Here is a 57,671-nt window from a genome sequence, read left to right as displayed (position 1 = left end):
TCAACTTACGCATTACAAGCATTATCACAGAAATGATGATGGCAACAGATATGGATACAAAGCAAGCACTCCATGCCGAAATTGATGATGGCGTAGATCAAGTGTTAACCGATTTAGCCGCCTATGAAAAATTACCACTAACCGATGCAGAACTTGCCGGTTTAGCAGAATTTTACGATGCGGTCGAACGTTTAACATTTAATCAAGATGAAGTCATTCGTTTAGCATTAGCAGGGGAAAACACGAAAGCTTACACGATGTACCAAGATGTTGTGCAACAGCCTCGTGCCGATTTAATCGAATCGCTCGATACATTACGTCAACACAAAATAACGCAAACAGAAGCACTAGTAACAGAAAGCATTACGTCAACGGAAACGAGTACACTGCGTAATATTGCAATTAGTGTGGCCATTATTATCGTATTACTAGCACTAAGCATTATCATTTCACGCATGATTACACGTCCACTGCACCAATTGCACGACCAATTAGCACGCGTACAAAATGGCGACTTTACCGTAAAAGGTACATATAGATCACGTGACGAAATCGGCGAATTAACGACATCATTTAATGAAACGATTGCTAGTTTACGTGGCGTGTTACAACATGTTCACCAATCGTCTACACATGTCGAACATACATCACAAGAATTACTGGCAAATGTCGAGCAATCGTCGTCTGCCGCTGAACACGTTACAGCATCAATTCAAGAAATTGCTGCTGGCACAGAGGAAACAAAACAACGCCTGGAAACGAACGCCACTGTAATTAACCGTGTCGCTACAGGATTTACGGACATTCGTCACAACGCTCAAGAGGTCGAACGTCTAGCCAATATTTCATCAACAGAAGCAATAGCAGGTTCGGCGATTATTGAACGCAATGTTACGCAGATGCAAAATATTACAGCGTCGATTCAACAATCACATGAAGTAGTTCAAACATTGTCACTTCAAGTCAATGAAGTCGATAAGATTTTAAAAGTGATTGATGATATTTCTGCGCAAACAAATTTACTAGCGCTAAACGCGGCGATTGAAGCAGCACGTGCCGGTGAGCAAGGTAAAGGATTTGCAGTAGTCGCAGACGAAGTGCGCAAACTCGCAGAACAATCACTGGATGCAACAAAGTCGATTGCCAATATTTTAGCAATGATTAAAGCCGATACAACGAATTCTGTTGACATTATGCATGTCGTGATGAAAGAAGCAAATGAAGGGTTAACCGTTACAACAAACACAGCCAAAAAATTTGATGATATTTTACATACAACACAGCATGTCGCACCATTAATGACCGCTGTTTCAGCATCGATTGAGGAAATGGTGGCAGACTTTCATACATTTACGCAAAGTGCCGATAGTATTTTAGCAATTTCGCTCAACAATGCAGATCGCACGAATCTTGTATCAAGCGCGTCTGCTCAGCAAGCTGCTGCTATGGACGATATGACTGCTTCAAGTAAAAATCTTGCAAACGTCGCATATGAGTTAAATGAAGCGATTAAACAATTCACATTAAAATAAAAAACAAGACCTTAGCTAATCACGTTAAGGTCTTGTTTTTTCTCTTGATATAATTTATACCAACCAATACTCATAACAATAACCCCAATGATAAAAACAATTGGTACACCAAATAACCAAAATGGTACAACACTTAACGCTTCTTCTGTTAACAAAACAACAATGTAACCCGCAAAGGTCATCGTTGACCACGAAAATAAGATACAAATAACCGCACCTATTAATATCCATTTGACACCTTGCGACTGCCGCTGTGTTAACGCAAAGCATGCTAAAACGCCAAACACAATCCCAATAATACTAATAATAACTAACTCCATTTGCATCTGCCTCCTTGCACCACCTTTGTTTTCTTATTCCCCTAAACACACAGACAAAACGATAAACAGATTCTTTGTCATGTGTACGATAACGTATTATGATAAATATATTCTGTAGAAAAGGATGCGACGCTCATGCAAGAGATTTTACTTATTTTATTGCTACAACTTTTATACGTACCACTCTTTACACTCCGCACCATTTTTCTTGTAAAGAATATTACCGCACTTGCTGCCATTATTGGCATTGTTGAGATGCTTATATATGTATTCGGTCTATCACTTGTCTTTAGTGGTGACCAAGGCTTTTTAGCAATGGTTGTCTATGCTGTTGGTTTTGGTATCGGTATTATTATTGGTACACGTATTGAACAAAAACTAGCAATTGGCTATATTTACGTAACGATTAATACACAATCACGTAATGAAGAATTGATGCACGCTATTCGAGAAGAAGGCTTTGCATTGACTGTTTATGTCGGTGAAGGTCGTGATAGTCAGCGTTATAAATATGAAATATTAACAAAACGAAACCGGGAAGCAGAGCTCTTCCAACTCGTCCAAATGTTTGAGCCAAATGCCTTTATGATTTCTTATGAACCAAAATCATTTAAAGGTGGCTTCTTAGTAAAACGTATGAAACAACATAAAACAAATAAGTAAATGTAATGCGGTGCTGTAGATTACAGTACCGCAATATTAATGTTAATGTTGACATCAATATTAATATTGAATTCCCATGCAACACTAAATCTAATGAATAACTACATGACTATTCTTTACATAAAGCCTATTGATACCTATATTGATGTCAACATTAAATGCAACAGTAAAATGAATGCCTGATAATAGTAATTCTATCACGCTAAAAAACAGAATCCTCCCTACCTAGACAAACTACATACACAACTATCAAACATCTTCTTCTATGCACCTACCCCAATAGAATAGAAATATGTTTAGGCACAGTGGAGTATTAAGATGTATTGATAGCATATACTTGTCTATTTGTTTGAGTTGTATAGGTTTGTTCTTCTTCTTTATTTTTGGCATAGTGCTGGATATAGTATGTATAGTTTTGTTTTTGTTGTTTTACGGTATGAATTGTATGGCGCATAAAGGCTGTGCGTGTTGTCCATCCAGTTTTAGCATTACGACCTTTGCCTGTTACTTTTTTCATAATGGCTGTAGATTGTTTTATTAGGACATTTAATGTGCTTTGGGGCATTTGTAAAGCTTCACATAATTGTTTTTGTGTATGCCAAATAAACGGTTCTGTGTCCGTTAATTTTGACATGATATATTGTTCAACATCTGCCTCCCATTCGTTGTAGTGACTACGTGTGCGTTCTGTGCGTGCCTTTTTATGTTTGTACCATGTGTTTGTTGTTGATTCGACACGAATGGTATGGTTTGGAATGTATTCGTCCAACAATGCGTAAATATAAGTTGTACTTGGGCCACTATATTTGCCAGAATAAGCAGATTGAATAATTGTTTGGACCATTTTATGTGGTAATGGGTTAGCAAAGCGAGAATTCAATTCATCAAGGAAGTCGTATGTACGTGTTTGGTCCCAATCATCAGCAAAGCACGCTAAAGCGAGCGTAAATATCGTGTTATTACGCCCTAGTTGGCCTTTACAGCCTTTAATATGTTTTGCATGGACCAAAGCTTCAAACCACGCAGAAGTTGTATGAGACGTTTTATGCGCATTTTTAGGCATATACATCGTTTGCTGTAAGTCATCATCGTAGCGCATCGACCAGTCAATAAGCTGTTGTAGCGAATATGTTTGGTCCAGCTGTGCGTGTACGACATTTGTAGCAGTAGGAAGACGGAAAAAACCAAAATCATTACAATATTGGTCCGCATCAATCATTTGTAAGCTATGTTTAATATTTCGTGCAATACGTTTGGCAATATGTAACGTTTTAAAGTGTTGGTCATTCGAAATAAAGAGTGGTTCATTTAGCGCGAAGTAGAGCTGGTAACCACGGTCAGAGGCTACGATACATGTTGGAATGCCAATCGAGTGGTCCAAACAAGCGAGAAGCATCTGTGGTAACGAATGCTTTGTCGTATCAATATCGACAACAAACGTATTAATTTGCTTTAAATGACGCTCTTCAAAGCCTGCTACATAGTTTTTTTGATGGTCTTTATATGTGTATGTACGATAAATGTTCGGTGTAAAGTGCGAAAGGGTTGGGGCATGGGCAATAAGCGTGTCTAGAGATGTTACAATGGACCCTTTTACGCCAGCAGCTGTGAAGTCACTTTTCGAACGTACAGTAAAGACAGCACCATATGCACGGTACTGGTTCATTTTAGATGCGTTTTGTTGAATATTGCCATGTAAAATGGTGTGTAGTAACTGCGCAGTTGTGACCATGAAAAACCCTCCTTTTTGCAAGATGGGTCTATTATACAGAAGTCACAAAGCCCAAAATGGCCTTCTCTAAGGAGAAATGGACCACTTTTTTTTTGAACTTTTTTTCTTAGAGCCACAAGGGATACAGCGATTTTGAAAAAAAAAGTTGTTATGAAAGGTTCCCGAAAAAATGAACCGATTTCTCCGAAATGGACCACTTTAGAAAATAACCAATAATAGCTCGTAAAGCTTACAGCCACAATGAGTAGCGAAGTTCAGAACAGAGATGCTTAGTACACCTAGTTCCCGAAGAAAAACAGATCTTTGAAAATGACTAGTACACATCAATTCCGGAAACGACTAGTCCTTATGTAAAAAAAGTGGACCACTTTCATAACAGATGTGATAACAGCAACGATTTTAAGTACACCTAGTTCCCGAAATTGTTATAAGTACACCTAGTTCCCGAAAAAAAATAAAAATGAACCACTTTTTAAGTACACCTAGTTCCCGAAAACAGCAAAAATGGACCATTTTTGAACAACTGTTTTGTTTAATGACTAGTACAGATGGTGAAAAATACCAATAAAAGGGATTTCGAGAATTACAAAAAATGTGGTTCATTTTTGCCAACGATGAAATACATGTCACATTCAATATTTACAAAAATGAACCACTTTAGTGATGAATGCTCAAAAGTATAGCGATATAATAAAAAAAGGGCTGTTTTTGATGGGAATGAACCAGTTTAAGTACACCTGGTTCCCGAAACTTTCGAAAATGGACCGTTTTTTATTGACATGATCAAGAGAGTTTGTTAGGCAGATGCCATGTATTTCATATAATGCGCATGTTTTTGCTACATCTTGTGGTCATTTTGTAAAAATGGTTTACTTTTCGGAAATCTGGTTTATGTACAGCTAGAAAACGGAAGTGGTTCATTTTAAGGGGCTTTGTTATACTTAGAGGAAGAAAGTGAGGTGGCAGCGTGGATTATCAATCATTTCCGGAGCGTATGATTATTCGGCAACAAGTATTACCGGTAATTATTGTTGACGAAGTATCAACGGTGCTCCAAACAAATGGTCAGTTTCAACCGCTATTAGAGCAATGGCTTATAGAAGTACAACTGTATATGAAAAATCCGACGTATGTGCTGTCAGAGTCATTACAAGCACTTTGTCAATTTTTCACGGAATCGTTGTACCCGAACCAGCCGTTAACGAAATTAATGATTCGCATGGCAGCCCATAATTATATTGATTCGTTGCTGGCAGAACTTGAACCATTTACGATGCCGCTTCTTCAGCAGCCAGCCGAGCATATGCAGCTTGAGTCGTTTGAGGATGTTATAGAGCAAGATTATATTTATGGCTCAATGAATTCGGATTATCAGTTAATGCGTGATTTAGTGACGCAAAAAAAGCAGTTTGTTGAGACATCTGAAGGGGTGTTAGAAGCGACAATTGAGGATAATAAAGGTAATGTACGTGGGAAGGCAGAGGTTCGCCCGACAGAGATGGAAGTAATGCCAAACGAAAAGCAAAAAATATGGTTGTCACTGGTGGAGTCGACGATTAGTTCATTAGATGAATGGACCGCGGATTTATTTGATTTAATTTCGTATTTATGGATTATTCAGCCAAAAGACGATGATGGCTATATTAAATTTCATAGTGACCAAGCATTGAAGTTACGTTTTGCGGATGCGATGAAGGAAGAGTTTTATATTCGCGAAAAAGAACGCTTCAGTATTATGCGACGCGTGGCTGCACTATCAAGCATTTGGGTGTCGATGCGCGGTGATAGCGTGACCGTTATTGATGCCGAGAAAATTTCCGATGAGCAGGAATATGACTTTACAACATTTAGCCGTATGTTTGAAATTGGTACACTCGATATGGCATATGATAAACGTACAAAGGAAGCGAAGGGGATTTACTCGCTTCAAATTCGTCCCTCTGCGTTATTGTCCCAGTATTTAAATAATGAGCAGCAAGCATTCGGTGCACTCGATCTAAAAGTGTTTCAATACAGTCATTTTACGCACCGTGAGCATAAGCGTTTAACGCGTTATTTAAATTATCATTGGAAAATTCGGACGATGAAGCGTTCGATTAGTCAGCCGTACCGTGTCCAAACGTTATTAGATGTGATTGATTTCCCTGCGAGTTATAACGGTATTCAGATCCGTGACCGTTTAGAAACAGTGCTTGATGATTTACAAAATGATGGCATTGTGAAAGTATGGCATTATACGACACCGATTGATGAAGACAAAGTAGGCAAGCGTTTTTGGGTGCAAAAATATTGGAGCCGTTTATCGATTGTGATTGTGCCACCGGATGATATTTTACATGAGCATTCAAAAAAGGTTAGCATCGAAACATTGGCATTTATTGCGCCGTCAAATGCTACGGATGATTTAATTGAGGAAGCAACGTTCACCGAAGTACAAGAGCAGTTGACGTTGGATGTAGAAGTTGAAGAGCCGGTTGAAATTTCACCAGAATTGGTAGCATCACTGATTGAGAAGCATGCGTTAACGATTCGAAAAGCCGCCGGTGAAATTGGCATGGCACATAGTTCATTACTGCGCTATTTAAATAAGCAAAATAAACGTGCCAATAAGAAGAACCAGCAAAAGTTAGAAGAATGGGTCGCATGTAAACAGCGTCAACCGTAGTTTCACAAGCGATGAAAAGCGAGCGTAAGGAGTGTCCTGACACTTGCTTTTTTTGGGAGGAAGCAGCGAAATAGGGTGCACATAAAAGACCGTCATGTTTCACGTGAAACATGACGGTCTTTTTATACACGTATTATTGAAATTAACTTTGACATCAATATCGAATGCAACATAGATATTAATATTGACTATAATTTCATTAGCATGACACCACCAAGCATAAGGAGCAGTGCACAAGCTTTTAATAGACGCACCGGCTTTTTCATTGCACCAAATAAGCCGAAATGTTCGATGATGGCACTCGTACATAATTGTCCAAATAACGCGAGTACAATCACTTGACCTGCACCAAGCGCTGGTACTGTAAAAGCAATACCAAATACATAAAATGCCCCGAGTAAGCCACCTGTCCATACCCATAGTGAGCGTCTTGTTTCACGTAGCGCAAATAGAATACGTGAAAAAGGTGCTTTTGTGATGATGACAAGTAGGAATAAACAAATCGTACCGACAACAAAGGAGATCGTTGCAGCTGCAATCGACGAATGTAATAAGCTACCTAAGTGACCATTGACAGCAGCTTGGATAGCACTTAGCATTCCTGCACCAACGCCGACCGCTTTCCATATAAACGGTGCGTCGCTTTTTTGTTTTACCGCTGCAAATACTAAATCAGTCACGATAATGACACTGCATAGCACGACAACAAGACCGAGTGCTTTTGTCCATGTCATCGCTGTAAGAGGCGCATAAAAAAGCCCGAATTGGTCAATTAATACCCCCATAACCACTTGTCCAAATATCGGCAGCACTGCTGTTTGGACACCACCAATTTTTTGAAACAAAATAATGTTACTTGTTAAATATACAACGCCGAGTAAACCGCCTATAAATGTCCAAGCCGGTAAATCGGTAAGTGACGTAAGTAAAGATGCTTCACCCCGACTAAAGAAAATAAGAAATAAGGCAACTGAGCCAATTGTAAATGAAATAAACGACGTTAAAAAGGGTGATTGGACAAATGAACGCAACTTAGCATTTACAGCTGATTGAAGCGCCACCGCAACACCTAAAAGAATGGCTAAACTAAACAATAAAATCCCTCCACTTTGTAAAACAACAATTCTTTCATTGTATCATGAGAATGAGTATATACAATAAAAAGGTAGGGGAACTATCTAATTTTTAAAAAGTTAATATTAATGTCAAAGTTGAAAGTAATGTTGATTTATAAAAGGTATTAATAATGATGGGGGCAGATGTTGTAGCATAGAAAACGGTGATCTATACAAACTGACAACATGTAAAAAATAGTAGCATGAACTACGTGACAGGATTAATTGACGAAAACGTAACGCCAACATTACGCAACAGCTAAAAAGTTAAGGGAATAGAACGGATGTAGGCGTAAGATTGATTGAATTTTAAAATGTTGATATCAATATTGACATTAATTATACAATTAATGTCAATGTTTTAATTATATAGAGGACTAGGTTTTCTATATTATTGATGGCGATGATATATTGCTACGTGCTAATGCGCATAGAAAAGCTGCAGTTCAAGGGAGATTTAATTATATTTTCGAGATTAATATTAACATTGACGTCAATTACGAATTTAAATTAAATGGTAAGTGGAGCGCAAGTAACCCATCGTACCAGAGGAAATGTTAATAATGAGAGGAACCAATAGATTAGTTTGTGACATAATTTACAGCGGGATTCCTCCGCAACAAGTAACATATGTAAGACACTTATTTTGAAACAGAAGAGAAAATACACTCACAATTCACCAACACCATTGACATTAATATTGACGTCAATGGTGTTGGTGATATTAGATGTAAGCTAACATTGATATGTGACGCAGCTTAATGGTGTGTTAAAAATGCTTTTATATGTGCCGTAATGTCCTCTTTATCGCGACTTAATGGCATTAAGTGTGAGGAATTGGCATAGCCTTTTACGAGCGGATTTACTGATTGGACATGTTCGGCAATACGTGCTGCGCTTTTTTCATACAGTGGCTCGTCGCGTTTACCATATAAAATGTGAATGGGTGCGGTAATCGATGCTAAGTCGCGCATGACGTCATCAATCATTGTTGAAAACTGCTGAAGCGGTGTGCGGTCCGCTTCAAGCAGCTCCCCTAGCTCCCGCTCAAATAGGTCGCGCTCTGTGCGAATGAGTTTTTTATAATTTAAACCGTATGCAAGCACGCGCTCAAATAAATCGTCGGCACTGCGCGCATAAGGTACGGACATAATGACAATTTTTTCGACAGCATATGTTTCCGCAAGTTTTAACGCAAATACTCCGCCGAGTGACACACCGATAACGGCAATGCTCGTTGCGCCGTGTTCCTTTAAGATGTTATAGCCTTCGACAACGTCTACCCACCAATCACTTGGGCTTGTTTCAAGTAGCTGCTCAACCGGCAAGCCATGACCACGGTAGCTGGGCACATAACAGCTATAGCCGTCTGCTTGCAAACTTTCGGCAAGCTTTTTCATGTCGCGTGTTGTGCTTGTAAAGGAATGGAGCAGTAATACGCCGCGAGAATCCCCTTGTAAATGAATCGGCTTTGGTGCAACAATTTTCATGTTATCCACTCTCCTTTGTGTTCTTCATCATACAGCACATGTGCAATTTTTTCAGTTCATGTGCATAGCCGTGTTATGATAATGTCGAATTGGAGGAACAATATGAAACGGTTAACGACTAATGATGACATACGCTATGATATTCAGGCAGCGCGTCTGCCCGTATCGTATTTACATATATTGACGCTCGTCGTCGTGATTATGCTACAGTTGCCTACACTTATCTCGTATATGCAGGCATCGCTTCTTGCACTTTTTGGCATGCTCTTTATTGCACTACATTGGTATTATAACCGAATTGGCGCCTCATTTTATTTCCCTGTGCAGGCGGTGCTTTGTATGAGCTGTGCGACGCTTGCGGCAAATTATACGGTACTTATTTTAATGAGCTTTGGGCTAATTTTAATGATTCAGCTTTTTTATGAAACAACCAACCCGAAGCTCTATAGTCTGTATGTGCTCTGTTATTTTGCGGTGAGTACAGCTATTTTAAGTTTGACACATCGAGGGGAGCACTTATTATTTTTACTAATGATGCTGTTACTGATGCTTGTGCTTGTGTATTTAGTGCTCGCCATTTTTCATCAAAAGGATATTGAAAATAAGCGTTTAGAAGAAGCCAATAACCGAATTGCACAGCTCACACGCCAAACAGAACGCCAGCGTATGGCACGCGATTTACATGACTCGCTTATTCAGCGCTTAATTGGCGCGAACTTAAAGCTTGATGTCGTCGAGGTGCATTTGAAAAAAGGTAACTATGACAAGGCTGAACATGTCGTTACAGTAGCGAAGGAGCAAGTGGAGCAGTCGATTCACGAGGCCCGTCAAGTGGTGGAGGATTTACGCCAGTCGCTACACAGCTTGCCGTTTGAGGACCGCTTTATTGAGGAAGTGGAGCAGCTTGGCTTTTTATTAGCGTTGCCTGTCACAACGAGCATTATGATTGATACGGCACTACCGCCACAAGTGGAGGAGCATGTGCTAGCCGTCGTAAAGGAAGCATTGACGAATACGCATAGGCATGCAGAAGCAACCCACGTGACGATTACGTTGCTACAACAACGCACGATGTATGTACTTGTCATTGAGGATAATGGGATTGGCTTTTATAATGAGCAAGACATGACCGGGCATTACGGTTTACTTGGAATGCAGGAGCGCGCAGCCATTATCAACGGTGCGCTCCGTATTTATTCGCAAAATGGTGTGCGCATTGAGTTACAGTTTCCAATTTCGGAGGGGGAGTAATATGATACGTATTTGCATAATAGATGACCATTATATTGTACGCGAAGGCATTCGCATGGTGCTAGAGCTTGAAGAACATTTCGAGGTCGTTGCCGAGGCAGAAAACGGTCAGCAAGCGATTGCGTTATTGGCGACACATGACGTGGATGTGATTTTACTTGATTTAAATATGCCGGTAATGGACGGCATTCAGTTTTTACAACAATATAAAGGGACGACACCAGTGATTGTACTGACGACGTATAATGATGAGCAGTTATTACTGAAAGCTGTGAATTTAGGTGTGAGCAGTTATTTATTGAAAGATGCAGGACGCGCCATCATTTATGAAACGATTGCGCGCGTTATGAACGGTGAAACGTATTTTCCAAGTGCGCTACAACACGCGCTTCGTACAGCACGTGAGCGACCGGTATTTACAAATAAGGAGCTAGAGTTATTGCGACTGTTGGCAAGTGGCTTAAAAAATAAAGAAATTGCAAGTGAGCTCTTCGTGTCAGAACGCACCGTGAAAGCATATTTAACGACGATTTATGAAAAGCTCGACGTGAAATCACGTGGACAAGCGATTGCCATTGCTATTGAACAAAAATATATTTAACTTTTTGCCCAAACGTACATAGGATGTGTACGTTTGATTTTGTTATGATTATATATGTACAGTATTTTTTTATGTGAGAGGAGTATTATTGTGGCAAAACTTTTATACAAGCTTGGCTATTTGGTAACATCGAAGGCTAAGCTTGTCATTGCAGCAGCGATTGCATTTTTAGTAGCAGTCGGTGTGACGGCGCTTCTTGTCGGCATTAACTTCGATGATGATATGTCGATTCCAGGTACAGCTGCACAGGAAACAATTGAAATGCTTGAAGAGGAATTCCCAGAGGTTGGGAAGGCGGGTGCACAGTTACAAGTTGTGTTGAAAGCACCTGAAGGTAAAACGTTACTCGATGAAGATGTAGCACAGCACATTGCGCGTTTAACAGAACAGGTAAGCGAGCTAGATGGTGTAGAAATGGTTGTCACACCAGATATGCTACAAAACTATAATGAAGATAAAACAATTGCGTATATTATGGCGATTTATGACGTACCTTCGAAAGAAGTAACGTTTGACCAAGTGGACGACATGCGCGCATTGTTTCATGTGACCGAGGACGAGGGCATTCAAACAGAGCTTTACTCGTCTGAAACGGAAATTTATCCGATTGAAATTCACTTTATGACCGAAATTATTGGGGTTGGCATTGCGTTTGTCGTGCTGTTCTTTACGTTCGGTTCGCTAATTTTAGCCGGTATGCCAATTATGACAGCTGGTATCGGTGTTGTCGTCGGCTTATTAGGGATTTTAATTGCGACAAACTTTGCGTCGATTGCATTTGTATGTATTAGTTTAGCAGCGATGCTTGGGCTAGCAGTCGGCATTGACTATGGTTTATTTATTATTTCACGCTTCCGTCAAGAATATGCAAAAGGCTACTCGGTTCAACAGTCGATTGCTATTGCGAACGGCACAGCCGGCACAGCGGTTGTATTTGCGGGTATTACCGTCATTATTGCACTTGTTGGCTTAGCGATTCCACAAATTCCATTTTTAACGATGATGGGACTTTCAGCAGCAGTAACGGTATTCCTTGCGATTTTAATTGCAGTGATTGTCGTACCAGCTGCACTGTCACTGTTCGGGCATAAAATTACACCCGCAGTGGAACGTCCAAAAACAGCGGCAGAAAAATTTACAGACCGTGTGAAGCTATCAGGTAAATTTATGCAAGCATGGGCAACGATGCTGAATAAAGCACCAGCGCTTGTCGCGATTATCGGCATTGCCTTTTTAGTGTTTGTGTCGATGCCATTTTTCGATATGAAGCTTGGCTTACCAGATGATAGCTTCTATGAAGAAGGCACAGACCAGCGTGACTCATATGACTTATTAAAAGAAGCATATGGTGAAGGTGTGCACGCACCACTTGTCGTTGTTGCAGAGGCAACGAAAGAAGATGGTGAAGTACTTTCAAAACTAGAGCAACTTCAAGCAAATATTATGAGTATGGACCATGTCGATACGATTACTAACGTTGTACCGAAAGAATCAGGGGACATGGCTGTTATTACATTAAATCCAACGACCGGTCCAAATGATGAAGGAACAATTGATTTAGTGCATGAGCTGCGTGACGCGCAATACGATGGTATGAAGTTACATGTAACAGGCACAACAGCGATGAACATCGATATTTCTGAAAAGCTAAGTGAAGCATTACCAGTGTTTGCGGCATTAATTGTCGGCTTAGCATTCGTCATTTTTATGGTCGTCTTCCGCTCGATTTTAGTCCCATTAAAGGCAGTATTAGGCTTTGTGTTATCGCTTGGTGCAACGCTTGGCTTTGTAACGTGGGTGGTACAGGATGGTAACTTCCATGAGTTGTTCGGCTTTGCGACGACAAGCCCTGTGTTAAACTTCCTCCCAATTATTACAATCGGCATTTTATTCGGTTTAGCAATGGACTATGAAGTGTTCCTTGTGAGCCGTATGCGTGAGGAGTACACACATTCAGGCAATGCACGTAAAGCGGTGCTTGCCGGTATTCGTGATAGTGGCGGTGTTGTAACCGCAGCGGGCTTAATTATGGTTGCGGTATTCGCTGGCTTTATGATGGCACCAGACCCAATGACGAAAATTATTGGTCTTGCGTTAACGTTCGGTGTAATTTTCGATGCGTTTATTGTACGTATGCTAATCGTACCAGCAGTAATGCTATTGCTTGGTAAATCAGCGTGGTACTTACCGAAATGGCTCGATAAACTATTACCAAATATTGATATCGAAGGCGAATCGATTGTACATGAGTTAGAAAAAGAGAAAACACGCAAGTAAACAGTAGCACCGCATGAAGGCAACTTCGTGCGGTGTTTTTTGTATAGTTTAAACTGTAGAGCCTAATATACAACGTTACGAATAATTGTGAATGGCATAAAATGAACAGAGTAATCCTTGTGAAAACAAAATCCCCCGCCACAAAGTCTTTCGCTGGAGGGGGATTTTTGTAAATTGATTTATTCGCTAAAGTACATATCAAGCAGCTTATTAATCAGCTCTGATTTTTGCCCTTTTTCTTTTAATGCATTGAAGCGGGCGAAGTTTTCAGGTGTTAAGTAAACGGTAACTTGTTTGTTCGCTTCTTTTTTCTTTGCTTGTTGCATTTCGGCCTTTAACGCTGCAAGTGGGTTTGCTTCCTTGCCACCGATTTCGATATTATTTTCGACTTCATCATTGACTGCAATGTTAGTTTTAACTTCAATTTCTTGTGGTTGCGCTTGTCCTAATAGTGCATCAATACTTGTGCTGCGTGGTAAAGCAGTGTTTTTTGGTTCACGTGCCATTATTTCATCTCCTCCCATAAATCAAAATATTCACGTACTTGGTCAGACTTTTTAGTGCTTAATAGTGGTGGTAATGCTTCGTAGTACACACTATTTGCAATTTTAATCGTGTTTGGAATAAACGATTTTAAGTACGGCTTTTTACTTGCTTGGACAAATGTACGTGCTGTGCCAATAATCGATGCGTGAATATTCGTTTGTGTTTTCACTTTCGTTGCAAACACGCCACCAAATGTTGCACTTGGGTTACGTGTTGCGAATGAATCAAATGCGCGAATCGTTTTGCCCACAGAACGTAGGGCATATGTTTCTGGCTCATATGGTACATACACTTCAACATTATCAATCATTAATACGTTCGATACGAGCAGTGAATAAGCAGGTGGTGTATCAATAATAATATGTGTGTAATAGTTCGCAAGCTCACGACAAACATCGCGTAGTAGTGTTGTTGGGTCTGGATAAATTTCTAAGTTCGTTAAAATAGTCATTTCAAGTAAATCACAGCGTTCATTCGCTGTTAAGCAGTGTATGTACTTTTTGTCACTTTCTGCATATAGTTCATGAATTGTATTTTCAATCGCTGCCATACCCGTCACATTTGAGCCATCTTGTGCTGTATAGCCAAGCATCGCTGCACTTAAATCTTCATATTCTGGTAGCATATCGGCATCAAGTCCAAATGATGTGAACACATTAGCCTGTGCATCAATATCTAAAATACAAATTTTCGCTTCATCAATAGAAGCATCTTTTAAAATTGCTGCTGCAATATTTACTGCAGATGTCGATTTTAATTGACCGCCTTTTGCAATCGTGAAGGCAATTGTTCGACAAGTGACACCAGCATTATTTTGTACAAGTGTCCCTTTTTTTAATGTAGCCATCGTATTCGCTCCTTTGCTTGTTTAGCAATAATGCTAAATGACATAATAGCTTTATTATAACGAAAGGAACATCAACATACAATGCAATGTTAAAACTATCTTCTTCATTATATTTGACATTAATGTTGACGTCAATGTGAGTGTTTTGGGTCTTTCGTTAAGAATAGAAACACTTCTGTCTTAACCTGGTGCTTTTTAATCTCAACATTAATGTCAAAATTAACTTCAATGTTTTATAAATTGCGTAAAAATTGTGAAGATACTGTGGCAATCTTTGCATTCAGGAAACGTGAATGCTATCGTTAAAGAGAGGTGAGAGAATATGGAAAACTATGATGTAGCAATTATTGGTGCAGGTCCAGGTGGTTATGTAGCGGCGATTCATGCAGCGAAAAGTGGATTACGCGTCGCATTAGTAGAACGTGATAAAGTAGGAGGTGCTTGTTATAACACGGGCTGTATTCCATCAAAAATTATGTTGGAGCATAGTAAGCTTGTACAAGAAATTCGCCGCGGTACAAATTGGGGTGTGACCGTGCCGACGATTGATATTGATTTTGCGAAGCTAATGCGTCGTAAAGATGAAGTGGTCGATGAGTTATTAGCGAATATTGAAGGCTATATTGAAGCGGCAAATATTACATTTTTCCGCGGTGAAGCGTCCGTAACCGCTGCGCGAAAAGTCGTTGTGAATGAACAAGAGTTTACAGCGGAGCATGTTATTTTAGCAACAGGTAGCCATCCGTTTGTGCCGCCGTTTAAAGGGTTAGAGACCGCGAATTATTATACGACCGATACATTTTTTGCGTTAAAGGAATTGCCAAAACAACTAACAATTATCGGTGGTGGTGTAATTGCTGTTGAAATGGCATTTGCATTAGCGCCAATGGGAACAGACGTTACGATTTTAAATTATAGTGCAGATATTTTACAGACGGAAGAGCCAGATGCGCGACCACTCATTAAAGAGCGTATGGCAAAGCTTGGCATTAAGCTTGTGACAAACTTTGCGTTTGAGCAGTTTGTTGGCAATGAAATTCATACATCAATCGGTATTTTTGAATATGAGCATTTATTGTTTGCGACAGGTCGTCGTCCAAACACAGCGATTGCAGAAGCACTTGATTTACAAATGGATGGTCGCCTCATTCAAACGAACGTTCATTATGAAACGAGCATTCCGCGTATTTATGCGATTGGTGATTTAGTGGGTGGTTTCCAATTAGCGCATACCGCTTCTGCCGAGGGGATTCATGTCATTGATACGATTTTAGGCAAAAACTTGCCGAGCTTAAACCAGCAGGAAGTACCGCGTTGTGTGTATACACATCCAGAAATTGCGACATTCGGTATGCTCGAGCATGAAGCACCAGCTGATGCCATCGTAACAAAAATGTACTTACCGACGAATGCGAAGGCGTTACTTGAAGGGAACACAAAAGGCTTTATGAAGTTTGTCGCGAGTCCAGAAGGCGATATTTACGGCGCATGTGTTGTTGGGGACGGCGCGACGGAAATGATTAATGCGATGCTTGCCGCAAAAGTGTCAGGTGGTTCGGTAAAAGATTTAGCACGTATGATTTTCCCGCATCCAACTGTGAGTGAACATATTGGCGATGCAGCACGTGCTGTGTTCCAAAAAGCGATTCATCAATAAAAGGTTGTGCAAAACATGACGCTCATGTTTTGCACAACCTTTTTTTATAAAACCCACCATACATACACAACAAGAAACAGTGGTACGATGAGACTTTTAGTTTTACTGTCTTTCCAAGTCGTGATAATTGTACCGATTGCACCGAGTGAAAGCAGTGCAATACCGCTATACGTTAACCACAGGACATGCAGTAAATGGCCAAGCGAGGCGGTAAAAACACCGCCGGCAATTGCACCAATTGTGCAGAGAAAATGGGCCGAACAAAAATCACGGCGCGCCTCACGTTTATGTTGTGGGCTCATTTTTAAATACGTCACGAGCATGGTTATAAGCGGTGTTCCCCAAAGGATGCAGAAAATAATAAGTGCGTCTGTATCGATATTCATGTTCTCTCCTCCAGTTTCCCTATTGTATAAAAGCATACCATAGATGGAACAAATATTAATGTTCCTACTTTTGCCACATTGTATAGAAGAAAAAGAATACGCTTTAGGATAAAAGGTTGGCGACAAGTGTGCATGTGTGTAAGAAATGGAAAGAATGCTACTAGGCAACTGGATAAATTTTATAAACAGCTAAGCGTATTGACGTGTTTTTTGCCGAATTTGGTTTCTTTATGATGGCATGGGTAATAGTAAAGACAGCTCTAAATATAAGTGAAAATTTGTAGAGTTATACGATTCATTGAATACTACCGAGGAGGCTTTCTGATGGAAGAAAATAAAAAACTACAACAGCTAAAGCAATACAAAGTAAACGACAATGAACAACCGATGACAACAAATCAAGGGCTAAAAATCACGGATGATGAACATTCGTTAACGGCTGGGTTACGTGGCCCGACATTAATAGAAGATTTTCATTTTCGCGAAAAGATGACGCATTTTGACCATGAGCGTATTCCAGAGCGCGTCGTACATGCAAGAGGAACGGCAGCACATGGTATTTTTGAAAGCTATGACAACCATAGTGCGATTACAAAGGCGGACTTTTTAAGTGAAGCTGGAAAGCGAACGCCGGTATTTGTACGATTCTCGACGGTCGCAGGCTCACGTGGGTCAGCGGATACAGTACGAGATGTACGCGGCTTTGCGACAAAGTTTTATACGGATGAAGGTATTTATGATTTAGTTGGAAATAATATTCCTGTTTTCTTCATTCAAGATGCGATTAAATTCCCCGATGTCATTCATGCAGTAAAACCTGAGCCACATAATGAAATTCCACAAGCGCAAAGTGCTCATGATACATTTTGGGATTTTATCGCACATAACCAAGAATCAGCCCATATGATTATGTGGCATTTATCTGACCGTGCGATTCCACGTAGTTATCGTACGATGGAAGGGTTTGGTGTGAATACATTCCGCTTCGTGAATGCACAAGGGGAAGCACATTTTGTGAAATTCCACTGGAAGCCAGTACTTGGTATGGCGTCGCTTGTATGGGACGAGGCGCAGAAGATTGCGGGGAAAGACCCAGATTTCCATCGCCGTGATTTATATGACAATATCGAAGCGGGCAATTACCCAGAGTACGAACTATGTGTGCAATTATTAAAGCCTGAACAAGAGCATGATTTTGACTTTGATCTTTTAGACCCAACCAAAATTTGGCCAGAAGAGCAAGTGCCACTGCATAAGCTTGGCAAAATGACGTTAAATCGTAATGTTGATAATTTCTTTGCGGAAACAGAGCAAGTGGCGTTCCACCCAGGGCATGTTGTACCAGGTATTGATTTTACAAATGACCCACTATTACAAGGTCGCCTATTTTCATATACTGATACACAGCTTATTCGATTAGGTGGGCCAAACTTCCACGAGTTGCCGATTAACCGTTCAGTTTGTCCGTTCTTCAATAATCAGCGAGACGGTTACGGACGTCAAACGATTAATGTAGGACGTGTGAGCTATCATAAAAATGGCATGCAAAATAACACACCACACGAAGTACCGGAAGAAGATGGTGGCTATCGTCATTATGAAGAAAAGGTGGACGGTCATAAAATTCGCGCCCGTAGTGAATCGTTTAATGACCATTTTACACAAGCGCGTATGTTTTGGATTAGCTTAACAGATGTAGAGCGCGAACATATTGTGAAAGCGATGAGTTTTGAACTTGGGAAAGTCGAAACATTGGCGATTCGCCAGCAAATTGTCGATATGTTTGCCAATGTGTGCCGCGATTTAGCCACAACGGTTGCACAAAATATCGGCGTAGAGCCACCACAAGAAGGCATCGAACCACCAGATGTGAAGACGCCGTCGCCAGCTGTTAGTATGGAGCAACGTCCTGCAAAAGGAACAGCGACTAAAAAAGTAGCGGTTGTTGTCAATGATAAGAGCGCAATTGAAGAACTAGCAAGTGCCTTTGATGAACAACATATGACCGTCGAGTTTATTAGTAGTAAGCAAGGCTTCATCCGTGATTTTGAAATCAAACAAACATTTGATACTGCACATCCGGTATTATATGACGGCTTATATGTAGATGCGACCTTTGATTGCCCGGTAACGAGTCGTAAATTGCAAACATTTGTGGATGATACGTACAATCACTATAAGGCAATTGGTTATCACGAAGCACCGTTGATTGATGCACAATATGTCAATGAACCAGGTGTTGGGCAAGGTGTACAGACATTTATTGAGCTATTAGCAGAGGGGCGTCATTTTGACCGCACATTTGCGATTGGTTAAGTACGAATAAAAAAAGCATACTGCCCGACAAAAGTCGTGGGCAGTATGCTTTTTTATTCTGATGCTTTCGCAAAAAACTGTCGTAAATACGCAGCCGCTTCGACCATTTTCGCACCGTACCAAAACATTTCGCCATCAATTAAGCGAATGTCGGTGTGTGGTAAATGTGCTTGTAATTCTTGAATATGTTTATCACGAAACGGGAATGGCTCAGAGGATAGAAATAAATAATCGAGCTGTGCGTGCTGTAGTTGTTCAATCGTCACAGCAGGGTAGCGCCCATCGAACGAGGCAAATGGATTATGAAAACCAATACGTGTGAGGACGTTATGAATATATGTTGTATCACCAACAACCATATATGGTTTTCGCCACATCATATAAGCTGCGCGCCCGTGCTGTTGTGGCAATTGCGCAAAGGCGCGTGTAATGTTTTCTTGAAGTGCCGTCGCTTGCTCGGTGCGATGTGTGAGCGCACCCATTTTTTCAATCATTGTTAGTGCTTCGGGAATGGTTTGTACTTGTGCAACATAGACAGGATAGTATGCCGCAAGTGTTTCTACGATGTCTTTTGTATTTTCTTCCTTTTCACAAATAATCAAGTCTGGTTGGAGCGCATGAATAGCATCAAGATCAATATCTTTTGTGCCACCAACTGTTCGTACAGTCGCCGTTTGTGCTGGGAAAATACAATAGCGTGTGCGCCCAACAATATTGTCTTCTAACGATAAGGCAAATAATGTTTCCGTAATGGCTGGGCATAGTGAAATAATGCGTCGAGCAGGTGTTTGCATATGGACAGTTCTTCCTAATTCATCGATCATCTAAAAAAGCCCCCTTTCCTTCTAGTATACAAAAAAGAACGAGGAAGTTGTGTCCTCGTCCTTTTTTATCTTATGATTTTTTCGTATTTACAGGGATGTGCTTATGCTTTTTTGTGATTTTTTTAATTAAGATGTGTAATAGCTCATCTTCTTCATCATTGTCAGTAATGATGGAATTTGTATCATGCATCGCCATATAACTACTGCTTGGATATTCTTCTAATTCAGGTGTGATGAAGCGACCATAACCTTGACGTATACCAGCAGATTTTACATCAATTGCGACAATTTGTGCGAGCGGAATATGTGTCGTACGTGGCTTCACGCGATAAAAGAATAAAAAGCCTTTAATGCCTTTACATTCGATGATTAGTTCTTCATCGGTTAATGTGGCAATATAGCCACCATTACTATCAAACTCAAATGTTTCCATACAATATTACGCCTACCTTTGTTGTCATTCGTTTCTTCTATTGTATGGGCAATGTTTCATGAATACAAATAAAATTACACACGGACTGAAATTGTTTCAATAATCGCTTCAGCAATCGGTTGTGCAAGCTCCAAATGGGACGTGAAGCCGACACATGAACAGTTTAGCTCACTTAAAATATAAGTTGTTTGTTGCTGTGGTGTTGTATGCAAAATAAAATCAGCCGTCCATAAAAATGGCAATGTATAGCCAAGCAGTGTGCGCATTGTCGGCAGTGCATCCAGTAAATGCTGAATGAGCGCTGGGTAGGCATTTGGTTCATGATACGTATAGCGCGCGCCTGAAAATAGTGTTGTGCTAAACGCATCTTGTACAGCCGGCTCTTTTTTCACAATTTGCAGCGGTTTGTCGTTTAGCATAATAACACGTAACTCACCTTCTGTAACACGTGGTAAATACGGCATATCAATTAACGAAGCTTCCTGAATATAGAGTTGCTCCGTACACTGCTCAATAAAAGCTTGCAACGTCATTGTGGTTGTTTGATTATCTTTCGCCTCTGTGCAATGAATACGCGCATGAAGTGGGATAAGCGTTTGTTGACGCAGTGATGTATCTTCTAGTTGAATGCGCCAAACACCTTCACCTGTTGACCCGCGATTTTTTTTCACAACCCGGTCTTGTACAGCGAGTGTCGTCGGTAAGAAATGTGTGAAGCTTTCTGCATCGGTATATAAAAACGTATCGGTTGGGACAAGAGGCGTATGGCGTAATGTCACGAGCGCTTCTTTATCGCCATACGTTTTCATTGTACGCGGATGCGATAAGCCAACAATGCCTTGCTCGGACAATTTCTCAAGCATCGCCATATAGAGTGCCTCGTTTTGTAAATTCCCAGGATTAATACGTGACACATACGCAACAGCATGTGCTACGGTATAGGCATAAATTTCATCAATGAATGCTTCGTCAAAAAATAATACTTCCGCTGCTTGACCTCGTTTTTGGAGCGCATCAATCATCGGGCGTGTATCGGGACGAAAGCCGTCGGGACCTTTATCAGAACCACCACGTACTTCAAAGAAAATTACTTTTTTCATTGCGTCAACCTCCTTTAATAGCTCCATCGTACCAAATGACTATGTTGTGAATATAAAGGGCAGTTAAAGAATTATCACAGCACGTGTACGCAAATTTCAATTTTAAAATGAAATTTGCGCCAATTGTTTATGCGCCCTTTACAAATTGTCCTTACCTGTTAACAAGCGTAGGATTATGGCTTGTGCAAATGCGGTATAGTACAGCAGGAGGTGCTTTTGTTGAATTATTCATTTAAACAAGTAACAGATGACGATGTATTAGATGTGTTAACCATTTATATTTCAAACGATGCTTATTTTGAAGCGATGTCAGAAAGTGCACCGTCAGAAGATATTATTGAGCAAGACCGAGATACGATACCAGATGGGGTAGATGATGATGCGAAATATTATGAGATTGTGTATCACGAGCAGGAACCGATTGCCATTTTAGATTTTTTAGTCGGTTATCCAAGTGCTGATACGATTTATATTGGCTTACTGATGATTGACGCAAGTTTGCACGGGCAACGGCATGGTGAGCGTATTTTAGCTGATTTTTGCGAGCGTTGGCATCATGCGCCCATCACAACATTACGTTTAGGTGTGGCAAAACAGCATGAACGTGCCTATGCGTTTTGGCAACGTTTAGGTTTTGACGCGGTCAATGAAAAAGAAGCAGTCGTCGGTGGTGTGACGCATTCGTTTATCATCATGGAGCGTGCGTTATAACAAGTGTTCACAAATACGTCATAAAAAGACCGTCTGAGTGCATTTGCTCAGACGGTCTTTTCGGTATGAAGCGATGATAAACAGCAGCAGTGTCTTGTGAGGCTCAGTCGGTGAGAATGTATTGTATGACAGAAGCTACCGCCTATGTGTATAGGCAATCATACAATTTTTTTGAATTCATCCATAAAACTTTTTATTCAATGAATGGGGAAAAGTGTGGTATCATAGTGCATTGAGATTCCTAAGAAACCTAATAAATGTACGTTACGTCCTACTAAGGGAACGACACGAGACTGTAGTAATATGAAAGGAAGAAAAGAGGAAGACTTTTGCGCAATTTAAAACCATACAATATTTTACTGCTGGCATTAGTAGCAGTATGGGTCAAAACCGTTGTGATTCATTTAATGAGCTTTGACTTAGGTATTGAAACATTTACTCAACATTTAATTTTATGGCTAAGCCCGCTCAGCTTTTTATGTTTAGCGTTTGGCGTTGCCTTCTTATTTAAGAAAGCGAGAAATCGCAATCTCTATATTTTAGCAACCATTTTAGTACTTGATATCATTTTGTACGGGAATGTCGGCTTTTACCGCTTCTATACGGATTTTGTAACGATTCCAGTATTATCGCAAACAAGTAATTTTGGTGATTTAGGGTCATCTATTGCAGAAATTTTGTCATGGACAGACATTTTCTTCTTCATTGACTTCTTTATCGTAGCGATTGCGATTAAGCTTGTAAAAGACCAGCAAGATACATTTACATTCCGTAAGCGTTTTGCATTAGCAAGTATTGCCGTAGCCGGTCTTGTATTTGCCGTAAACTTATACTACGCAGAACAAGAACGTCCACAACTACTGACACGCAGTTTTGACCGCGTGCTACTTGTGAAAAATTTAGGTGTGTATAACTACCATTTATATGATATTTATACGCAAACGAAAGCATCGACGCAACGTGCAATGGCAAATAGTGATGAATTAGTGGAAATTCAAAACTATGCGACAGCGAACAAGGCATCTATTAATGAAGAGATGTTCGGAAAATACGAGGGACGAAACGTCATTTTCGTATCGATGGAATCACTTCAAAGCTTTGTCATCAATCAAGAAATGAACGGACATATTGTGACACCATTTTTAAACTCACTTACACAAGATAAAGATACGTATTACTTCAGTGATTTTTACCACCAAACAGGGTTAGGTAAAACGTCGGATTCAGAATTTATTGTCGAAAACGGGTTTTTAGGAAGCGGAAATGGTGCAGCATTTTTCACAAATGGTGAAAATACGTATACAGGTATGTCAGGTGTACTAAGTGACAATGGCTATTACACAAGCGTATTACACCCAAATAATAAATCGTTCTGGAACCGTGACCGTATGTATCAATCATTAGGGGTAGATCACTTCTATGATATTGATGCTTATACGATTGGCGAAGGACAAAGCGTTGGTTGGGGCATGAAGGACATTCCGTTCTTTGAGCAATCGGCACAAATTTTAGCAGATTCACCACAACCATTTGCATCACGTTTAATTACATTAACAAATCATCATCCATTTGAGCTAGACGAAGAGGATAAACTAATTCCTGAATACGATTCAAATTCAGGTACATTAAATCGTTATTTCCAAACAGTGCGTTATATGGATGAATCGTTAAAGGTATTTTTTGAACAGTTAAAAACACAAGGGATTTATGATAATTCGATTATTGTTATGTACGGTGACCATTATGGTATTTCAGAGCTTCATCATAAAGCGATGGCGAAATATTTAGGCAAAGAAGAATTAACAGCATACGATCATGCATTACTACAGTCGGTGCCGTTATTTATTCATATCCCAGGGTCAAACGATGGACAAGAAATTACGAAAACATCGGGTCAAATCGATATTCGTCCAACAGTGCTTCATTTATTAGGCATTAGTACAGCGAATGATGTACAGTTTGGTGATGACCTATTCTCAGAAGAGCATGATGGTATTGTGCCGTTCCGTGACGGACGTATTATTACAAGTGATTATGTATTTACACAAGATGTGTGCTACGACCGCGCAACTGGCGAAGAAGTCGAAAAAGCGGTATGTGAACCAGCGTTTGAAAAAAGCGGGGCTGTGTTAAACTATTCAGATCAACTGATTTCACTTGATTTACTACGCTTTTATGAGCAGCATCAGGACATATCACCACAAACAAATACGCAGTAATAAACAGGCAGCTATCTTACGAGGTAGCTGTCTTTTTTTATAGTGTAGCAAAGAAACGAGCTAAAAAGGGAGTAACTAACAAACCTTCAACAAAAATTTACAGTAAATTCATAATTGATAGAAAGTACTAAAAATCATAAAAAAATTCATCGTCTATACAAGAATTTGCTTTTTGTCATTGTGAGAAAGCATGTTATAATGTAGCGTAGTAATATGTAAGAGTATATGGTGAATTGAAAAAACTGATAAGGTGAGAACAAAATGACAGTTACAGATGTGCAACTAGCAGAGTTGTTTATGGTCTACTGGAAGCGGAAAAAAGCATATGAAGAGTTACAGAGCTCGTCGCTTACGAATGTAAATGCGTATTTAACATGTAAACGTAATTTGCAGTTAGTGAAATTAGAAATGGAACGCCGTGGTTTAACAAAAAAAGAAATGAAAGTCTTATACAAGCAACATATTTCATCATAAAAGTGCCTTTAAGGGTGCTTTTTTTTTGGTTGCTACATGTAATATAAACGGCTATGGGTATTTACCAGTATAATCAAGAATTATGTGCTTTTTATAGAATTATGTGCGATTTGGATAGCTTGATTGGCAACCGAAAGTATAATTAGCTATAGGGGGATATAAATATCACACGATTTTCATAATGATGAGATTCTAATTAATGTATAAAAATAATACTCTGTGATATTTTTATCATTTTTTAAACTGATTTATCTTTTTACTTCTAAAAGTAAAAGTTTTGTTGTTGACATAAACCTATAGGGGTATTAATATAAAGCATGTAAGGTATCATAAAAAACAACACCGCAAATGCGGGTTTTTATTTTCAATAAAATAATACCTATGGGGGTAAATATGGAGAAGAAAAAAACAACAATCGTCCTATTTAGTGGCGATTACGATAAAGCAATGGCAGCTTACATTATTGCCAATGGCGCAGCAGCTTATGACCATGAAGTAACGATTTTCCACACATTTTGGGGCATTAACGCATTACGTAAGCAAGAACCAGTACATGTACAAAAAGGCTTTTTAGAAAAAATGTTTGCTAAAATGATGCCGCGTGGTGCTGAAAAACTTGGCTTATCGAATATGAATATGGCAGGTATGGGACCAAAAATGATTAAGCACGTAATGAACAAGCATAATGCTTTGACATTAACGCAGCTAATTGACATGGCACAAGAGCAAGATATTAAACTAATTACATGTACAATGACGATGGATTTATTAGGTCTTCAAAAAGAAGAATTATTAGACGGCATAGAGTACGCAGGTGTAGCAGCTTACTTAGCTGATGCAGAAGACGGTAATGTAAACTTATTTATTTAACACGATATTTTTTTTATTAAAATTAATACCTATGGGGGTAAAGAAATGATTAAAGCAGACGTACAATTAGATGCAAAAGGGTTAGCATGTCCAATGCCAATCGTAAAAACGAAAAAGGCAATGAATGATGTAGCAGAAGGACAAGTACTAGAAATTCAAGCAACGGACAAAGGTTCAGTAGCAGACTTAGCCGCTTGGTCAAAAACAGTTGGTCACCAGTATATCGGTAGCCAAGAAGACAACGGTGTATTTTATCACTACATTCGTAAATGTAACCAAGAAGCTAGTGAAGTTGCCGAAAAAACATTTGCGTATACAGCAACAAATGAAGAAGCAATCGTATCAGGTGCAACAATTTTAGATGTACGTGAAGCGGCAGAATACGCATTCGGTCACATTCCAGGTGCTGTATCAATTCCAATGGGTGAGTTAGCACAACGCATGAACGAGTTACAACAAGACGAAGCAATTTATGTGATTTGTCGTACAGGTACACGTTCAGATATGGCGGCACAACAATTAGCAGAAGCGGGCTTCACAAATATTAAAAACGTCTTACCAGGTATGGTTGGGTATGAAGGCGAACTAGCGAAAGAGGTCAACTAATATGTCAAACAAAGTAGCAATTATCGCAGCAAACGGTGGTCTTTTCGACGCGTATAAAGTGTTCAATATCGCAACAGCAGCGGCAGCGTCAGAAAAAGATGTACAAATTTTCTTCACATTTGAAGGCTTAAACTTAATTCATAAACAACGCATGCATGTACTTGAAATGCCAGCAGGAAAAGAGCTTTTTGCGGAAGGCTTTCAGAATGCGCAAGTGCCAGCAGTTCCACAATTAGTCGAAATGGCACAAGAATTAGGGGTTAAATTTGTCGCTTGTCAAATGACGATGGATGTAATGGGCTTAACGAAAGATGATTTCGTTGACGGTATTGACGTAGGTGGCGCTGTCACATTCCTTGAATATGCAAAAGATGCATCACTAACATTAACCTTTTAATATCGGCACTATTTTTAGTTTCCGTAGCACTATGTTACGAAACCAAAAAAATTTCACAAAAATAATACCTATGGGGGTAAAATGATATGACAGTAACAGCATGGACAGCAGCACAAGTTGCACGCAAAGTAATCGATAACAAAGAATTCTTCATTTTAGACGTACGTAATGCAGATGCATTTGAAGAGTGGAAAATTGATGGTCACAACTTCGACTATGTAAACATTCCTTACTTTGAGTTATTAGACGGTGTAGAAGAAATTTTACCACAAATCCCAACTGATAAAGATGTACTTGTCGTATGTGCGAAGGAAGGTTCTTCAATCATGGTAGCAGATATGTTATCAGAAGCAGGTCGTGAAGTAGGCTACTTAGCAGGTGGGATGAAATCATGGTCGATGTACCTTGAACCAATTAAAGTAGGCGATTTAGCAAATGGCGGTGAGTTATACCAATTTGTTCGTTTAGGAAAAGGCTGTCTTTCTTACATGGCCATTTCTGAAGGTGAAGCAGCCATTATCGACGCAGTACGTTTCACAGAAGTATTCACAAAATTCGCTGAAGACAAAGACGTACAGATTAAGCATGTATTTGATACACACTTACACGCTGATCATATTTCAGGTGGTCGTCATATCGCTGAAGTAACAGGGGCTACGTACTACTTACCACCAAAAGATGCAGAAGAAGTTGTGTTTGACTATGCACCACTTGAAGATGGCTTAACCGTGAACATCGGCTCGTCAGCAATTGAAGTAGGCGCATTGTACTCACCAGGTCATACAATCGGTTCTACATCATTTGTCATTGATGGCAAATATTTATTAACAGGGGACATTTTATTTATCGATTCAATCGGTCGTCCGGACTTAGCAGGTTTAGCGGAAGACTGGGTAGGTGATCTGCGCGAAACGTTATACGCTCGTTACCGCACATTAGCAGAAGACTTAATCGTTTTACCAGCGCACTTCATGATTATGGACGAGTTAAACGCAGACGGTACTGTTGCAAAACGTTTAGGTGACTTATTCGCTGAAAACCATGGCTTAAATGTAGAAGACGAGGAAGCATTCCGTTCAATGGTAACGGACAACTTACCGCCACAGCCAAACGCATACCAAGAAATTCGTCATGTCAACATGGGGAAAATTACGCCTGACAATGACGAGCAAACGGAAATGGAGATTGGACCGAATCGTTGCGCCGTGCGCTAACGATTCGCCCCAAATTCAGCGGAACGAATGCCTTGCCACATCGTGTGGCAAGGCATTCGGAGGAAACATCGTGTTTCCCCCTAATCGTTGTGCGGTACGCTAATAAAAATTGGGCAAGCTATGTGCAATGCTTGCCTACTAAATAGCGCTTAGTTGAAGCAGCACGTATCGGATGATGTTATTATATACACTATTTTTTAGGCATCAGCCGTCCACGCGTCCTATTCAAGAAGCACTTATAAAAAAACTTAAGAATCGAGGAATTTCACATGAACATTACACAAACTTTAGACGCAAAAGGCTTAGCATGCCCAATGCCAATCGTTAAAACAAAAAAAGCAATGGATACATTAAGTACAGGTGATGTGTTAGAAGTACTTGCGACAGATAAAGGCGCATTAAACGACTTTAAAGCATGGGCGACAGCAGGTGGCCACACAATCGTTGACCAAAAAGAAGAAGCAGGCGTGCTTTACTTCTACATTCAAAAAGCATAGGCATTTGCCAAAAGCTGTCGACGCAACATGTTGTGAAGGCAGCTTTTATAATGGAGAAAGAAGGAAATTACAATGGAAATCGATTTATCGCTCACCTATATTGTTGTCATCTTTGCCCTTGGATTTATCGGCTCCTTTATTTCAGGGATGCTCGGTGTTGGTGGCTCAATTATTAAATACCCAATGCTGTTATATATGCCATCACTATTTGGCTTAGTGGCGTTCAGCGCGCACGAAGTATCTGGCATTAGTGCGGTACAAGTGTTCTTTGCATCGATTGCAGGTGTTTGGGCATACCGTAAAAGTGATTTACTGCATAAAGAGCTTATTGTCTATATGGGAGGCGCTATTTTAATAGGGAGCTTTATTGGCAGTTATGGCTCTGGCTTTTTATCAGAAAACGCGGTCAATATCGTCTACGGTTTACTAGCAGTTATTGCGGCTGTTATGATGTTTATACCACGCAAACAAGTGGAGCACACAGTAACGATTACGTTTAATAAGCTCCTTGCTGCAAGTTTAGCACTTATTGTTGGTGTAGCATCAGGGGTTGTCGGCGCAGCAGGCGGTTTCTTACTTGTACCGATTTTATTAACGGTGTTAAAGATTCCAACGCGCGTCACAATTGCCACAAGTTTAGCCATTACATTTATTTCGTCAATTGGCGGTTCTGTCGGTAAAGTTATGACCGGTCAAGTTGAATACTGGCCTGCCTTTTTAATGATTATTGCCTCGATTATTGCCGCTCCACTTGGCGCAAAAATCGGACAAAAAATGAATGTTAAATTGTTACAAACCTTACTTGCGGTGATGATTGCAGGGACAGCCGTGAAGATTTGGTGGGATATTTTACTGTAAAGAGGTGTATAATACATGAACATTGAAGTGTTTAGTGATTTTGCTTGTCCATTTTGTTATATCGGAAAAAAACGTTTAGAGCAGGCGATTGTACAACTTGGTTTAGAACAGGACGTCACGATTTCGTATAAAGCGTATCAGCTACGTCCAGATGCAAGTAAAACAGACACAACGCGACTGACAGAAGCGGTGATGTCTGAGGAGATGATGGCATCGATTACGGCACATGCAAATGAGGTCGGCTTAACATATCGCCTCGATTTAGTGCAAATAGGCAATACTGAAAATGCACATCGCTTAGCAAAATGGGCACAAACGAAAGGTGCAGAACACGCATTTATTGAAGAAACATTGCATCGTTATTTTACGCAAGGCTTAAATGTGAATGACGATGAGACACTTGTACAAATCATAGAAGCGCTCGGACTACCAGTCGATGAGGCGCGAGCTGTACTGCAAGATGAGCATGTTTTTCAAGAAGCACTTGCGCAAGACCGTTACGATACGCAACAAATTCCAGTCACAAGTGTACCCTTTTTCGTGTTTGAAAATCGTTACGGCATAAAGGGTGTCGAGCCGCTAGAGGTATTTGTTCAAACATTACGTCAAACAAAGGCATATGTTGACAAGCAACAGGCATTACGCATTGCAGGAAGCGACGGCACAAGTTGTTCAATTGATGGATGCGAATGAATGTAGCAAGAGAAAGTAATATTGCATATACTAAATGGGTCGTTCAGCAGTGATTAATGCTGAACGATTTTTTATGAGGCTTGGACTTTTCTGCTTAATCACGGCGGGAAAGTAATATTTTTACCGATTTGTCTTGCGCTTACGGCAAAATATTCAGGATCAAAATGACCGTTATTTGTCACGCTTCTCAGAAAAGAAAATGAATGCGTGAGTTGATAAGGGGAAATATAGAGCGATTGAAAAACACCCTAGACATTCGTGTGAAAACGAACGTTTAGGGTGTAGCTAGTGTTCTCAGTGCTGATGGTGGTGCTCCTCAACAGTCGGTTGCGCTGGTTTTGCTGTTAGTGATAACGAAGCAACGCCGAGTGAGAGCATACCGATAATGGCAGCTGCAAGCATCGGACGCGGAAGTGTTTGAAAAATGGATTGTTGTTGCTGCTTTTGTAAGCTAGCAAGCGCGCCAACACATGCGGCGATAAAGAGCACTGTGAAAAATAAAAAGCTTAGTGCTTCATACGATGTCGTCATGAAGTGGAGCATCGCGCCCATCATTGCGCCCATAAGTAATGCTCCAGCACTTTCTGCAATGGTACGTGCGGATAAGCCAAATGTAAGCGCCGCCGTTAGTATACCCGCTACACAAATGGCGATAATTGTAGACAGCACCATATCAGGTATATAATGTGCCGTAATCATGCCAACAACAGTACTCATTGTCATAACAATCAGCATGGCAAAGCACGACGTATTCGTATGTGTTTTACAATGGGTGCGGAATAAATGCCCCGTTAACACGCTAAAACTACTAATGATGATACTACAAACGATAATTAACATATAGCATGCACTCCTTTTTTACTGAGTGTTTCATAAATGCTCAAGAAATAGGCAATTTCTTGTTTTGTGAACGCAATGCCTTGATGCATCGGTGGGAAAATTAAAATGTGATAGCTGCCTGGAATGACCGAAAAACGTAGCGTGGCTTGCTGGTTGCATTGCGTATACGTAAGTGATGCAATGTCTACTACATGTGGATCGAAAAAGGCAAGCTGTGGCAACAATCGTTGTTGTTTTTTTGTAAACCATGCTTTTTTATGGAATTTATAGCTTGCTTCGGTTGTTTCACTAGACGTAACGGGAAACGTATACGTCACAATAAGTGGGTATAGCTGTGCGAGTAATTTTTTTTGTACGTCATAGCTAACTGAAAGTGTGACGTCTTCTGTGCTGAAGCAGTAAGCGAGTGGTTGCTGTTGTGTAAGTGGTAGCGTAAACTGTGCTACTTGCTGTTGTAAAAACTGTTCGACCTTTAGCTGTCCAATTGTACGCATGCGACATCACCAACTTTTCGTCGGTACTTGTTCAGGTACACGTTTTGGTACAGGTGCAAGCTCCGGCTCTTGTAGCGGTTGTAACTCTTCAAGCATAACCGGTGTGAAAAACGGTAGCTTTTTATAGCGGAGCCACGCAATCGCATAGACGATAATAACGGCCATAAAGCCACCTGCAATACTAAACACCAACCATTTTGTTTGTGGGTCAGGATGCACCGTCACAATCATATACATACAAGCAACAATCCCGATAATTTGCACAACCGGTGTAAAGGGTGCTTTAAACGGGCGAGCAATATGCGGGTAGCGTTTACGTAAAATTAAGACGTTCACTTGTGCGATGATATATGTAATTAACCATGTGACACTTGCTGACATAAGTAGTGTCGTCATAAGCGTAATGTTGATATCTAGCACAAATAACGGCAGTAAAAATAATGAGAAGACGAAGAAAATGCTAAAGGCAGGTGTGCGAAAACGCGGGTGGATATAGCCGAAAATTTTCGGTAATAAACCTTGGCGCGCAAGTCCGTAAAACATACGTGGAACAGCGGCAAATGTCGCATTAATGGTACTCACCGCAGCAAGCATTGTTAATAGTGCCATGATAATACCGCCACGCTCACCAAACATTGCAGACGCACCAATAATTTGTGGAATATCTGCAGCGGCGAGAGCATCTAAGCCAATATAACGTGTTAGTGCATAGCCAAATAACATATCGACCACAAAAATCGTTAATAAGCCGAAAATCATCGCCTTTGGAATTGTTCGCTCTGGCTTTTTCACTTCATTGCCAAGTGGAATGACGTATTCAATGCCGATAAATAGCCAAAGTCCAAGGGCGAATGCTTGAAACACCGTTGACCAGCCAGCTGGGTTAAATTCAGGTGTTACCGGTGTGCCGACTGTGAATAGATCGAGTAAACCGAAAATGCCAAGTGCCATCGTACCAATCATTAAAATACCGACAACTGTTAATTGGACAGAGCCGAAAACTTCGACGCCTAGCACGTTAATGAGTAAAAATAACGTCAACAATGCAATGGCAACGTATAATGTGTTAGCACTTGGAAATAAATACGCAACTGCCATACTTGCCGTCATCGTTTCCATTGGTCCAACTGCAGCGACAAGTACTAAATAACCACCAAGCACGGCAATAATCGACATAAAGCGCCCCATTGAAACGAGCGTGTAATCCCCAATCATCCCAGCACCTGGAATAATCGAAGCGAGCTCTGCATAAGAGAGTGCAATAATAATGCTAATGACCATTGCAATAAAGGCGGCGACAATGAATGCTGGCCCAATCGTTCCAAAGCTATTCCCAAGTGATACCATTGTAGAACCCGCCACGACTAAACCGGTAGCCGTTGCATATGCTTGCCAAAATCCAAGTGAACGTTTTAATTCCATATAATTCCCCCTAACGTGTATGTAATGCAATAAAAAGGAGATGGTTGCAGCGCGAGGCTACAACCATGTGGAAAGTCCGAGGCTTAGTCTTGTGAACAAGTAGAAGAAGTCGAGCTACAGTTACTTTGTTCTGTAGTGTTCGATACACTACAGCCGTGTTTTTGTGATGGGCGTGGCACATCAAGTGCAGGGTTGCGGTCAAAGAAGCCAACTGGTTTTAGCTTAAAGTCAATATACGCAGTAGGCATGACTGGCCAATCTTCCGTACGTGTTAAGTGATGGTGCCCCATCGTGTACCACACAACGATATCCTCGTCATCAATTGGACGATCCGCTGCTGCGTATTTCGGCAAGCCATCGCCACCTTTATGTTGATTCGGGTATTTGCCCGTTGCGTACATTTCGTCGCGGTCAAATGGTGTGACATATAAGTGATTTTTAATAAAGCCGGCACGTTTCATAACACTTGCGCTATCATGAGCAAATGGTAAACAGTTTTCACCTGGCATAATTTTGTAGCCAACAGGTTGGTTGACGAAATTTTTCGCGTTTTTATTAATAATTTTCCACGTGCGTTGCGTCGCTAAATCAAGCTGGCGAATCGCTTGCTGCTCCGTTTCAAATGTGCGTGATACGGGATAGAAGGCATTGCTATGTGGGTTATTAGGTCCTTCTGGTTCCGCGTGTGTTTCCGTTTCAACGACCGAGTTTTTCACACCGTCTAACATCGTATCTAAGCGGAAGTTAAAGAAATGTTGGTGATGCACCGCATTTAAGCCTGGTGCAATTTGTGTGCCGTATTTTGACGTACCTGTTTCATCAAATGTACCGGTATTTAACATCCCTGTTAATTTCACTTCCACTTGAATCGTACCGTCTTGGTAGAAGCTCCAGTAGAAGCCGTAATCATAGTTTCCGACTGTACAGAAGAATGAAATGACAAGGCGGCGAGAGCGACGAACTTCCATATGATTTGTACGCCAGTCTGTATGTTTCCAGCCGATACCGAAATCTTCCTCATGTAAGCAAATTGCATTTTTAATGGTACGTGGATTGCCCAAACCATCGCTCATTACAGCATCGAAGTAATGAATATGCCCTAAGCAATCACAGCCAAGCTCTAACGAATTAGCAAGTTGCCCCATCCCATATTCGCCTGCATCGAAGGCATTTTGTGTATTGTGCGCAAAAGAGGCATCCCCGTAAGGCACAACCATTTCAGATAATGCGCCGCGGTATAAAATCGGACGGTCAACGCCTTTATCGTTATAAGAAATCGTATATAACACAAGCCCTTCACGCGGTGTGAAGCCATAGCGGAAGCTCCATTTTTGCCATTTAATTAAGTTGCCCTCAACAGTGAAGCTCGGTCCTTCTGGCTGAATAATATCAAGTGGCTTTAAATCATCACGGAATGTAATCGAGTCGCTTGTTTCTGGGTAATAGTTCGCATCGGTTGTTGGCATGTCACGCACACCGTAATCTTCAACGCGCTCGACTTCCATGTTGTTTAAATCAACATACACAACGATGCCTGTTAGTGGATATGCATAGCCGTTATCATCGGCAAATTTTTTCTCCCAGCAAATCGCACGTGCAATACGCTTCCCTTCATGTTCTGGAATATCGAAGTAACCAGCTGACCACGGATCAACCATAATTAAATCAGCTGATGCAATGCCACGTTTTTTCAGCGCTGCTTGGAAATCTGGATGTGCCTTCACAAGGTCCTCGCATTCTAAAAACTCATCGAGCATAATGCCAGGTTGTACATCTGGAATTTCAGTAAAGCTGAGTACCTGTTGTTGTGTAATTGATACGACGGCTTCATATGTCGTGAGCTCTTTATTGTCAAGTAAGGTGATGAACACTTCACGCTCAATTGCATCACCTTCTTGGAAATTTAACACGACCTCTTTTGACGGCTCATGTAGCGTAATCGTTGGGAAGCGGAACGCATCATGTAATGGATGTGTCGCTTTTAAAATGGCAACCGCTTGCTCGACCTCTTCAACTGTTAAGGGACTTAGTGGATGAATGACGCTTGTTTTTTGTTCTTGAATGTTTACCATATGTAACATCTCCTCTCTTGTTACGCTTATATTATCTGAATTTTTCGGCTTTTTCATTGTAAAAAACGGAAATGATTGATTTTTCGTGTAATAAAATATAACATAATGAAAAGGTATGTTAGAAAAAATAACAAAGAGTGAGGGGATTATAATGAACGATAAGCAGTTTTATATGGCACAGCCAGAATGGCAAAAAGTTTTACCAGCTTTACGCGAGTTTCATATTCCACCATGTGCAAATTCGAATGTTCAAACGATTTACTTCTTTACAGTCGAATCAACACGCATTGTCGAGTTGCCCGGCATTCCGGATAGTTGTCTTGATATTGTGTTTTATTTAGATGGACCGTTAACGAATAGTTTTGTCATTCCAAGTCCAAAAGAACGCATGTTGTTTACATTTGCTGAAGTAGGACGTTACGTCGGAATTCGCTTGAAGCCGTGCCATCATGTAAAACAATTTGCCCTATCGCAAGCAGAGCTGAACGATCAAATGCGCTGGCTTGTTTTAGAGAGCGCCCCTTTTTTAAGCCTGTTATGGGAGCGTCTAATTGGTGAAACAATGGATGCTGCGATTATTGCACATATTTTAGCAGAGCCTATCTTTCAGCAAGCCCCTTTATCGCCCCAACAGCTTCTTATTGAACAAATGACCTCGATGATTTATACCTCAAACGGCAATATTACACTAAAACAGCTCGAACAACAGTTTTGCTACAGCGCGCGCTATGTCCGCATGCTTTTTCAGCAACATATTGGCATGAGCCCAAAGCAGTTTATGCAAATTACGCAGCTCCAACATCTTGTAAATGAAATGAAACATGCGCCGCTTAAAACGAAAGATATTTTAGCGACGTATCCGTATTATGATGAATCCCATTTTTATAAAATGTTTAAAAAATATATGAATATGACACCACAAGCGTATGCGATGTTGATTTGAAGCGGGGAATGGTGAGGTGGTCTCTTGTAGTTATCGTACATTCGCGAATGTATGCTTCGAGATTGTTGAAGGAAGTTCCTCTGTTCCACGTATAAAACGCCTTCCGTCATGATAGCTACTGAAGGCGTTACGTGTCTGTTTTTTTTAGTAGTTTACAATAGCGGCGACAGTAATCTCGAAAAGGCTTCGCGTATTTTCGTCCAAAGTGGGCGGTTTGCATAAATGTCATGTGTAATTTCACGGCTAAGTGAAATATTGTGCTCAAATAGCTGGCGACATTGAATCGCGAAATTTTCATCAAAGAGAATGGCGTTAATTTCAAAGTTTAGGCTAAAGCTACGCACATCAATTATTGCTATCATTTAAAACAAAACCTGTGAAGCTGCATCCACTTTTTCAATAATGAGCATTTGTCCGCTTGCCAACAATAATTGCTGTGGTGCGGTTAGCTGATGAAGAAAAATGATTTGTTTTTGTTTTACTGGATAGGCGTCTATATGTACAAACTCGAATGTGCACTGGTAATAGTGCGCGGCTTCAGTATGTAAAAAGTGAAAAAGCACTTCGGCATTTTGTGGCATATCGGGCACATGAAAAATCGGCAAGTGACGTGCTTGAAAAATTGTGGGCATTTCTTCTGTGCGTGTAACGAAATGGTTTTCTGGAAGTGGTATGGACGCGGTGATGTAATAAGGCATGTTGATACATCCTTTCAATATTTGGTACACAGAGTATAGCATGTTTGCATGCAGTTTTTATGAAAGAAATTCACTACTGAATGTTTCAAGTTAATATAAATTTAACACGCGCTGTACGAAGCTTCGACAATGTCCCTTTATAATAGAAGAAACACAAAAAGGGGGAAAATGAAACGATGACCATTACACAACAATATTTTAATGAGCGGCTCAAGCGTTTAAAGCTAATTGTCGCCGTGAAAGACCCAAAATCGTTAGATAAGGCACTGCGTTATAAAGATTATATTGGTTCGGTGATGCTACTAACAGGCAATGTACTATCGGTGAAGGAATATGTGCATATTTTGCAGCGGAATGGGCTGCCAGTGTTACTCGATGTCGATAAAATCGGTGGCTTAAAGACAGATAAATACGGAATGGAATTTATTCGCTCGGTCATTCAGCCATTTGGGATTGTCACAAATAAAGTGGCTGATATTAAACGCGCGAAGGCACAGCAGCTATATGTTGTGCAGCGCATCTTTTTAATTGATACGGAAGTGGTGACACATATTGAAGATACATTGCGCGACACGAAAGCTGATATGATTGAGCTGATGCCGAGTCGTTTACCGGATATTATTCGCTATGTTGTTGGTGTTTCTAATATTCCAATTGTGACCGGTGGATTTGTTAATGAGCGGCTACATGCTGAAGAAGCATTAGCGAGCGGTGCGCAAGGTATCGTGACATCGTATGAGCCATTATGGAAAGTGCTCCGCGATGAGCCGCTTCTTGACTATAAATGATAGAAAATTCATAATTATTTACATGTTTTTGTGCGAGCGTTAACATACGATTAACATTCGCTCGGTATACTTGTGTTAGAAAAGTAAATACATAGCCGGCTAGATGAAGAGATGCCACGAATTGATATTGCATTCATACGTACAGCATTGTACGACGAACGTAATGTTTATTTGTGGTGTCTCTTTTTTGTGCCAGCGCATAAGGAGGTTTGTATATGTAGCGAGCGTACCGAACTACATACACACCGAATTACATACAACAAATTGAAATAAGAGAGGGAGATTATCATGAAACGAAAATGGACAGCCTTAATGGGGACAGTAGCACTATGCGGTATGTTAGCAGCATGTAGCAACGAGGAGCAAGATGCACAAACAGAAGCCTCAACAGAGGACGAGAAAATTGAACTGACGTTTTGGTATGCGTATGCAGACAAAATTCAAGAAGCAAATGACGAATTGGTTGAACGCTTTAATGAGAGCCAAGATCGTATTGAAGTAACGGCGTCAACGCAAGGTAGCTATACGGAAGTGGAACAAAAAGTACGTCAGTCGATGGTAGCTGGCAATGAGCCTGATGTGTTTATTACCGTGATTAATAGTGTATCAGGCTTAGCAAAAGACGGCGTTGTTGAAGATTTAACACCGTTTATTGAAGGGGACGACACGTTTGAAAAAGATGATTTCATTGAAGGCATTTTAGCAAGTTCTAATATTGATGGCTCTTATTACGGCTTACCGTATTTCAACAGTACACCGCTTGTGTATTACAACAAAGATTTATTTGACGCAGCAGGGGTAGACCCAGCGCAATTAAATACATGGGAAGGTTTCCAACAAGCAGCAGCACAGTTAACAAAAGACGGTGTGATTGGTGGGACACAAGAGGAAACATTTTGGCTATTTGAAGCGAATATGAATCAACAAAATAGCAAAATGTTTAGCGACGACAAAAAACAATCGTTATTCGCGACAGAGGAAGGGGTAGCATCGGTAGACTTCACAATGGATATGGTTAAAGAAGGTACGTGGGAATTTCCAATTGGTGACCAAGGGATAGAGAAGGCGGTACAATCATTTGAAACACAAAAAGCGGCTATTTTATTAGCGTCAACATCGCGTTTATCGCAATTTGCGGAATCAGCAGAAGCGGCTGGGTTTGAAATGGGTGTCATGATGTTACCAGAGGGCGATAAACGTGCCGTTGCAGTAGGTGGCTCAAATATTGTTATGACAGGCAACTTAGAGGAAGAAGAGCAAGAAGCAGCGTGGGAATTCATTGAATTTGTGACGAATGCCGAATCAAACTCATGGGCAACAGAACATACAGGGTATTTACCAATTCGCCATAGCATTGCCAATTCTGAAGAGCGTCAAGCGTTAGAAGCGGCACAACCGTTTTATGCGGTAGCACGTGAGCAACTAGAATATGCAGTGCCTGGGGAGTCAGTGCCAGGATTTAATGAAATTACAAGCATTTGGCGCGAATCCGTTGAAGCATTAATTGCAGACCCAGACTTAACAACAAAAGAAGCGATGGAAATGGCAGATACGCGTGTAACAGACGTATTAAATCAGTAAGCAGCGTAAAAGGCGTGTCATGCTGACGCGTCTTTTATCGAAAGGAGAATCGTGCATGGCGGATGTAAAGCTAGTAAATATTTCAAAAGACTATGACCAAAAAGTACGTAAAAAAAAGCAGCCGACTAAAAAGGCTGTTGAAGACATTAATTTTGTTATTCCAAGTGGCTCGTTTACCGTTATTGTTGGACCTTCAGGATGTGGGAAATCCACAACACTGCGCATGATTGCAGGTTTAGAAGCGGTAACGGAGGGTGAAGTATGGATTGGTGACCGTATTGTGAATGATGTGAAGCCAGGTGACCGCAATATCGCGATGGTGTTTCAAAATTATGCGCTTTACCCAACGATGACCGTGTATAAAAATATTTCGTTTGGATTAGAAAATATCGGTGTGCCGAAAAAAGAAATTGACGCACGTGTGCAGCAAGTCGCGACATTGGTCAATTTATCGGCGTATTTAGACCGTAAGCCGCACCAATTATCCGGCGGCCAGCGCCAGCGTGTAGCGTTAGCCCGCGCGATTGTGAAGCGACCAGACTTATATATTTTTGATGAGCCATTATCCAATTTAGATGCGAAGTTACGTGCTGAAATGCGTAATGAGCTGATTAATATGCACAAGGAGCTACAAACGACATTTATTTATGTAACGCATGACCAAGTAGAGGCCATGTCGATGGCAGATCAAATCATTCTATTAAATGAAGGCAATGTCATGCAAATCGGTAGCCCGATGGAATTGTATCATCGTCCACAAAATATATTTGTGGCGACGTTTATGGGAACACCTGCAATGAATATTTTACCGGTGACGGAAGTTATTAGCCTAGTGCATCAAACGGTTAAGCCAGGGGAGTCAATTGGCTATCGCCCCGAAAAAGCGCGATTAAGTGAGCAGCCAAATGATGATTTCTTTTGGGTGAAAAGTGAAATTGTTACGACTGAGCTACTTGGGAGTGAAACGCTCTACCGCGTCAAAAATAAGTTTGGCGAACAGCATGTGAAACTAACGGAGCCGTTCATATCAACTGCACGAGATGTGTATGTTTTTGTAAAACACGAAGATTTATACTTCTTTGATGAGAACGGTGAGCGATTGGAGGGCGTGAATACACATGAGCACCATCAACAATATGCCCTCCGCTAATGTTGCACCACGCGTACGCCAACGTAAATGGCAACAAGCGCTCGTACCGTATGCGTTAATTTTTCCAGCGATGCTTGTGTTTGGTTTGTTTTTTATTGCCCCGCTCGTCTTTATGGGCATCTTAAGCTTTTCCAAATGGAATTTAATTAGCGATGATATTCCGTGGGTTGGCTTTGCGAATTACCAAGCGCTTTTGCAAGATGCGGTGTTTTTAGAAGCATTGACAAATACGTTGATGTACACGGCGATTTATGTCATTGCGATTGTTGGAATTTCGATTCCACTCGGCGTATGGCTCAATAAAAATACGCTGATTCATCGTATTGCCCAAGCGGCGATTTTTAGTCCGCATGTCATTTCATTAGTGTCGGTTGCGATGATTTGGATGTTTATTATGGACCCGACAAATGGTGTGTTAAACGTGGTGGTCTCTTGGTTTGGGGCAGAGGGGATTGGCTGGCTGACGAATCCACAGATTGCGCTCTATTCGTTAATTATTGTTACAGTGTGGAAAGGTGTCGGCTATTACACAATTATTGTCATTGCGGCTTTAGCGGCAGTGCCGAAAACATTGTATGAAGCGGCAGCTCTTGACCGCGCGAGCGCCTGGCGTACATTTACGCGTATTACGGTGCCAGCGATTACGCCAACGATTTATTTCGTTATCATTATTAATATTATTAATGCCATTCAAACATTTGAAACGATTAATATTATGACACAAGGTGGTCCGATTAATTCGACAACGACACTTGTGTACTATATTTACGAAGAAGGTTTCTTAAACTTTGATATTGGACCTGCATCCGCAGCGGGCATGATTTTATTAGGTATTTTAATGATTTTAACGTATTTTTACTTCCGTTTACTCGGTCGAAAAGTACAATATGAACAGTAAAGGAGCTTGTTATGAAGAAGTCGCTAAAAGGCGTTGAATATAGCTTGTTAGCAATTGTGATGTTGCTGATTGCGTTCCCCTTTTTATGGATGCTATCGGCAAGCTTTCAAACATATATTGAAATTATTGCAACACCACCGACATGGTTCCCGTCAAGCTTTGACCTAAGCAATTTTATGGCGGCGTGGCAATCAGGCCCATTTTTAACATATACGATGAACAGTGTCGTGACGACATTCGTTGTACTTGTGCTGCAGTTTATAACGATGATTCCTGCTGCGTACGCATTTGCACGACTAGAGTTTAAAGGGAAAAATATTTGTTGGTCGATTACGATTATTTGTTTAATGATTCCGATGCAACTTATTTTTTTACCGAACTATTTACTATTTAGCCAGTGGGGCATGATTGATACATATTGGCCACTAATTTTACCTTTTGCGACGAGCGCGTTCGGTATTTTTATGCTGCGTCAGTCGTTTAAGCAAATTCCAGAAGAAATTATTGAATCTGCACGTTTAGATAATGCTTCTGAATGGAAAATTATTCGCACGATTTTTATTCCGGTTGCGAAGCCAACGATTATTACAGTGCTATTATTTACATTTATTAGTCGCTGGAACGACTATTTCTGGCCGCTTGTCATGACAACGGCAGAAGATGCACGGACATTGCCGATGGGGGTTGCGTTACTGCGTACAACCGATGCAGGTGTACCGTGGAATGAAGTAATGGCAGCCAATGTCATTTTAGTTATTCCGATTTTAATTGTTTATTTCATTGCACAAGATAAAATCATTAAAGCCTTTACGTATACAGGCATTAAATAATAAGGAGGAATTTAACATGAAAATTGCAGTAATGGGTGACTTACATTATGTACAACAGACACAATACAACACGGGGGAGGCACATACCCCTGCTTTTATTGAAGCACGTGACCGATTTTTTGAACGTTATATTAATGGATTCTTTGCCGTAGAGGCGGATTATTATGTGAGCGTTGGTGATTTAACGAATTTTGGCACAGCTGACGAGTTAAGTGAGGTGTATCAACTAATTCGTAAGCACGATAAAACATTTATTCATACACTAGGCAACCATGATTTATATACGATGACGCGACAAGCAGTATGTGAACAAGTTCAACAGCATACAAATTACAGCATTGACACCCCAGAAGCGACATTAATTTTTTGGGAAACTGCGCGTGAAATGGATGAGGAAGTATACGGGGGCACCGTAACAGCGCAACAGCTTGCATGGCTGGAAAAAGAATTGCTTGCGTCAGGCGACAAAACGGTCTTCGTATTTGGGCATCATCCGATTTATGACACAACGCATCATTCAAACTATGAAAACTTATCGATTGACCCATCGATTGATGTAGCATCGGTGCTACGTAAAAAAGAGTACGGGCAAGCATTTTATATTTGTGGGCATACGCATTATGATTCAATCGTTCAACACGAAAACTGGACATATGTGCAAATTGCTGCTGTACTTGATGTCCCTGCAATGCGTGTAATTGATGTGCAACAAGGGAATGTTACAGTAACAGCGCAAACGGTACTGACTGCTGAATACCAGCATGATGCGGCAATAATCGCAGAACAAATGGACTTTTTTGAAGGCAGATTAGACGGAGCTGGCACAACGCTGACACGCAATATTGTTGTGCCAACAGCAGTACCTTCATCGGTGCGTTAGTAAAAGTTGAAGGAGATAACTGATGACCATTCAATTACTTGCGATTGATATTGACGGCACACTCGTCAATTCGCGCTATGAATTAACGGATGTGACCATTCACGCTATCCATGCGGCGCAACAGCGTGGCGTACATGTTGTACTTTGTACCGGTAGACCATTTTCAGGTGCACGAGGCTATATGAAAATGCTCGGTATGGACACACAGCCAGCGCACATCATTACGTATAACGGTGCACTGATACAGCGAACAAATACGCTAGATATTGTGTCACATATCGGTGTAACCGGCAAGCAGTTTAAAGCATTAACGCAACTTGCGGAACAAGTTGGTGTACATTGTCATGCGCTGGATTTTGAGGCAATTTATACAGTGCAACACAATATGAGTATGTATACAGGACGGGATGCTTATTTTGCGAATATGCCCATTTTGTACCGAGCGCCAGATGAACTAGAAGATGATAAACTGTTTACGAAAGTGATGTTTATTGATGATCCGGCAAAGCTCGATGCTGGCATCTCACAAATTCCTAATGCGTTCACACAGCAGTATACGATGTTTAAAAGCGAGCCGTTTTATTTTGAAATTTTACACAAGCAAGCGAGTAAAGGACAAGCACTTGCTACACTTGCAGAACAATTACACATCGCACCGCGTGACGTCATGGCAATTGGCGACCATCCGAATGATTTTGATATGATTCAGTATGCAGGGATTGGTGTTGCAATGGGCAATGCTGTGCCGATGATTCGAGACGTTGCCGATTTTCTGACAGCTACGAATGACGAAGACGGCGTTGCACAGGCGATTCACGCACATATTTTGGATAAATAAAGAGAGTAATTATGAAATCCACTGCAACGTTAATGTTGCAGTGGATTTTGACGTTAATGTTGATGTCAAAAAAATGCAGCGTATATGATTGCTCTAGTTCGCCTTTTCGAAAAAAATTGTTTATACTGAATGAAATGTTAGAAAATTCTAAAAAGGGGTGTTGACACGTGATAGAAAATGAATTTTATTCACAGCAAAATGTCGGTCCTTATGAATACTATCAGGTTGGAGAATTTGAGTTAGAAGAAGGCGGAGTTATACCGCAGCTACAGCTAGCATATCGAACGTACGGTACATTAAATGAACAGAAAACAAATGCTATTTTAGTGCCGACATGGTTTTCAGGCACGAGCAAAAACTATGAAAGTTATATTGGTCCAGGGCGTGCGCTTGATGAAAATGAATATTTTATTATTGTTGTGAATCAAATTGGGAATGGTGTCTCAACGTCACCGCATAATAGCGGCTCCCCGATTGCGATGGAAGCATTCCCACATATTCGTATTGGCGACGATGTGCGCGCGCAATATGTGCTTGTAACTGAAAAGTTTGGCATTACGGAGCTTGCGTTAGTAGTGGGCGGTTCAATGGGTGCGCAGCAAACGTATGAATGGGCGGTGCGTTATCCAGATATGGTGAAGCGGGCTGCTCCGATTGCTGGCACGGCGAAAAATACAGTGCATGATTTTTTATTTACACAAACATTAATCGATGCGATTACATCGGACCCTGGTTTTAAGGGTGGGCGCTACACATCGCATACCGAGGTTGCGGACGGATTAGGCAGACATGCTGATATTTGGGCGGTAATGGGGCTAAGTACGGAGTTTTATCAGCAGGAATTGTGGCGTTTGTTTGGTGTAGAAAGTGTCGAGCAGTTTACACAAGGCTTTTTACGTCCATTGTTCCAAAGTTTAGACCCGAATTCATTACTGACGATGGCATGGAAATGGCAGCGCGGTGATGTGAGTCGTCACACAGATGGCGATTTAGCAGCAGCGCTCAATCGCATTACAGCGAAAGTGTTTGTGATGCCGATTGATGAGGATATGTTTTTCCCAGTGCGTGATTGCGCGCGTGAACAGGCACTTATTCCAAATAGTGAGCTAAAAGTGATCGAAAGTCGTTTAGGGCATTTTGGTTTGTTTGGTGCAGAGGACAGTTATTTTGAGCAAGTTGACTGCTATTTACGTGAATTGTTGGCGTCGCCATAAATAAAAGAGGACTTGTTTCTATAAACTAGGCAAGTCCTTTTATACGTTATTTTAGTTGTTGTGACGCTATCGTCGCAACAATATAATCAATCATTTTTTTTACGGCAGGTGTTTGTGTATGTTTTGCGCGTCTTGTGAGTAGTCCGAGTTGACGGCAAGCGGGTTCGGCAAGCGGGCGCACAGCAAGTCCTTGTGTGCGCTGTAAAAGTAACTGTGGCACAAAGCTAATGCCAAGATGATGTTTGACCATCGCTAAAATTGTTTCGTCCCCTTTAACTTCGTATGCAATAAGCGGCTGAATACGCGCTTGTGTAAACAAATTGCGGACCTCTAAATGTGAGTTCGGATGTGGCAAAATAAATGCCGCATGTGCCGCTTCAGCTACAGAAATCGTTTCTCGCGCAGCAAGTGGATGGTTTGGATGCATAATGGCGACAATCGGGTCATTCATTAATAAATCGAATTGCCAATGTTCATTATGCGTCGTCCCGAGTGCCATATCAATTTTGTCCTCCATTAGCCAGCGGTCAAGCTCCACTGCATTGCCTTCATATAGCTGAATATGAATGCGCGGATAATCACGTTTAAATGCTGCAAGTAACGGTGGTAAAAGCGTTGTCGTGACACTAGAGTAAGCACCGATACGCACATGTCCCGTTTCAAAGCCGTTAATACGGTCTACGGTCTCAGTTAGCTTCGCATAGCCCCGTTCGATTTCACGCATAGCGACGAGTAATTGTTCCCCGTGCGCAGTCGGTACAACGCCGTGCTGTTGCCGAATGAGCAGTGGAAAACCGTATTCTTCTTCTAAACTATGAATCATTTGGCTAATGCTTGGCTGCGTATAATGCAGTGCCTCAGCCGCTTTTGTTAAACTGCCTGTTTCGACGACTTTACTGTACGCGATATATTTTTTTATATTCATAAAATCTCCTTCGTGATATGCAATTTTCTTATATATACTATGCAATAAATTTAGTTTACGTATACCTACTGCAAGCATACAATCAAACACAACTAAAGAAAACAGGAGATGTATAAAGTGAGCTATGTTGCACAGTTTTTATTAGGTGGAACGATTATGGTATGCGCAGCGCTACTCAGCAAGTCAAAATATTTATTTTTATCGGGTGTCATTACCTTATTACCGATTATGACGCTGGCAAATATTTATTTACAAATGCATCATATGAGCGTTAATGATTTTCGTTTAACGCAAAAGAACGCAATGTTTGGCGCGTTCGGTGTTGTTATTTTTATTGCACTCATCTTTACGTTAACACAGTGGGTAAAGCCACTACATGCAGTGTTTGGTGCGTTTACTGTGTACGTGTTGTATATGATTGGCTGTAAATTATGGTTTGCGTCGTGATATAAAAAGAGCGTGCGGGACAGTATTTCTGTAAAAATGAGTTCATCGAGATGATGAAAATTTGCTGGGGGGTCCCGACAAGCGACGACTTTAGCAGGAATCGCATGAACTGGAGCTTGAAGCGGACATCTGCCAAAACGACTGTTCGTGTGGCAATAGCACGAAGCATAAAAAACCCCCTTCAGCAATGTGCTCAAGGGGGTTTCAAACTTTTCGGTTTTAATACTTACACCTTTGTGCCTTCTTTTGGTGCGCGCGGTGGTAATACATGTTCTGGAATCGCACAGCGGTACTGTTTGCCGTTAGTCAGACGCGCGAATTCTTCTTTTGCTGCTTCAATAATCGAAGGATCTAGTAACGCGTCGAGTGCTGCACCTGCCATTGTTTTTGCGGCATAGTGCATGCCCTTCAAGCCAATCGATGTACCAAACGAGGCAGTAGCTTGCCAAGTGTGTAGTTGTACACCATGCGGGGCACATACTGTAATGACTTGTCCAAGTGGCGCAATCCATGACACATCGCCTAAATCACTTGACCCAGGCATTGACATTCGGAACATTTGCGGAATATGGCGTTCGCCTGTAATGAATGATCCGTCTACTTGTGCGCCCATTGCTTGTACTTGCTGATTCGCACCGGCTAATACAGACGGGTCAAGCGTGCTCATAATTTGCTCGGCAAACTGTTTTTCCGCTTCCGTAAATGTGAGTGGTGGGAGCTCCTGCCACTGCTTGTACATTTGCTCGTTTAACGTTAAGTTTGGCATGCTGTCGTAACAAGCGGAATGGATAACGTAATCCATCGTTGTTTCAGTCATCAGTGTTGCGCCTTCTGCAATATTAATTAAGCGGCGCTGTAATTCATCGACAGCTTCACGGCTTGCTCCGCGTAGGAAGTAATACACACTCGCTTCATCTGGTACGATATTTGGCGCTAAACCACCGTTTGTAGTTTGGTAATGAATGCGTGAACCATCTGGCACATGCTCGCGTAAATAGTTAGCAGCAACATTCGTCAGCTCGACAGCATCGAGCGCGCTACGCCCTAAATGTGGAGCAGCTGCAGCATGTGCAGTACGCCCATGGAAGAAAAATTCAATCGCTGTTAATGCTTGCATCGAAATATTAGCAGTCATATTGTATGAGCCTGGATGCCATGTATACACAATATCTAAATCGTCAAACACCCCGTTACGTGCCATAAATGACTTGCCTGATAATAGCTCCTCTGCTGGACAGCCGTAATAGCGAATTGTACCAGCGATACTCTGCTCCTCCATTAGCTGTTTGAGCGCATACACCGCTTCTACACCCGCTGTTCCAAGTAAGTTATGCCCACAGCCATGTCCTGGTCCACCTGCTACAAGTGGGTCAAGGGATGGGCTATCCGATTGGCTTAAGCCAGGTAATGCGTCGTACTCACCTAAAAAGCCAATAATCGGTGAGCCTGCACCCCACTCAGCGATAAATGCTGTATCAACGCCGCCTGCTTGCTCAGTAATACGGAAGCCTGCTTGTTGTAAAAACTGTATTTGGCGGTCAGCAGCATAGGTTTCTTCATAGCCAAGTTGTGGATTATCCCAAATATCTTTTGCGATTTTCGCAAACAGTGCTTCTTGTGTCGTCATTTTTTCAAATAACTGTTGTTTCATACTGTTCCCTCCATTGGTTTTACGGATGTCGGTTGTGATGATGAGTCATTGAGTGGTAATGTCATCGCGATAATGGCAGCGATGGCACAAACGATGGCTAAAAAGACGAATGATGTGTTAAAAGAGCCACCTGAAATATTAATTAAGTATCCCATAATTGTTGGTGAAATGATACCAGCAGCCTGTCCACCGAAGTTAACAATACCAAATGCTGTTGCGACATTACGGTCTTCGACAACACGGTGTGGCGTTGTGAAAATAAACGAAATAACAAATGCGACACCAACAAATGCGACACATTGATATAGAATGACCACAACAATCGAAGCGGTATTGGCCATTAAGAAGAGACACGTTGCTAACACAGCAGCGCCGATAACAACACCGTATTTTGATTTTGCGCCAAGCTTTGTAATGATGCGCCCACTAAAAATCATGCCGACAGCAGAGAATAACGCTGGAATGGCTGCGACAAGACCGATGCTTTTCATGTCAATATTATGTACTTGCATTAAGTACGTTGGCATCCATGAGCTAAGTCCCCAGCTGGCAATATTAATAAAGAAGAAAATACATAAAACACGTACTAAATAAGGATTCGTTAACACAGGTTAACACAGATTTGAATGAACCTTTTAGACCGCCCGTTTCTTCCGGTGCATACACTTTGGCATTTTTCGTTACCATAATAAGTGCTACAACAAAAACAATGCCAAGAACAGAAATAATGAAGAATACAGAACGCCAACCAAATAATAAAAGAAGCGGTGCGCATAAAATAGGAGCAAGTGCGCCACCAAGCATATTCGAAGACATCATCGTTGATTGGGCTTTTGTACGTTGTGATTTTTCATAATACATCGCAATCGCCTTCGTACTTGCGGCAGGGTACGCGCCTTCACCAAGCCCGAATAAGAAACGAATGAGAATGAGCGATGTTAGTGACCAAGCAAGTCCGGTAAATGCGGTAAATACCGACCAAATCACAACAGCAAAAATAAGAACATATACAATGTTAAAACGGTCAGCAAGCCAGCCCCCTGGAATCTGCATCAGTGCATAGCCTAAGAAAAAGGCACTGAGGACAAAGCCAAGATGCGCGGCATTGAGCGCTAAGTCTTGCCCGATGCTTGCCAGTGCAAGCGTAATGGCAGTACGGTCTACATACGACACAATCCAACCAAAATAAAGGACTGCTAAAATCCATACACTACGATCTTTTTGTTCAGTTATCATATTATCGCCTCCTTGTATTAATAGTCAAAATATTATAAAAAATAGTCGACAGATACATTAGAGTTTCTTACAATTTTAGTATATAAACATTGGGAGAACTTACAAAAATTTAACGAGAGAAAGGAAGTGTCCGTATTGGGAGGACAAATGCAACATGTATTTGGTCACGAAGCGTGTACCTTTTATTGAAGCTACGTATGCAAAAAGCAATGGAGCTGCTGCGTGTCGATGGACTGAAAAACTATGAAGTGGCAGAAGCAGTCGGCTACAGCAATCCGCAATACTTTAGCATTTGCTTTAAAAAATATACGGGCTATACACCGGCTGAATATAAGAAGAAGTTTCATGTGTGAAAGAAAGGCTATGATGTGCTCTAGAAAATGTTGAGTAATCATAGCCTTGTTTTTTATTTAGCGTAGCGTGTAGCTACCGATTTCAAATAAGCTGTCGCCCTCGCCATTGGTCACTTTTAGTAAACCGTAGCCCTTTTTGAAGTAGTAAATAGTATGTACCCCGTCGTACTCAGGAGACATTATCGAGCCATCAGAATCTACTGTATACAGTTCCTTTTCAGCTACTTTAACAACATCTTTAAATAGCACATTGTTGACATACACACGGTCTTCAAAATATGCGGTTAAGGTGTGATGATAATGAGTTCCGTACATCTCTCTCATGCGCTCTTGCGGTTTACCGTCCTCTAAGCCACGTAAATCCATATAGTAGCCCCATGCATCTGTACCATCTTGTCCAACATATATCCACTCCTCGTAGACATCATAAATTAAGCCAAATTCTTTTACGATATTATTACCATTTGACATAAATTGCGTATAAAAATGATGACGATAATCGCTGCGCGGTAAATCGGTATAATTCGCGGCTTTTAGCTTTGTCGGTGCATAATCAAAATTACTCGTAATTCTTTTCACAGCGACTGGCTTTTGTGGTTCCATCCCGTATAAGCTACGGTAAATAAATGTTGCCAGTTGCATGCGTGATACCGGTGCATTTGGTCGGAACTGGCCGTTTGGATAGCCTGTGACAATCCCTTTTTGTACAAGTGCGCCAATATGTGTATTGTTCGGGTTGGACAACGCAACGTCAGAAAAAGCATTTGTCGTTTGCGGTGTGAGCTTTAATAAATTCGTAAATATTTTCGCTACATGTGCACGCGTAATTTTGTCGTCCGGACGGAATTTTCCGGTTGTAGACGAGCCGTCCACAATGCCGGCACGATACAATGCTTGAATCGCCGCTGCTTGCGGATGCGAAGCGGGCACATCGACAAATTGCTTCGCAGGTCGCACCGCATATAATTTATAGGCATTTTGAATATACGCTGCGACATCGCCACGCGTTACTGGTTGGCTAATACCGAAATGGGTAGTGGAAATGGGCTCCATAATGTGACTGCTAACGATACGATTGACGATATGTGTATGGGTGTAATTTGAAACGTCTTTATACGGACTGTTGGCGAGTGTCGGTGTTGGCAATAAGAGCGCACCAGTGAGTAACATCGCTGTGAGTGTTTTTTTCATAATGAGTACCTCTATTCCTTTATAATTATCATTATTTTACAATAAAAATAGGTATTTGTTAATAGATATTATCGATAAATATGACTACAAAGCGAACGTGAGCTTGTAACTTATCTTGTCGTGAGAAGAAATAAATGTATGCATGCTCCGTCTTTCACAAAAAAATTTATAACTCACATGAAAAACTCCCTGCCGCATCGAAGCGACAGGGAGCATTTGTTATTGATTATCTTCGTCGTCGCGATCAAACCATAATAATTCTGGCTCGTCCGGTTCGCCGTTATAGTTAATGAAAATTTCGTCACCTGGTTGAATATCTTCGTAGGCGAAGAAATCGAATGTATGGTTATCAAAATTAATTTCGTACGTGGCATTTGCATGGTACGAGTGGTTAAACAGCATACCGTAACCTAAAAGCATCGCTGTATGATTAATACCATACTCAAACGCATAGTCAGCTAATAATGTTTTTTCAATATGCTCGTGTTGTTCGTTTGGATAAGCAATAACAGGTGCTTGGTGAAATAATGTACCTTTTGGAATAACCGTTGTTGCGAAGACGCCGCGGTTAAATTCGCCGTCACTAACGGGCGATGTTTTTACTTCAATCATAATAGTTTTCAGTCTCCTAACGTGTAATACATTATTTTATCATGAAAGTTGAATATGTGTCACGTGTTATTTTTGTCTAAATGGGCAAAAATGGTTGTTCACAATTGATGAAAAAAGCCGTTTTTTATGCAAATAGTAGTTGATTTTTAGTGCGTTTTCATAGCAAAGCTCTCAAAGTCAAGCAGGACAAGGGGTTATGTCGCATAGTACTGTCTATATGCAAGCGTTTTCCTATGTGAAAATCATCTGGAAAAAAGAAAGAAAAGATGGTTTTATTATCCGTTTATTGTTATTTCGATGTTCACAATTGCAAGAATGGTCGGGGGAATTTTACCAATGATTCATTGAGTTTTCAGGAGAAAATTTGATACAGTTACAACCGTGCTGAAAAATAACAAGAGGTTATCGCACTGCAAAACGTATGATACATGTGGAGTTATCATCGCTTTTCAAGAAATACGTTTCATATAGGAGGATAAAAATGGCAGCACCTTTTTTTAATGTAAAAAGTCCAAAAGGGATGGCAGCTGTTTTAATGATTGGTACTTTCCTTGGGTTATTCGGGGAAACAGCATTAAACATGGCATTAACAAATATTATGGAAGATTTTGATGTATCTGCGGCATCTGCAGCATGGTTAACGACAGGTTACTTACTTGTATTAGCTGTACTCGTACCGCTTTCATCTTATTTAGTCCGTTGGTTTACAACACGCCAATTAATCGTCGCAGCACTGACATTTGCGATTATCGGTTCGTTACTTGGCGCACTTGCACCAAACTTTACTATTTTATTAGCAGGTCGTTTTGTACAAGCACTTGCGACGGGGATTATTTTACCGCTAATGTTTAGCGTTGTTATGTTAATTTTCCCGATTCAAAAACGCGGCGCTGTGATGGGAATTGTCGGCATTATTTTAACAGCCGGTCCAGCACTTGGTCCATCTATCGCAGGTTTAATCGTGTCAGCACTGAGCTGGCGCTATATTTTCTGGATGATGGTTGTTGTGTATGCCGCCGTCATTTTCTTAGCACTTTCGAAAGTAGATAATGTGTCACAAGTTACACGTCCTAAAATGGATATGCTTTCATTAGTATCATCCACGTTTGGTTTTGGTGGTGTTGTGTTTGCACTTGCTACATTAGCAGAACAATCGATTACAGAAGCGATCGTTTATGGTCCACTGATTGTCGGTCTTGTCTTATTAGTCATTTTCGGTGTGCGTCAAACGAAAATGGAGGAGCCGATGATTGACTTATCGGTCTTCAAATCACCGATGTTTCGCTTAGGTGTTGCACTGATGGTCGCAACGATGTTTATGATTTTATCAGTGGCAATTTTAGTGCCCATGTTCTTAAAAACAGTGCTTGGTTTTGCGGCATTAACAGCAGGCTTATGCATGTTACCAGGGAATGTCTTAAATATTATGATGTCACCAATCGTAGGTACAAACTTTGATAAAGTAGGCGCGAAAATCTTTACGCGCATTGGCTTTACGATGATTTTCGTGTCAATGATGGTGTTCTTAATGACGATTTCAGCGACGACTGCAACGTGGATGGTTATTGTGAACTTATGCATATTCTTCGTCGGTGTATCGATGACAATTATGCCTGCACAAACGAATGCGATGAATTCACTTGCGCCACAAAAATTCGCAGACGGTTCAGCTGCACTGAACACATTAACGCAAATTGCTGGGGCACTTGGAACAGCAATTGCGATTACGATGTTTACTATCGGTCAGCAAAACTACATCGAAAAATTCGCTGATGCATTGCCAGCAGAGTTTTTAGCGCACGGTATTCATACAGCCTTTATTGTTGTAGCCGTTATTTCTGTGCTTGGCTTAATCGGTTCATTCTTTGTGAAAAATGTACAACCATTGGAGAAATAATAGCTAGTATACAATCTTTAAAAAGAGACAAACATGATGATGGAATCGTGTTTGTCTTTTTTGTCTACTAGGCAATGTTTTCTGCGAGCATGGCTCTCTTACACATTACTGTATGTCATGCTTTTTTTGTCTTTTACCCGTTATTTTGTATAAAAATTTAACGAAAGCGTTTGATATTTTAAGAACGTGCCAGTGACAAATTGTAAACCCTTACATCTTTACTTATACTAAAAATGAACGAATAATCAAACAATATATACGCGGCATGGAAGGGGATTTTACGATGGAAACACGTTATGCGCATCACCCAGAACATATCAAAACATTTACGACCGATGAATTACGTGAGCAATTTTTAGTCGAAACATTATTCGAAGCTGGGCATGTACATTTAACATATACACATGTAGACCGTATGATTTTTGGCGGTGTGACACCGACAACAACACCACTGACGATTACGCTAAATAAAGAGCTAGGGGTGGAGTTCTTTTTACAGCGTCGTGAGCTAGGCATTATTAATATTGGCGGAGCGGGTACGGTAACGATTGATGGTGACACATATGACATGGCGCATCAAGACGGCTTATATGTCGGGCGCGGGGCGAAGGAAGTATTCTTTGCGTCAGCGGATGCCACACAGCCAGCCAAGTTTTATATTAACTCGACACCAGCGCATCATACCTATCCAACGGTGAAAATCGATTTAGCACAAATTAAGCCACTAGAAGCAGGTGCGGGCGAAACGTTAAATGACCGTAAAATTTATCAATACATTCATCCAAATGTATGTGAAAGCTGTCAATTACAAATGGGCTTAACGATGCTGTCACCAGGTAGTGTGTGGAATACGATGCCTTGCCATACACATGAACGCCGTATGGAAGTGTATTTATACTTTAATATGGATGAACAAACACGCGTCTTCCACTTTATGGGGCAACCACAAGAAACACGCCATTTGATTTTAAAAAATGAGCAAGCTGTTATTTCACCAAGCTGGTCGATTCATACAGGGACAGCGACGAGCAACTATACATTTATTTGGGGCATGTGCGGGGAAAATATTACGTATGACGACATGGACCATGTTGCAATGGAAGATTTACGATAGGGGGAATTTGATGACAACGTTAGCGCAATTTTCACTAGATTATTTTTCACTACAAGGAAAAGTTGCCATTGTTACAGGTGGTAATACGGGGTTAGGCCAAGCATATGCCTATGCTTTAGCAAAAGCTGGAGCGGATGTATTTATCGTCACACACGGCACAAACTGGGCAGAAACAGAAGAACTATTAGCACCGCTAAATCGAGGTGTACAATTTTACCAAGCTGATTTATCAGACGAAACCCACATTGATGGCATTGTCGACGCATGTGTGAACGCATTTGGTCGCATCGATATTTTAGTCAATAATGCGGGAACGATTCGCCGTGCACCGCTTCTTGACTACAAAAAAGAGGATTGGCAAGCCGTGATGGACTTAAACTTACACTCGGTGTATTACTTAAGCCAAGCCGTTGCAAAAGTGATGGTGCCACAAAAGAGCGGGAAAATCATTAATATTGCGTCGATGCTCTCCTATCAAGGCGGTAAGTTTGTACCACCGTACACAGCGAGTAAGCATGGGGTTGTCGGTTTAACGAAAGCCTTTGCGAATGAGTTAGCTGAGCACGGCATTCAAATTAATGCGATTGCACCAGGCTATGTCGAAACGAAAAATACCGCACCGATTCGTGAGGACGAGCAACGCTTAGCGGAAATTACAAGTCGTATTCCTGCGGCGCGTTGGGCAACACCTGAAGATTTAATGGGTACAGTTGTCTTTTTAGCAAGTCGTGCATCGGATTATATGAATGGGCATACGGTTGCTGTTGATGGCGGCTGGTTGGCACGTTAATAGAAGAAAAGCTGTCTCAGACAATTGTCTAAGACAGCCTTTTTCATAGAGGAGGAAAAATATATGACAATTCAATTAGGGATACGTGGGCATGATGTGAAAGCACCAACATTTGCGGACACTGCAGCACGCATTCATGACATGGGCTTTTCATACATGCAACTTGCACTCGTAAAAACATTGCCCAATTTTGAGGCAACACCGGCATCATTAACACAGCAGCTTACGACATTTATTACCGATACACTCGCACCACATAACATTCAGATTGCAGTGCTCGGCTGTTATATTAACGTCATTCATCCAGATAGAGATGAGCGTCAGCGCCAACTTGATTATTTTAAAGCGCATTTACACTTTGTGAAGCAGTTAAATGGGCGCATCGTTGGCACAGAAACAGGTAGCGTTATTCCGAACTTAGGCTATAGTACACGTAATTATGAGGAAGAGGCATATCAGGACGTGGTACGTAGTGTAGCGCAGCTTGTTGAAGTGGCAGAACGTGAGCAAACGATTGTCGGCATTGAAGGCGGTATTAATCATCCACTACATACACCGGCGCATATGGCTCGTATTTTACGAGATTTACAGTCACCTGCTGCGAAGATCATTTATGACCCGGCAAACTTCTTACATGACGGGAATTATACGTCACAGCAAGCACTTGTTGAGGAAGCGCTACAACTTTTTGGGGATGATATTGTGGCCGTGCATGCGAAGGATTTTATTGTGCATCCATCACTGCATTTTGTACCGGTTGGGAGTGGGCAAATGCGCTATCATACGTTATTTGCGCATATGAAAACGTCGATGCCGCATGTACCCGTATTACTTGAAAATACGCAGCACCCACATATTGAACCGGCATCTGCGTATTTACGTGAACAATGGGCAAATGCGTAAATAAAAAAATTTTAAACAATTGTCTAAAAATTTTGCATTCTTTTTGAAAGCGTTTTCTATTATGCTGACTGTAGGAACATTAACAAGGGGGATGACCGCATGGCGCAGTTGAAATTAAATAATATTAACAAAGTATATGATAATAAAGTAACCGCTGTAAGTGACTTTAACTTACATATTGATGACAAAGAATTTATCGTATTTGTTGGGCCATCTGGGTGTGGGAAATCGACCACGCTACGGATGATTGCAGGGTTAGAGGAAATTTCAACAGGTGATTTTTATATTGACGAACGCCGTGTCAATGAAGTAGCACCAAAGGACCGTGATATCGCGATGGTATTCCAAAATTACGCGTTATATCCACATATGACTGTTTATGATAATATCGCATTTGGCTTGAAGCTGCGCAGAGTATCAAAGGAAGAAATTGAGCGCCGCGTACAGGAAGCAGCCAAAATTTTAGGCTTAGAGGAGTATTTAAAACGAAAGCCAAAAGCACTTTCAGGTGGTCAGCGTCAACGTGTGGCGTTAGGTCGTGCCATCGTACGTAGATGCTAAAGTATTCTTAATGGATGAGCCATTATCAAATTTAGATGCGAAATTACGTGTGCAAATGCGCGCTGAAATCGTCAAATTACATCGACGCCTTGGCACAACAACGATTTATGTGACCCATGATCAGACAGAAGCAATGACGATGGCAAGTCGCATCGTTGTGATGAAAGACGGTGTCATTCAACAGGTCGGCGCACCGAAATATATTTATGATTACCCTGAAAATATTTTCGTAGCCGGCTTCATCGGCTCACCAGCGATGAACTTTTTACGCGCAACCGTGGAGCATAACACGGTCACAATTGGACAACAAACAATTCAGTTAACACAACAGCAAACAGATATGTTAACAGCACAAGGGTATCAAGAGAAGGAAGTGGTGTTAGGTATTCGTCCAGAAGATTTCACCGTAAATGATCCTGACGTACACGAAAACACATTTCATGTACTAGTCGATGTCGCAGAATTAACAGGTTCTGAAACGATGTTATACACAAACTTTGAAGATGATGCGATCGTTGCAACGTGGATGCACAGTTACAAATTGAAGCCGGTCAAACAATTACGATTGGCTTTACGATGGACAAGGTACATTTCTTTGACCCGACAACAGAAATTCGCATTCGCGCATAAACATAATGTTACTAGCTATGTACGCAGCATATCTGCGTATATAGCTTTTTTTAACGTGAAAATCGATATTAACATTGATCCTAACAAAATGTATACAAGACTGGACGAATTATATATATCTATATACTCGTTTAGAGCGTTAAACATTGTACAAAAATAATGCTATTTGTTCTAAATATTATTTTTTTGTAAAAATAGATGTAAATATGCCGAAGTACCATAAGGGGATTGTGATAGAAAAGTCATTATATTGAATAGACTAAAAGTTTTGCGATGCAGTCGTTTTGCATGAAAATGATATAGAGGAACGGAATATAGGAGGGAAGCTACATAAAGTAGCGGTTACACATGAATATAAAACAAAAATTATTTTTAAGCTTTGGGAGTTCCATCCTATTGTTTATTAGTTTAGCAACATT

The 57,671-nt window shown here is 40.9% G+C and carries 56 protein-coding genes and 1 pseudogene (2 of these 57 cut by a window edge); 35 read left to right on the top strand and 22 right to left on the bottom strand.

The window, feature by feature from the left end; genetic code table 11:
* Nucleotides 1–1,532 carry the 3' portion of a methyl-accepting chemotaxis protein gene (locus tag A6M13_RS10965; protein WP_066546113.1) on the top strand. The gene continues 184 nt to the left of window position 1, outside the view, so the window shows 1,532 of its 1,716 coding nt (coding positions 185–1,716); its start codon lies beyond the left edge, outside the window; the stop codon is at nt 1,530–1,532.
* A gap of 11 nt (nt 1,533–1,543) precedes the next feature.
* Here the strand turns inward: A6M13_RS10965 and A6M13_RS10960 are convergent, their stop codons facing one another.
* Nucleotides 1,544–1,852, bottom strand: a complete 309-nt coding sequence (locus A6M13_RS10960) for a hypothetical protein (RefSeq protein ID WP_066546111.1) — start codon at nt 1,850–1,852, stop codon at nt 1,544–1,546.
* A 135-nt stretch (nt 1,853–1,987) separates the two neighbouring features.
* On the opposite strand from A6M13_RS10960, the gene A6M13_RS10955 reads away from it, so the two are divergent.
* Nucleotides 1,988–2,515, top strand: coding sequence for a DUF2179 domain-containing protein (locus A6M13_RS10955; protein ID WP_066546109.1), 528 nt, complete (start codon nt 1,988–1,990; stop codon nt 2,513–2,515).
* Nucleotides 2,516–2,828: 313 nt separating this feature from the next.
* On the opposite strand, the gene A6M13_RS10950 is transcribed toward A6M13_RS10955, so the two are convergent.
* Nucleotides 2,829–4,247, bottom strand: a complete 1,419-nt coding sequence (locus A6M13_RS10950) for a primase C-terminal domain-containing protein (RefSeq protein ID WP_066546108.1) — start codon at nt 4,245–4,247, stop codon at nt 2,829–2,831.
* A 967-nt stretch (nt 4,248–5,214) separates the two neighbouring features.
* Between A6M13_RS10950 and A6M13_RS10945 the strand changes: the two genes are divergently transcribed.
* Complete coding sequence (locus A6M13_RS10945) at nt 5,215–6,912, top strand: hypothetical protein (protein WP_066546105.1); 1,698 nt, start codon at nt 5,215–5,217, stop codon at nt 6,910–6,912.
* Between the two features lie 188 nt (nt 6,913–7,100).
* Here A6M13_RS10945 and A6M13_RS10940 read toward each other — a convergent pair whose 3' ends face one another.
* Both A6M13_RS10940 and A6M13_RS10935 read right to left on the bottom strand, forming a co-directional pair.
* Entirely contained in the window at nt 7,101–8,006 is a 906-nt protein-coding gene (locus tag A6M13_RS10940) for a DMT family transporter (RefSeq protein WP_083998332.1), read from the bottom strand.
* 779 nt (nt 8,007–8,785) lie between these two features.
* A complete protein-coding gene (locus A6M13_RS10935; RefSeq protein WP_066546101.1) occupies nt 8,786–9,517 on the bottom strand; it encodes an alpha/beta hydrolase in 732 nt (243 codons plus the stop codon).
* Between the two features lie 102 nt (nt 9,518–9,619).
* On the opposite strand from A6M13_RS10935, the gene A6M13_RS10930 reads away from it, so the two are divergent.
* The 3 genes from A6M13_RS10930 to A6M13_RS10920 all read left to right on the top strand — a co-directional run bounded on the left by A6M13_RS10930 (nt 9,620) and on the right by A6M13_RS10920 (nt 13,646).
* The gene (locus A6M13_RS10930) at nt 9,620–10,768 is read left to right on the top strand and encodes a sensor histidine kinase (RefSeq protein WP_066546098.1); all 1,149 of its coding nucleotides are present in this window, start codon (nt 9,620–9,622) and stop codon (nt 10,766–10,768) included.
* A 1-nt stretch (nt 10,769) separates the two neighbouring features.
* Nucleotides 10,770–11,369, top strand: a complete 600-nt coding sequence (locus A6M13_RS10925) for a response regulator transcription factor (protein WP_066546097.1) — start codon at nt 10,770–10,772, stop codon at nt 11,367–11,369.
* Nucleotides 11,370–11,459: 90 nt separating this feature from the next.
* On the top strand, nt 11,460–13,646 hold the full coding sequence (locus A6M13_RS10920) for an MMPL family transporter (protein WP_066546085.1): 2,187 nt from the start codon (nt 11,460–11,462) through the stop codon (nt 13,644–13,646).
* Nucleotides 13,647–13,825: 179 nt separating this feature from the next.
* On the opposite strand, the gene A6M13_RS10915 is transcribed toward A6M13_RS10920, so the two are convergent.
* Complete coding sequence (locus A6M13_RS10915; RefSeq protein ID WP_066546082.1) at nt 13,826–14,152, bottom strand: hypothetical protein; 327 nt, start codon at nt 14,150–14,152, stop codon at nt 13,826–13,828.
* Nucleotides 14,152–15,039: a ParA family protein gene (locus tag A6M13_RS10910; RefSeq protein WP_066546081.1), complete on the bottom strand. Its 888-nt coding sequence runs from the start codon at nt 15,037–15,039 to the stop codon at nt 14,152–14,154. The genes A6M13_RS10915 and A6M13_RS10910 overlap by 1 nt, the downstream gene beginning before the upstream one ends.
* A 322-nt stretch (nt 15,040–15,361) precedes the next feature.
* Here A6M13_RS10910 and lpdA point away from each other — a divergent pair, with 322 nt between their 5' ends.
* A complete protein-coding gene (lpdA, locus tag A6M13_RS10905; RefSeq protein WP_066546080.1) occupies nt 15,362–16,696 on the top strand; it encodes a dihydrolipoyl dehydrogenase in 1,335 nt (444 codons plus the stop codon).
* 44 nt (nt 16,697–16,740) lie between these two features.
* On the opposite strand, the gene A6M13_RS10900 is transcribed toward lpdA, so the two are convergent.
* A complete protein-coding gene (locus A6M13_RS10900) occupies nt 16,741–17,082 on the bottom strand; it encodes a hypothetical protein (protein WP_066546077.1) in 342 nt (113 codons plus the stop codon).
* Between the two features lie 324 nt (nt 17,083–17,406).
* Between A6M13_RS10900 and A6M13_RS10895 the strand changes: the two genes are divergently transcribed.
* Nucleotides 17,407–19,398, top strand: a complete 1,992-nt coding sequence (locus tag A6M13_RS10895) for a catalase (RefSeq protein WP_066546075.1) — start codon at nt 17,407–17,409, stop codon at nt 19,396–19,398.
* A 53-nt stretch (nt 19,399–19,451) separates the two neighbouring features.
* On the opposite strand, the gene A6M13_RS10890 is transcribed toward A6M13_RS10895, so the two are convergent.
* The 3 genes from A6M13_RS10890 to A6M13_RS10880 form a co-directional block, all read right to left on the bottom strand.
* Nucleotides 19,452–20,222, bottom strand: coding sequence for a helical backbone metal receptor (locus tag A6M13_RS10890; RefSeq protein WP_066546073.1), 771 nt, complete (start codon nt 20,220–20,222; stop codon nt 19,452–19,454).
* A 70-nt stretch (nt 20,223–20,292) separates the two neighbouring features.
* Nucleotides 20,293–20,655, bottom strand: a complete 363-nt coding sequence (locus A6M13_RS10885; RefSeq protein WP_066546071.1) for a hypothetical protein — start codon at nt 20,653–20,655, stop codon at nt 20,293–20,295.
* Between the two features lie 74 nt (nt 20,656–20,729).
* A complete protein-coding gene (locus A6M13_RS10880; protein WP_066546069.1) occupies nt 20,730–21,755 on the bottom strand; it encodes a Cj0069 family protein in 1,026 nt (341 codons plus the stop codon).
* 219 nt (nt 21,756–21,974) lie between these two features.
* On the opposite strand from A6M13_RS10880, the gene A6M13_RS10875 reads away from it, so the two are divergent.
* The 10 genes from A6M13_RS10875 (at nt 21,975) to A6M13_RS10830 (ending at nt 30,294) form a co-directional block, all read left to right on the top strand.
* Entirely contained in the window at nt 21,975–22,466 is a 492-nt protein-coding gene (locus A6M13_RS10875) for a GNAT family N-acetyltransferase (RefSeq protein ID WP_066546067.1), read from the top strand.
* A gap of 407 nt (nt 22,467–22,873) precedes the next feature.
* Nucleotides 22,874–24,685 carry an LTA synthase family protein gene (locus tag A6M13_RS10870; RefSeq protein WP_425393920.1) on the top strand — a complete coding sequence of 604 codons (1,812 nt, stop codon included), beginning with the start codon at nt 22,874–22,876 and terminating at the stop codon, nt 24,683–24,685.
* 261 nt (nt 24,686–24,946) lie between these two features.
* A complete protein-coding gene (locus tag A6M13_RS10865; RefSeq protein WP_066546061.1) occupies nt 24,947–25,159 on the top strand; it encodes a hypothetical protein in 213 nt (70 codons plus the stop codon).
* A gap of 393 nt (nt 25,160–25,552) precedes the next feature.
* Nucleotides 25,553–26,029 (top strand): DsrE/DsrF/DrsH-like family protein, encoded by a 477-nt coding sequence (locus A6M13_RS10860; protein WP_066546054.1) that lies wholly within the window; start codon nt 25,553–25,555, stop codon nt 26,027–26,029.
* Nucleotides 26,030–26,074: 45 nt separating this feature from the next.
* Nucleotides 26,075–26,635: a sulfurtransferase TusA family protein gene (locus A6M13_RS10855; RefSeq protein ID WP_066546053.1), complete on the top strand. Its 561-nt coding sequence runs from the start codon at nt 26,075–26,077 to the stop codon at nt 26,633–26,635.
* Nucleotide 26,636: 1 nt separating this feature from the next.
* Nucleotides 26,637–27,032 (top strand): DsrE/DsrF/DrsH-like family protein, encoded by a 396-nt coding sequence (locus tag A6M13_RS10850; protein WP_066546051.1) that lies wholly within the window; start codon nt 26,637–26,639, stop codon nt 27,030–27,032.
* 86 nt (nt 27,033–27,118) lie between these two features.
* Nucleotides 27,119–28,246, top strand: coding sequence for an MBL fold metallo-hydrolase (locus A6M13_RS10845; RefSeq protein ID WP_066546049.1), 1,128 nt, complete (start codon nt 27,119–27,121; stop codon nt 28,244–28,246).
* A gap of 269 nt (nt 28,247–28,515) precedes the next feature.
* Complete coding sequence (locus A6M13_RS10840) at nt 28,516–28,743, top strand: sulfurtransferase TusA family protein (RefSeq protein ID WP_066546036.1); 228 nt, start codon at nt 28,516–28,518, stop codon at nt 28,741–28,743.
* Between the two features lie 78 nt (nt 28,744–28,821).
* Entirely contained in the window at nt 28,822–29,601 is a 780-nt protein-coding gene (locus A6M13_RS10835; protein WP_211270311.1) for a sulfite exporter TauE/SafE family protein, read from the top strand.
* Nucleotides 29,602–29,616: 15 nt separating this feature from the next.
* Nucleotides 29,617–30,294, top strand: coding sequence for a DsbA family oxidoreductase (locus A6M13_RS10830; protein WP_066546031.1), 678 nt, complete (start codon nt 29,617–29,619; stop codon nt 30,292–30,294).
* Nucleotides 30,295–30,588: 294 nt separating this feature from the next.
* Here the strand turns inward: A6M13_RS10830 and A6M13_RS10825 are convergent, their stop codons facing one another.
* The 4 genes from A6M13_RS10825 to A6M13_RS10810 form a co-directional block, all read right to left on the bottom strand.
* Nucleotides 30,589–31,134: a hypothetical protein gene (locus A6M13_RS10825; protein WP_066546029.1), complete on the bottom strand. Its 546-nt coding sequence runs from the start codon at nt 31,132–31,134 to the stop codon at nt 30,589–30,591.
* Nucleotides 31,128–31,628 carry a hypothetical protein gene (locus A6M13_RS10820; RefSeq protein ID WP_066546027.1) on the bottom strand — a complete coding sequence of 167 codons (501 nt, stop codon included), beginning with the start codon at nt 31,626–31,628 and terminating at the stop codon, nt 31,128–31,130. Before A6M13_RS10820 ends, A6M13_RS10825 begins: the two co-directional genes overlap by 7 nt.
* Before the next feature lie 6 nt (nt 31,629–31,634).
* Complete coding sequence (locus A6M13_RS10815) at nt 31,635–33,050, bottom strand: APC family permease (RefSeq protein WP_066546024.1); 1,416 nt, start codon at nt 33,048–33,050, stop codon at nt 31,635–31,637.
* Between the two features lie 83 nt (nt 33,051–33,133).
* A complete protein-coding gene (locus A6M13_RS10810; protein WP_066546020.1) occupies nt 33,134–35,122 on the bottom strand; it encodes a primary-amine oxidase in 1,989 nt (662 codons plus the stop codon).
* Between the two features lie 151 nt (nt 35,123–35,273).
* On the opposite strand from A6M13_RS10810, the gene A6M13_RS10805 reads away from it, so the two are divergent.
* Nucleotides 35,274–36,065 carry a helix-turn-helix transcriptional regulator gene (locus A6M13_RS10805; protein WP_066546017.1) on the top strand — a complete coding sequence of 264 codons (792 nt, stop codon included), beginning with the start codon at nt 35,274–35,276 and terminating at the stop codon, nt 36,063–36,065.
* Nucleotides 36,066–36,217: 152 nt separating this feature from the next.
* Here A6M13_RS10805 and A6M13_RS10800 read toward each other — a convergent pair whose 3' ends face one another.
* Both A6M13_RS10800 and A6M13_RS10795 read right to left on the bottom strand, forming a co-directional pair.
* Nucleotides 36,218–36,427, bottom strand: coding sequence for a phospholipase D-like domain-containing protein (locus A6M13_RS10800; RefSeq protein WP_066546015.1), 210 nt, complete (start codon nt 36,425–36,427; stop codon nt 36,218–36,220).
* A complete protein-coding gene (locus A6M13_RS10795) occupies nt 36,428–36,763 on the bottom strand; it encodes a hypothetical protein (protein WP_066546014.1) in 336 nt (111 codons plus the stop codon).
* Nucleotides 36,764–36,939: 176 nt separating this feature from the next.
* Between A6M13_RS10795 and A6M13_RS10790 the strand changes: the two genes are divergently transcribed.
* The 8 genes from A6M13_RS10790 to A6M13_RS10755 all read left to right on the top strand — a co-directional run bounded on the left by A6M13_RS10790 (nt 36,940) and on the right by A6M13_RS10755 (nt 44,942).
* Nucleotides 36,940–37,551 carry a glycerol-3-phosphate responsive antiterminator gene (locus A6M13_RS10790; protein WP_066546013.1) on the top strand — a complete coding sequence of 204 codons (612 nt, stop codon included), beginning with the start codon at nt 36,940–36,942 and terminating at the stop codon, nt 37,549–37,551.
* Between the two features lie 288 nt (nt 37,552–37,839).
* Complete coding sequence (locus A6M13_RS10785; protein WP_066546011.1) at nt 37,840–39,132, top strand: ABC transporter substrate-binding protein; 1,293 nt, start codon at nt 37,840–37,842, stop codon at nt 39,130–39,132.
* Nucleotides 39,133–39,187: 55 nt separating this feature from the next.
* Nucleotides 39,188–40,282, top strand: a complete 1,095-nt coding sequence (locus A6M13_RS10780; protein ID WP_066546008.1) for an ABC transporter ATP-binding protein — start codon at nt 39,188–39,190, stop codon at nt 40,280–40,282.
* Complete coding sequence (locus tag A6M13_RS10775; RefSeq protein ID WP_066546006.1) at nt 40,251–41,180, top strand: carbohydrate ABC transporter permease; 930 nt, start codon at nt 40,251–40,253, stop codon at nt 41,178–41,180. The genes A6M13_RS10780 and A6M13_RS10775 overlap by 32 nt, the downstream gene beginning before the upstream one ends.
* Nucleotides 41,181–41,191: 11 nt before the next feature.
* Entirely contained in the window at nt 41,192–42,010 is an 819-nt protein-coding gene (locus tag A6M13_RS10770; protein WP_066546004.1) for a carbohydrate ABC transporter permease, read from the top strand.
* Between the two features lie 16 nt (nt 42,011–42,026).
* Complete coding sequence (locus A6M13_RS10765) at nt 42,027–42,890, top strand: metallophosphoesterase family protein (RefSeq protein WP_066545997.1); 864 nt, start codon at nt 42,027–42,029, stop codon at nt 42,888–42,890.
* Between the two features lie 22 nt (nt 42,891–42,912).
* Entirely contained in the window at nt 42,913–43,728 is an 816-nt protein-coding gene (yidA, locus tag A6M13_RS10760; RefSeq protein ID WP_066545995.1) for a sugar-phosphatase, read from the top strand.
* 167 nt (nt 43,729–43,895) lie between these two features.
* Nucleotides 43,896–44,942, top strand: coding sequence for an alpha/beta fold hydrolase (locus A6M13_RS10755; RefSeq protein ID WP_066545992.1), 1,047 nt, complete (start codon nt 43,896–43,898; stop codon nt 44,940–44,942).
* Between the two features lie 46 nt (nt 44,943–44,988).
* Here the strand turns inward: A6M13_RS10755 and A6M13_RS10750 are convergent, their stop codons facing one another.
* Complete coding sequence (locus A6M13_RS10750; protein ID WP_066545989.1) at nt 44,989–45,867, bottom strand: LysR family transcriptional regulator; 879 nt, start codon at nt 45,865–45,867, stop codon at nt 44,989–44,991.
* A gap of 117 nt (nt 45,868–45,984) precedes the next feature.
* On the opposite strand from A6M13_RS10750, the gene A6M13_RS10745 reads away from it, so the two are divergent.
* A complete protein-coding gene (locus tag A6M13_RS10745; RefSeq protein WP_066545986.1) occupies nt 45,985–46,314 on the top strand; it encodes a GlpM family protein in 330 nt (109 codons plus the stop codon).
* 226 nt (nt 46,315–46,540) lie between these two features.
* Here A6M13_RS10745 and A6M13_RS10740 read toward each other — a convergent pair whose 3' ends face one another.
* Genes A6M13_RS10740 through A6M13_RS16610 form a run of 3 tightly spaced genes read right to left on the bottom strand, consistent with a single transcriptional unit; the run spans nt 46,541 to nt 49,201 of the window.
* A complete protein-coding gene (locus tag A6M13_RS10740) occupies nt 46,541–47,965 on the bottom strand; it encodes an amidohydrolase (RefSeq protein ID WP_066545982.1) in 1,425 nt (474 codons plus the stop codon).
* The gene (locus tag A6M13_RS16615; RefSeq protein ID WP_066545978.1) at nt 47,962–48,492 is read right to left on the bottom strand and encodes an MFS transporter; all 531 of its coding nucleotides are present in this window, start codon (nt 48,490–48,492) and stop codon (nt 47,962–47,964) included. The genes A6M13_RS10740 and A6M13_RS16615 overlap by 4 nt, the downstream gene beginning before the upstream one ends.
* Before the next feature lie 28 nt (nt 48,493–48,520).
* Nucleotides 48,521–49,201 (bottom strand): MFS transporter, encoded by a 681-nt coding sequence (locus tag A6M13_RS16610; protein WP_066545975.1) that lies wholly within the window; start codon nt 49,199–49,201, stop codon nt 48,521–48,523.
* Nucleotides 49,202–49,374: 173 nt separating this feature from the next.
* Between A6M13_RS16610 and A6M13_RS10725 the strand changes: the two genes are divergently transcribed.
* A complete protein-coding gene (locus tag A6M13_RS10725) occupies nt 49,375–49,554 on the top strand; it encodes a helix-turn-helix domain-containing protein (protein ID WP_066545973.1) in 180 nt (59 codons plus the stop codon).
* 57 nt (nt 49,555–49,611) lie between these two features.
* Here the strand turns inward: A6M13_RS10725 and A6M13_RS10720 are convergent, their stop codons facing one another.
* Together A6M13_RS10720 and A6M13_RS10715 are read right to left on the bottom strand one after the other, a co-directional pair.
* A complete protein-coding gene (locus A6M13_RS10720) occupies nt 49,612–50,745 on the bottom strand; it encodes an S-layer homology domain-containing protein (protein WP_066545971.1) in 1,134 nt (377 codons plus the stop codon).
* Nucleotides 50,746–50,964: 219 nt separating this feature from the next.
* Nucleotides 50,965–51,357 carry an SET domain-containing protein gene (locus A6M13_RS10715; RefSeq protein WP_066545970.1) on the bottom strand — a complete coding sequence of 131 codons (393 nt, stop codon included), beginning with the start codon at nt 51,355–51,357 and terminating at the stop codon, nt 50,965–50,967.
* Between the two features lie 481 nt (nt 51,358–51,838).
* Between A6M13_RS10715 and A6M13_RS10710 the strand changes: the two genes are divergently transcribed.
* From A6M13_RS10710 to A6M13_RS10685, 6 genes and pseudogenes are all read left to right on the top strand, one after another.
* Nucleotides 51,839–53,254 carry a DHA2 family efflux MFS transporter permease subunit gene (locus A6M13_RS10710; RefSeq protein ID WP_066545962.1) on the top strand — a complete coding sequence of 472 codons (1,416 nt, stop codon included), beginning with the start codon at nt 51,839–51,841 and terminating at the stop codon, nt 53,252–53,254.
* A gap of 283 nt (nt 53,255–53,537) precedes the next feature.
* Nucleotides 53,538–54,368 carry a 5-dehydro-4-deoxy-D-glucuronate isomerase gene (gene kduI / locus A6M13_RS10705; protein WP_066545959.1) on the top strand — a complete coding sequence of 277 codons (831 nt, stop codon included), beginning with the start codon at nt 53,538–53,540 and terminating at the stop codon, nt 54,366–54,368.
* A 10-nt stretch (nt 54,369–54,378) separates the two neighbouring features.
* Nucleotides 54,379–55,158 carry a 2-dehydro-3-deoxy-D-gluconate 5-dehydrogenase KduD gene (gene kduD, locus A6M13_RS10700; RefSeq protein ID WP_066545956.1) on the top strand — a complete coding sequence of 260 codons (780 nt, stop codon included), beginning with the start codon at nt 54,379–54,381 and terminating at the stop codon, nt 55,156–55,158.
* 63 nt (nt 55,159–55,221) lie between these two features.
* Nucleotides 55,222–56,061 carry a sugar phosphate isomerase/epimerase family protein gene (locus A6M13_RS10695; protein WP_066545953.1) on the top strand — a complete coding sequence of 280 codons (840 nt, stop codon included), beginning with the start codon at nt 55,222–55,224 and terminating at the stop codon, nt 56,059–56,061.
* Between the two features lie 99 nt (nt 56,062–56,160).
* Nucleotides 56,161–57,252 (top strand): annotated as a pseudogene (locus A6M13_RS10690) (ABC transporter ATP-binding protein).
* A gap of 348 nt (nt 57,253–57,600) precedes the next feature.
* A protein-coding gene (locus tag A6M13_RS10685) for a methyl-accepting chemotaxis protein (RefSeq protein ID WP_066545951.1) crosses the window boundary here: on the top strand, nt 57,601–57,671 show its 5' portion. Its footprint extends 1,621 nt past the window's final position; the window shows 71 of its 1,692 coding nt (coding positions 1–71); it begins with the start codon at nt 57,601–57,603; its stop codon lies off the right edge, out of view.

The sequence above is a fragment of the Caryophanon tenue genome (assembly GCF_001700315.1).
Lineage (GTDB): Bacteria > Bacillota > Bacilli > Bacillales_A > Planococcaceae > Caryophanon > Caryophanon tenue.
Note: the sequence above shows the minus strand (reverse complement) of the source record. Positions and strands in the feature narration are given on the sequence as shown.

Excerpts from the sequence above, each read along its gene's own strand:
- A6M13_RS10960 (WP_066546111.1), bottom strand. The coding sequence starts at position 1,852 with ATGGAGTTAGTTATTATTAGTATTATTGGGATTGTGTTTGGCGTTTTA.
- A6M13_RS10955 (WP_066546109.1), top strand. The coding sequence starts at position 1,988 with ATGCAAGAGATTTTACTTATTTTATTGCTACAACTTTTATACGTACCA.
- A6M13_RS10950 (WP_066546108.1), bottom strand. The coding sequence starts at position 4,247 with ATGGTCACAACTGCGCAGTTACTACACACCATTTTACATGGCAATATT.
- A6M13_RS10935 (WP_066546101.1), bottom strand. The coding sequence starts at position 9,517 with ATGAAAATTGTTGCACCAAAGCCGATTCATTTACAAGGGGATTCTCGC.
- A6M13_RS10930 (WP_066546098.1), top strand. The coding sequence starts at position 9,620 with ATGAAACGGTTAACGACTAATGATGACATACGCTATGATATTCAGGCA.
- A6M13_RS10925 (WP_066546097.1), top strand. The coding sequence starts at position 10,770 with ATGATACGTATTTGCATAATAGATGACCATTATATTGTACGCGAAGGC.
- A6M13_RS10915 (WP_066546082.1), bottom strand. The coding sequence starts at position 14,152 with ATGGCACGTGAACCAAAAAACACTGCTTTACCACGCAGCACAAGTATT.
- A6M13_RS10910 (WP_066546081.1), bottom strand. The coding sequence starts at position 15,039 with ATGGCTACATTAAAAAAAGGGACACTTGTACAAAATAATGCTGGTGTC.
- lpdA (WP_066546080.1), top strand. The coding sequence starts at position 15,362 with ATGGAAAACTATGATGTAGCAATTATTGGTGCAGGTCCAGGTGGTTAT.
- A6M13_RS10900 (WP_066546077.1), bottom strand. The coding sequence starts at position 17,082 with ATGAATATCGATACAGACGCACTTATTATTTTCTGCATCCTTTGGGGA.
- A6M13_RS10895 (WP_066546075.1), top strand. The coding sequence starts at position 17,407 with ATGGAAGAAAATAAAAAACTACAACAGCTAAAGCAATACAAAGTAAAC.
- A6M13_RS10890 (WP_066546073.1), bottom strand. The coding sequence starts at position 20,222 with ATGATCGATGAATTAGGAAGAACTGTCCATATGCAAACACCTGCTCGA.
- A6M13_RS10885 (WP_066546071.1), bottom strand. The coding sequence starts at position 20,655 with ATGGAAACATTTGAGTTTGATAGTAATGGTGGCTATATTGCCACATTA.
- A6M13_RS10880 (WP_066546069.1), bottom strand. The coding sequence starts at position 21,755 with ATGAAAAAAGTAATTTTCTTTGAAGTACGTGGTGGTTCTGATAAAGGT.
- A6M13_RS10870 (WP_425393920.1), top strand. The coding sequence starts at position 22,874 with ATGAGCTTTGACTTAGGTATTGAAACATTTACTCAACATTTAATTTTA.
- A6M13_RS10865 (WP_066546061.1), top strand. The coding sequence starts at position 24,947 with ATGACAGTTACAGATGTGCAACTAGCAGAGTTGTTTATGGTCTACTGG.
- A6M13_RS10860 (WP_066546054.1), top strand. The coding sequence starts at position 25,553 with ATGGAGAAGAAAAAAACAACAATCGTCCTATTTAGTGGCGATTACGAT.
- A6M13_RS10855 (WP_066546053.1), top strand. The coding sequence starts at position 26,075 with ATGATTAAAGCAGACGTACAATTAGATGCAAAAGGGTTAGCATGTCCA.
- A6M13_RS10850 (WP_066546051.1), top strand. The coding sequence starts at position 26,637 with ATGTCAAACAAAGTAGCAATTATCGCAGCAAACGGTGGTCTTTTCGAC.
- A6M13_RS10845 (WP_066546049.1), top strand. The coding sequence starts at position 27,119 with ATGACAGTAACAGCATGGACAGCAGCACAAGTTGCACGCAAAGTAATC.
- A6M13_RS10840 (WP_066546036.1), top strand. The coding sequence starts at position 28,516 with ATGAACATTACACAAACTTTAGACGCAAAAGGCTTAGCATGCCCAATG.
- A6M13_RS10830 (WP_066546031.1), top strand. The coding sequence starts at position 29,617 with ATGAACATTGAAGTGTTTAGTGATTTTGCTTGTCCATTTTGTTATATC.
- A6M13_RS10825 (WP_066546029.1), bottom strand. The coding sequence starts at position 31,134 with ATGTTAATTATCGTTTGTAGTATCATCATTAGTAGTTTTAGCGTGTTA.
- A6M13_RS10820 (WP_066546027.1), bottom strand. The coding sequence starts at position 31,628 with ATGCGTACAATTGGACAGCTAAAGGTCGAACAGTTTTTACAACAGCAA.
- A6M13_RS10815 (WP_066546024.1), bottom strand. The coding sequence starts at position 33,050 with ATGGAATTAAAACGTTCACTTGGATTTTGGCAAGCATATGCAACGGCT.
- A6M13_RS10810 (WP_066546020.1), bottom strand. The coding sequence starts at position 35,122 with ATGGTAAACATTCAAGAACAAAAAACAAGCGTCATTCATCCACTAAGT.
- A6M13_RS10805 (WP_066546017.1), top strand. The coding sequence starts at position 35,274 with ATGAACGATAAGCAGTTTTATATGGCACAGCCAGAATGGCAAAAAGTT.
- A6M13_RS10800 (WP_066546015.1), bottom strand. The coding sequence starts at position 36,427 with ATGATAGCAATAATTGATGTGCGTAGCTTTAGCCTAAACTTTGAAATT.
- A6M13_RS10795 (WP_066546014.1), bottom strand. The coding sequence starts at position 36,763 with ATGCCTTATTACATCACCGCGTCCATACCACTTCCAGAAAACCATTTC.
- A6M13_RS10790 (WP_066546013.1), top strand. The coding sequence starts at position 36,940 with ATGACCATTACACAACAATATTTTAATGAGCGGCTCAAGCGTTTAAAG.
- A6M13_RS10785 (WP_066546011.1), top strand. The coding sequence starts at position 37,840 with ATGAAACGAAAATGGACAGCCTTAATGGGGACAGTAGCACTATGCGGT.
- A6M13_RS10780 (WP_066546008.1), top strand. The coding sequence starts at position 39,188 with ATGGCGGATGTAAAGCTAGTAAATATTTCAAAAGACTATGACCAAAAA.
- A6M13_RS10775 (WP_066546006.1), top strand. The coding sequence starts at position 40,251 with ATGAGCACCATCAACAATATGCCCTCCGCTAATGTTGCACCACGCGTA.
- A6M13_RS10770 (WP_066546004.1), top strand. The coding sequence starts at position 41,192 with ATGAAGAAGTCGCTAAAAGGCGTTGAATATAGCTTGTTAGCAATTGTG.
- A6M13_RS10765 (WP_066545997.1), top strand. The coding sequence starts at position 42,027 with ATGAAAATTGCAGTAATGGGTGACTTACATTATGTACAACAGACACAA.
- yidA (WP_066545995.1), top strand. The coding sequence starts at position 42,913 with ATGACCATTCAATTACTTGCGATTGATATTGACGGCACACTCGTCAAT.
- A6M13_RS10750 (WP_066545989.1), bottom strand. The coding sequence starts at position 45,867 with ATGAATATAAAAAAATATATCGCGTACAGTAAAGTCGTCGAAACAGGC.
- A6M13_RS10740 (WP_066545982.1), bottom strand. The coding sequence starts at position 47,965 with ATGAAACAACAGTTATTTGAAAAAATGACGACACAAGAAGCACTGTTT.
- A6M13_RS16615 (WP_066545978.1), bottom strand. The coding sequence starts at position 48,492 with ATGCCAACGTACTTAATGCAAGTACATAATATTGACATGAAAAGCATC.
- A6M13_RS16610 (WP_066545975.1), bottom strand. The coding sequence starts at position 49,201 with ATGATAACTGAACAAAAAGATCGTAGTGTATGGATTTTAGCAGTCCTT.
- A6M13_RS10720 (WP_066545971.1), bottom strand. The coding sequence starts at position 50,745 with ATGAAAAAAACACTCACAGCGATGTTACTCACTGGTGCGCTCTTATTG.
- A6M13_RS10715 (WP_066545970.1), bottom strand. The coding sequence starts at position 51,357 with ATGATTGAAGTAAAAACATCGCCCGTTAGTGACGGCGAATTTAACCGC.
- A6M13_RS10710 (WP_066545962.1), top strand. The coding sequence starts at position 51,839 with ATGGCAGCACCTTTTTTTAATGTAAAAAGTCCAAAAGGGATGGCAGCT.
- kduI (WP_066545959.1), top strand. The coding sequence starts at position 53,538 with ATGGAAACACGTTATGCGCATCACCCAGAACATATCAAAACATTTACG.
- kduD (WP_066545956.1), top strand. The coding sequence starts at position 54,379 with ATGACAACGTTAGCGCAATTTTCACTAGATTATTTTTCACTACAAGGA.
- A6M13_RS10695 (WP_066545953.1), top strand. The coding sequence starts at position 55,222 with ATGACAATTCAATTAGGGATACGTGGGCATGATGTGAAAGCACCAACA.